The 42,520-nt window shown below is 73.6% G+C and carries 31 protein-coding genes and 1 riboswitch; of the genes, 5 read left to right on the forward strand and 26 right to left on the reverse strand.

Annotation, left to right across the window (positions count from 1 at the left end):
* Positions 1 to 414: 414 nt before the first annotated feature.
* A complete protein-coding gene (gene tyrS / locus AB0L40_RS08165; RefSeq protein WP_364351910.1) occupies positions 415 to 1,611 on the reverse strand; it encodes a tyrosine--tRNA ligase in 1,197 nt (398 codons plus the stop codon).
* An 89-nt stretch (positions 1,612 to 1,700) separates the two neighbouring features.
* On the opposite strand from tyrS, the gene AB0L40_RS08170 reads away from it, so the two are divergent.
* Complete coding sequence (locus AB0L40_RS08170) at positions 1,701 to 4,385, forward strand: transglycosylase domain-containing protein (protein WP_364351913.1); 2,685 nt, start codon at positions 1,701 to 1,703, stop codon at positions 4,383 to 4,385.
* Between the two features lie 44 nt (positions 4,386 to 4,429).
* Here AB0L40_RS08170 and AB0L40_RS08175 read toward each other — a convergent pair whose 3' ends face one another.
* The 5 genes from AB0L40_RS08175 to AB0L40_RS08195 form a co-directional block, all read right to left on the reverse strand.
* The gene (locus AB0L40_RS08175) at positions 4,430 to 5,140 is read right to left on the reverse strand and encodes a DNA-3-methyladenine glycosylase (RefSeq protein ID WP_364351916.1); all 711 of its coding nucleotides are present in this window, start codon (positions 5,138 to 5,140) and stop codon (positions 4,430 to 4,432) included.
* A gap of 20 nt (positions 5,141 to 5,160) precedes the next feature.
* On the reverse strand, positions 5,161 to 6,522 hold the full coding sequence (argH, locus tag AB0L40_RS08180; RefSeq protein WP_364351919.1) for an argininosuccinate lyase: 1,362 nt from the start codon (positions 6,520 to 6,522) through the stop codon (positions 5,161 to 5,163).
* A gap of 137 nt (positions 6,523 to 6,659) precedes the next feature.
* Positions 6,660 to 7,874 (reverse strand): DegT/DnrJ/EryC1/StrS family aminotransferase, encoded by a 1,215-nt coding sequence (locus tag AB0L40_RS08185; RefSeq protein WP_364351922.1) that lies wholly within the window; start codon positions 7,872 to 7,874, stop codon positions 6,660 to 6,662.
* Between the two features lie 52 nt (positions 7,875 to 7,926).
* A complete protein-coding gene (cimA, locus tag AB0L40_RS08190) occupies positions 7,927 to 9,543 on the reverse strand; it encodes a citramalate synthase (RefSeq protein WP_364351925.1) in 1,617 nt (538 codons plus the stop codon).
* 145 nt (positions 9,544 to 9,688) lie between these two features.
* The gene (locus tag AB0L40_RS08195) at positions 9,689 to 10,627 is read right to left on the reverse strand and encodes a branched-chain amino acid transaminase (RefSeq protein WP_364351928.1); all 939 of its coding nucleotides are present in this window, start codon (positions 10,625 to 10,627) and stop codon (positions 9,689 to 9,691) included.
* 341 nt (positions 10,628 to 10,968) lie between these two features.
* Between AB0L40_RS08195 and AB0L40_RS08200 the strand changes: the two genes are divergently transcribed.
* A complete protein-coding gene (locus AB0L40_RS08200; RefSeq protein ID WP_364351931.1) occupies positions 10,969 to 11,163 on the forward strand; it encodes a hypothetical protein in 195 nt (64 codons plus the stop codon).
* Between the two features lie 152 nt (positions 11,164 to 11,315).
* Here the strand turns inward: AB0L40_RS08200 and thiC are convergent, their stop codons facing one another.
* On the reverse strand, positions 11,316 to 12,725 hold the full coding sequence (gene thiC / locus AB0L40_RS08205; protein ID WP_364351934.1) for a phosphomethylpyrimidine synthase ThiC: 1,410 nt from the start codon (positions 12,723 to 12,725) through the stop codon (positions 11,316 to 11,318).
* Positions 12,713 to 12,821, reverse strand: a riboswitch (TPP riboswitch). It overlaps the preceding gene by 13 nt.
* Before the next feature lie 123 nt (positions 12,822 to 12,944).
* Here thiC and AB0L40_RS08210 point away from each other — a divergent pair.
* On the forward strand, positions 12,945 to 13,916 hold the full coding sequence (locus AB0L40_RS08210; protein WP_364351937.1) for an HAD family acid phosphatase: 972 nt from the start codon (positions 12,945 to 12,947) through the stop codon (positions 13,914 to 13,916).
* A gap of 82 nt (positions 13,917 to 13,998) precedes the next feature.
* Here the strand turns inward: AB0L40_RS08210 and AB0L40_RS08215 are convergent, their stop codons facing one another.
* The 8 genes from AB0L40_RS08215 to AB0L40_RS08250 are packed head-to-tail and all read right to left on the reverse strand — an operon-like array spanning position 13,999 to position 28,732.
* Positions 13,999 to 15,192 carry a glycosyltransferase family 4 protein gene (locus AB0L40_RS08215; protein ID WP_364351940.1) on the reverse strand — a complete coding sequence of 398 codons (1,194 nt, stop codon included), beginning with the start codon at positions 15,190 to 15,192 and terminating at the stop codon, positions 13,999 to 14,001.
* The gene (gene treY, locus AB0L40_RS08220) at positions 15,189 to 17,360 is read right to left on the reverse strand and encodes a malto-oligosyltrehalose synthase (RefSeq protein WP_364351943.1); all 2,172 of its coding nucleotides are present in this window, start codon (positions 17,358 to 17,360) and stop codon (positions 15,189 to 15,191) included. The genes AB0L40_RS08215 and treY overlap by 4 nt, the downstream gene beginning before the upstream one ends.
* Positions 17,357 to 19,492: a glycogen debranching protein GlgX gene (glgX, locus tag AB0L40_RS08225; protein WP_364351946.1), complete on the reverse strand. Its 2,136-nt coding sequence runs from the start codon at positions 19,490 to 19,492 to the stop codon at positions 17,357 to 17,359. The genes treY and glgX overlap by 4 nt, the downstream gene beginning before the upstream one ends.
* Positions 19,489 to 21,276, reverse strand: a complete 1,788-nt coding sequence (gene treZ, locus AB0L40_RS08230) for a malto-oligosyltrehalose trehalohydrolase (protein WP_364351949.1) — start codon at positions 21,274 to 21,276, stop codon at positions 19,489 to 19,491. Before treZ ends, glgX begins: the two co-directional genes overlap by 4 nt.
* Positions 21,273 to 23,543, reverse strand: a complete 2,271-nt coding sequence (glgB, locus tag AB0L40_RS08235; RefSeq protein ID WP_364351952.1) for a 1,4-alpha-glucan branching protein GlgB — start codon at positions 23,541 to 23,543, stop codon at positions 21,273 to 21,275. Before glgB ends, treZ begins: the two co-directional genes overlap by 4 nt.
* Positions 23,540 to 24,943: a hypothetical protein gene (locus AB0L40_RS08240; protein WP_364351955.1), complete on the reverse strand. Its 1,404-nt coding sequence runs from the start codon at positions 24,941 to 24,943 to the stop codon at positions 23,540 to 23,542. Before AB0L40_RS08240 ends, glgB begins: the two co-directional genes overlap by 4 nt.
* Positions 24,933 to 26,804, reverse strand: coding sequence for a maltose alpha-D-glucosyltransferase (treS, locus tag AB0L40_RS08245; protein ID WP_364351958.1), 1,872 nt, complete (start codon positions 26,802 to 26,804; stop codon positions 24,933 to 24,935). The genes AB0L40_RS08240 and treS overlap by 11 nt, the downstream gene beginning before the upstream one ends.
* Positions 26,801 to 28,732, reverse strand: coding sequence for an alpha-1,4-glucan--maltose-1-phosphate maltosyltransferase (locus AB0L40_RS08250; protein WP_364351961.1), 1,932 nt, complete (start codon positions 28,730 to 28,732; stop codon positions 26,801 to 26,803). Before AB0L40_RS08250 ends, treS begins: the two co-directional genes overlap by 4 nt.
* Before the next feature lie 47 nt (positions 28,733 to 28,779).
* Between AB0L40_RS08250 and AB0L40_RS08255 the strand changes: the two genes are divergently transcribed.
* Together AB0L40_RS08255 and AB0L40_RS08260 are read left to right on the forward strand one after the other, a co-directional pair.
* Positions 28,780 to 30,078: a 4-alpha-glucanotransferase gene (locus tag AB0L40_RS08255; RefSeq protein WP_364351964.1), complete on the forward strand. Its 1,299-nt coding sequence runs from the start codon at positions 28,780 to 28,782 to the stop codon at positions 30,076 to 30,078.
* Positions 30,075 to 30,842, forward strand: a complete 768-nt coding sequence (locus tag AB0L40_RS08260; protein ID WP_364351967.1) for a GDSL-type esterase/lipase family protein — start codon at positions 30,075 to 30,077, stop codon at positions 30,840 to 30,842. The genes AB0L40_RS08255 and AB0L40_RS08260 overlap by 4 nt, the downstream gene beginning before the upstream one ends.
* Positions 30,843 to 30,908: 66 nt before the next feature.
* Here the strand turns inward: AB0L40_RS08260 and AB0L40_RS08265 are convergent, their stop codons facing one another.
* The 11 genes from AB0L40_RS08265 to AB0L40_RS08315 form a co-directional block, all read right to left on the reverse strand.
* Positions 30,909 to 31,304, reverse strand: coding sequence for a VOC family protein (locus AB0L40_RS08265; protein ID WP_364351970.1), 396 nt, complete (start codon positions 31,302 to 31,304; stop codon positions 30,909 to 30,911).
* Between the two features lie 109 nt (positions 31,305 to 31,413).
* The gene (gene leuB / locus AB0L40_RS08270) at positions 31,414 to 32,454 is read right to left on the reverse strand and encodes a 3-isopropylmalate dehydrogenase (protein WP_364351973.1); all 1,041 of its coding nucleotides are present in this window, start codon (positions 32,452 to 32,454) and stop codon (positions 31,414 to 31,416) included.
* 173 nt (positions 32,455 to 32,627) lie between these two features.
* Positions 32,628 to 33,932: an NtaA/DmoA family FMN-dependent monooxygenase gene (locus AB0L40_RS08275; RefSeq protein ID WP_364351976.1), complete on the reverse strand. Its 1,305-nt coding sequence runs from the start codon at positions 33,930 to 33,932 to the stop codon at positions 32,628 to 32,630.
* Positions 33,929 to 34,936: an LLM class flavin-dependent oxidoreductase gene (locus AB0L40_RS08280; protein WP_364351979.1), complete on the reverse strand. Its 1,008-nt coding sequence runs from the start codon at positions 34,934 to 34,936 to the stop codon at positions 33,929 to 33,931. The genes AB0L40_RS08275 and AB0L40_RS08280 overlap by 4 nt, the downstream gene beginning before the upstream one ends.
* A gap of 281 nt (positions 34,937 to 35,217) precedes the next feature.
* Positions 35,218 to 36,558, reverse strand: a complete 1,341-nt coding sequence (locus AB0L40_RS08285; protein WP_364351982.1) for a DUF2254 domain-containing protein — start codon at positions 36,556 to 36,558, stop codon at positions 35,218 to 35,220.
* A gap of 56 nt (positions 36,559 to 36,614) precedes the next feature.
* Complete coding sequence (locus AB0L40_RS08290; protein ID WP_364351985.1) at positions 36,615 to 37,469, reverse strand: methyltransferase domain-containing protein; 855 nt, start codon at positions 37,467 to 37,469, stop codon at positions 36,615 to 36,617.
* Positions 37,470 to 37,538: 69 nt separating this feature from the next.
* Positions 37,539 to 38,159 carry a 3-isopropylmalate dehydratase small subunit gene (gene leuD / locus AB0L40_RS08295; RefSeq protein ID WP_364351988.1) on the reverse strand — a complete coding sequence of 207 codons (621 nt, stop codon included), beginning with the start codon at positions 38,157 to 38,159 and terminating at the stop codon, positions 37,539 to 37,541.
* Between the two features lie 36 nt (positions 38,160 to 38,195).
* Positions 38,196 to 39,617 carry a 3-isopropylmalate dehydratase large subunit gene (gene leuC, locus AB0L40_RS08300; RefSeq protein ID WP_364351991.1) on the reverse strand — a complete coding sequence of 474 codons (1,422 nt, stop codon included), beginning with the start codon at positions 39,615 to 39,617 and terminating at the stop codon, positions 38,196 to 38,198.
* Positions 39,618 to 39,724: 107 nt separating this feature from the next.
* Positions 39,725 to 40,339 carry an XRE family transcriptional regulator gene (locus tag AB0L40_RS08305; RefSeq protein WP_364351994.1) on the reverse strand — a complete coding sequence of 205 codons (615 nt, stop codon included), beginning with the start codon at positions 40,337 to 40,339 and terminating at the stop codon, positions 39,725 to 39,727.
* Positions 40,340 to 40,419: 80 nt separating this feature from the next.
* Complete coding sequence (locus tag AB0L40_RS08310; protein WP_364351997.1) at positions 40,420 to 41,037, reverse strand: hypothetical protein; 618 nt, start codon at positions 41,035 to 41,037, stop codon at positions 40,420 to 40,422.
* A 4-nt stretch (positions 41,038 to 41,041) separates the two neighbouring features.
* The gene (locus AB0L40_RS08315; protein ID WP_364352000.1) at positions 41,042 to 42,394 is read right to left on the reverse strand and encodes an NCS2 family permease; all 1,353 of its coding nucleotides are present in this window, start codon (positions 42,392 to 42,394) and stop codon (positions 41,042 to 41,044) included.
* Positions 42,395 to 42,520 lie beyond the last annotated feature (126 nt).

Raw genomic sequence — 42,520 nt, forward strand, 5'->3', positions numbered from 1 at the left:
TGCGCATGCTGTTGCGTTTTCAAAGACCGCCGCGCCCTACGGACCAGGTGTTCAAACTCTGGAGGCGCACACCAGACCGATGTCCGGTGCGGGCTAGTCAGCTTAGCGCATCCGCCTCTGCCCTGTCGAGACCAACTTCGGTCTCTCGGGCTTGGCGCTGCGCCGCGGTGACCAGCGGCTCGATGAATATACATACGGGCCTTCTGGCATGCGTCGTGACCCCGCGTGATTTTCGCGATATCGGGCCCTTCTGGGGGCCTCGATTCGTCGCTTTCCCGCTTGCGGACTGGGGTTGCGGGCCCCGAAATGAATTTCGAAAGTCGTCGCTTTTCGTCTGTATCGGGCCGGATCGGGCACTTTCGAGCGATTCGGGGCCCGTTCCGACCGGGTCCGCCAGCCCCCGGTCTCCCCGGTTCAGACCCGAGGGCCGGCGACCAGCCGCGCGAACCGACGCTTCCCCAACTGCAGGACGGCGTCCGCCAGCCGGTCCGCGTCGGTGTCCAGGACGTCCTGGGGCCAGGGCTCGCCGTCGACCTTCACCCCTCCCTGGGTGATGGCCCGTCGCGCCTCGGACCGGGAGACGCCGAAGGCCTCCGCGATCAGGGCGGGCAGGTGGACCGTCTCGTCCGTCCCGAGCTCGTGCTCCGGGACGTCGGTCGGGATCGCGCGGTCCTTGAAGAGCCGGTCGAACGCGTCCTGGGCACGCTCGCCCTCCCCCGTTCCGGCGAATCGCTCGCACAACGCTCTCGCGAGCGCGCGCTTGCGCCCGCGAGGGTCGGCGGCCTGCTCCGCGGTCAGATCGACCCCCAGGAGCTCCGACCACGGCGTGATCATCTCGTCGGGGATCCGCATGGTCCGGCCGAAGATCTCCTCGGCCGGCTCCGTGATGCCGATGTGGTTGCCCAGGGACTTCGACATCTTCTGCACGCCGTCGGTGCCGACGAGCAGCGGCATGGTCAGGACGCTCTGCTCCGGTCGGCCCTCCGCGCGCTGGACGTCCCGTCCGAAGAGGAGGTTGAACGTCTGGTCCGTGCCGCCGAGCTCGATGTCGGCCTCGACCGCGACCGAGTCGTACCCCTGGAGCAGCGGGTAGACGAACTCCAGGAGGCTGATGGGCTTCCCTCCCGCGTAGCGCTTCGCGAAGTCGTCGCGCTCGAGGAGCTGGGCGACCTTCGGGATCCGGGCGAGGGTGAGGAACGCGTCCATCCCCATGTCGAGCCACTCGCCGTTGCGACGGACCTCGAGCAGGTCGGGCTCGTCGCGGAGGACGAGGAGCGCCTGGCGCTGGTACGTCTCGGCGTTGCGGTCGATCTCCTCCCCCGTCAGGACGGGCCGCGTGGCCGAGCGTCCGCTCGGGTCCCCCACGCGCGCGGTGTAGTCGCCGATGATCAGGACGACCCGGTGACCGAGGTCCTGGAACTCCCGCAGCTTCTGCAGGACGACGACGTGACCGAGGTGCACGTCGGGGGCGGTCGGGTCGATGCCGAGCTTGACCCGCAGGGGTCGTCCCTCGCTCCGGGCCTTCTCGAGCCGGTCCTCCAATGCACCGGCCGGCTGGGCCGCCGCGGCGTTGCGGGTGAGGAACGCGGCGTCGGTGCGGGGGTCTGCCATGCGCCCGATGTTAGGATATGCGGGCTCTCGTTCCGCGAGCCGAGAGTCGGGCTCTGCCGCCGTACCGCCCGACCGGCCCGCGTACATCCATGATCGAACCGACCGGACATCCCGGTGCGCGGCAGGACGCCGCACACCCCGGACCGGGCGCCGCAGCCGCGACGCCCCCCGTCGTCGACCCGCACGCGCCCTGGTGGGGCGGCGGTTCCGCCGGGCCCGGTCCAGTCCCCGCACCGCCCAGCGCCACGCCCCCGGCGGCCGCCCCCAGCGCCGTCCGCGCCACGGGTTCATCCTCCGCCTGGGCGGTCCCCGCGGCCGCCGGCCCGGAGGCGCCGACCAGCGCCCCGGCGCCCAGCGCCCGCCGGCCGACGCCGCGCCCGCAGCGCAGCGGCGAGTCCCCCGCGATCCCGGGGACCGGCGGCCCGTCCGGCCCGAGCGGGCCCGTCGACCGCGGCACCGGCGGTGGCGGAGGCGACGGCTCCGACGACCCGCCACCGCGCCCCAAGCTGCGCTTCCGGTGGCTGCGGCTCCTGCTCCTGCTCGTCCCGCTCGGCGCGCTCGCGCTGGTGTCGACGATCTTCGGGATGATGATGGCGGTCTCGACCGACCTGCCCGACCTGGACACCGCCAAGGAGTTCCAGACGGCGAAGAACTCGGTGCTCCTGGACCGCCAGGGCCACGCGATCGGCGTGCTGGCGGACTCCTCCCGCTACATCGTCACGTCGAACCAGATCAGCACGCCGATGAAGAACGCGGTCGTCGCGATGGAGGACGAGCGCTTCTACCAGAACAGCGGCGTCGACCTGAAGGGCATCGGCCGCGCCGTCGTCCAGGACGTCGTGTCCCGCGGGGCCGTGCAGGGCGCCTCGACCATCACCCAGCAGCTCGTCAAGGTCTCGCTCGAGGCCGAGAACAAGCGCACGGTCTTCCAGAAGCTGCGCGAGGCGGCGCTGGCGTACCACATGACCAAGCAGTGGTCGAAGCAGAAGATCCTGACGACGTATCTGAACCGGATCTACTTCGGCAACGGCGCCTACGGCGTCGAGTCGGCCGCCAAGACGTACTTCGGCTCGCTGCCCGACCACGACGGCTGTGCCCCGCCGGACGACCCGTGCGCCGCCGGCCTGACGCCCGCCGAGTCCGCGCTGCTGACCGCGATCATCGCGTCGCCCAGCCGCTTCGACCCACTGACGGAGCCCGAGGCCGCCAAGCGCCGCCGCAACACGGTGCTCCTGAAGATGCGCCAGCAGGGCAAGCTCTCCGAGGACGACTACGAGCTCGCGATCATCGAGCCCCTCCCGACCAAGGACCAGGTCTCCCCGCCGACGCTCGACGCGACCAACCCGTACTTCGCGTCCTGGATCAGCAACCAGCTGATCGACAAGGTCGGCGCGCAGCGCACCTACGAGGGCGGGCTGAAGGTCACGACGACGCTCGACCAGGGCCTCCAGAAGGCCGCGCAGGCGAGCATCAACGCGTACCTCACGAAGAAGTCGATGCCCACGGCGTCGATGGTCGTCATCGACAACAAGACCGGCGAGGTCCGGGCGATGGTCGGCGGCCCCAACTACGCGACGCACCCGTACAACCTCGCCACGCAGGGGCAGCGTCAGCCCGGCTCGTCGTTCAAGCCGTTCGTGCTCGCCCAGGCGCTGCGCGAGGGCATCTCGCCGCAGAAGGTCTACACGTCGAAGAAGCAGACGCTGAACGTCAAGGACGAGCGCGGACGGCCCGAGAAGTTCGTCGTCACCAACGACGAGAGCGCCTACTCGGGTCGCTCGACGATCGCTCGCGCCCTGACGTTCTCCGACAACTCCGTCTACGCGCAGCTCGGGCAGACCGTCGGGATCCCGAAGGTCGCGAAGCTGATCACGCGCATGGGCATCCGGACCCCGGTGTCCAAGAACGCGGCGCTCGCGCTCGGCGCCCCGCGCCGCGGCGTGACGGTCCTCGACCTGGCCCACGCCTACGAGACGTTCGCGACCCGCGGCCTGCGGATCAACGGGACCCTCGGCGGGCCGGGCGGCGGCGCGGTCGGGATCAAGGAGATCCAGGAGCCGGGTCGCAAGACGCGGGTCAACAAGCGCCGCGCCGAGCGGGTCCTGTCCACCGGCGTCGCCGACACCGCCACGTCGATCATGCGGACGGTCGTGTCCAAGGGCACCGGCCACCGGGCGCAGTACGGCGGGTTCGCCGCCGGCAAGACCGGGACGACGGAGAACAACGTCGACGCGTGGTTCGCCGGCTTCAGCCGCGACCTGACCGTCGTCGTCTGGGTGGGCTACCCGGACTCCGGCAAGCCGATGCAGACCGAGTGGATGGGCGAGCCCGTCGAGGGCGGCACCTACCCGGCCGCCATCTGGGGAGAGTTCATGGCGCGCGCCACGGGCATCCTCGACGCGCGCGACCCGGACCGCGCCAAGCGCACCAAGCAGGACCAGGACCTGCCGAAGGAGGCTCCCGAGCCGAGCGTCGGCGCCGCGCCCTCCGGGGACTCCAGCGGCTCGAGCGACGGCGGGGACGGCTCGTCCGGGACCTCGACGTCCGGGACCGGCACGAGCACGACCTCGGGCGGCGCGTCCGCCGGGACCACCGGCGGCGGCGGGGGCGGCTCCCAGACGCCCGCCCCGTCCACGCCCGTGACCCCGCCCTCCGGCACCGGCTCGGGCAGCGGCACCGGGTCGTCCGGGACGGGCAGCGGCTCGGGGGCCGGCGGGACGTCCGGGTCCGGCAGCGGCGGCACGGGCAGCGGCGGGGCCGTTCCGCTCGAGTAGCCCCGGGGCGGCCGGCGAACCGGTCGCCTGTCGACGTCCCGCGATCAGGCGCGCCCGCCTCGCCGCATCTCCGGCGGCCACGGCCGCGACACGTCCGTGCTCGTCTCGTCGACGAAGCGCCACGACAGGTCGACCGCCCGCGTGATGCCGATCCGCGGGCCGGTCACGACCCGCGGCTCGCGGTCCGCGAGTCGCGGCGGCAGGATGCGCAGCGGGCTCGCCGTCAGGTCCGCCCCGTCGTGCTCCATCCGGATGTCGAGGGCGAGCGTGAGGCGGCCGGGGCCCGCGGTGAGTTCGCGGTCCGGCCGGCCCGCGCGGCGATCGCGCATCGTCTCGACGCCGGCGACCGGCTCGACCGCGCGGATCAGGACCGCGGCGGCGACGCCCTCCGGCTCGCAGACGGCGTTGAGCATCGTGTGAATGCCGTAGGAGCGGTAGACGTACGCGCGGCCCGGCGGGCCGAAGAGCTCGGCGGTGCGGGCCGTCGGGCGGGGCTCCTTCGGCGGCGGCCGCCAGGCGTGGCAGGCGCCCTCGGTCTGGTGGTAGGCCTCCGTCTCCACGATCCGACCGGCCGTCTCTCCGTGGACGAGGACGCAGCCCAGGAGCTCGCGCGCGACCTCGACGACGGGGCGGTCGTAGAACGCCGCCGGGAGGCCCGGACCGAACGCGTCCCGGGTCCCGGGGACGGGGCCGGCCGGCCCCGCCGGGCGGGCCGGTCCGCCGGCGACGCCCGCGCCGTGGTCGTCCGCCGTCACCGGTCCGATCTCGTCCGCGATCAGTCCAGGAGGCCGCGCGCGAGCACGAGCTGCTCCGCGACCCGCGCCGAGGACGTCCCGCCCTGGCTCTGCTTGCGCTCCAGCAGCGACAGCGGCTCGAGCAGGTCGCGGATCCAGGGGCCGAGGTGCTCGCTCTGGGCGCGCAGCTCGTCGTCGGAGAGGTCCGAGAGCTTGCGCCTGCTGTCGACCGCCTCGCGCACGAGGCCGCCGACGATCGCGTGGCACTGGCGGAACGGGACGCCGCGCTTGACGAGCTCGTCGGCGAGGTCGGTCGCGGCGAGCAGCTCGTCGGCCGCGGCGGCGGCCATGCGGTCGGCGCGGAAGGCGGCGCCGCCGATCATCCCGCCGGCGGCGGCGAGGGACTGCTCGAGGGTGTCGGCGGCGTCGAAGACGTGCTCCTTGTCCTCCTGCAGGTCCTTGTTGTACGTCAGCGGCAGGGCGTGGATCACGCCGTGGAGCGCCGCGAGGTGGCCGGTGATGCGCGGGGCCTTCGCGCGCAGGAGCTCGGCGCAGTCGGGGTTCTTCTTCTGCGGCATCAGCGAGCTGCCCGACGACCAGGCGTCGGGGAGCGTGAGGAAGCCGAACTCCTCGCTCGCCCACTGGACGATCTCCTGGCCCAGGCGCGAGAGGTGCGTCGCGCACGTCGCCGCGGCGGAGAGGTAGTCGAGGGCGAAGTCGCGGTTGGAGACCGCGTCGATCGAGTTGGGGTGCGGGGCGCCGAAGCCGAGCTCGGCGGCGGTCATCGTGCGGTCGGTGTCGAAGTTGACGCCCGCCAGCGCGCCGGCGCCGAGCGGCATGCGGCGCAGGGCCTGCTCCTGGGTGAAACGGAAGCGGGAGCGGTCGCGCTCGAGCATCCAGACGTAGGCGAGCAGGTGGTGGGCCAGGTAGACCGGCTGGGCACGCTGCAGGTGCGTGTAGGCCGGCATCGGCCAGTCGGCGTGCTTCGTGGCGACGTCGATCAGGACCCGCATCAGGCCCTCGATCGCCTCGATCGCGCGGCCGGCGGCCTCGCCCGTCCACAGCGCGAAGTCGGTGGCGACCTGGTCGTTGCGCGAGCGGGCGGTGTGGAGGCGAGCGCCGGGGTCGCCGACGAGCTCCGTCAAGTGACGCTCGATCGCCATGTGGATGTCCTCGTCCTCCGCCCCGAACGGGAACGTCCCGTCCGCGAGCTTCGCCTCGATCGTGTCGAAGCCGGAGAGGATCGCCGTCAGGTCGTCGTCGCCGATGATGCCGCGCGAGGCGAGCATCCGGGCGTGGGCGCGGGAGCCGCGGATGTCCTGCGGCCACATGCGCTGGTCGTACCCCAGGCTCGTGTTCATCTCCCGGAAGACCGGGTCCTGCGGCTCGGAGAATCGCGACATACGGGCCGCAGTCTATGGAGACGGGGCGCCGGGCCCGGGTCTCGTGATCGCGGGACGTCGTGACGTCATCGACTTCCGCAGCGGGGCGCCGAACCGACCGACCCGAGGGCCGCGACGTGCCGGGGTCCGACGAGGCCTCAGGGCGCGAGGACCGCGGTGAGGTCCTCGACGACGCGGGCGACCTGCTCCTGCGTCATCTCGGGGAAGAACGGCAGCGAGAGCCCGCGGGCGGCCGCGTCCTCGGCCACCGGGAACTGGCCCTCGCAGTAGCCGAAGCGCTCGCGGTAGAAGGCGAAGAGGTGGATCGCGGGCAGGTACGGGCGCGTCTGGATGCCGCGGCCCGCGAGCGCGCGGATCGTCTCGTCGCGGTCGACGCCGTGCGGGACCCGGACGACGTAGACGAACCAGGAGCGCTTGTTGCCGCCCCGGTCCTCGCACAGCAGCTCCAGGCCGGTGCGCGCCGCCAGTGGCGCGAGCGCCTCGCGGTACCAGGCGGCCACGCGGTCGCGGTCGGCGAGCATGTCGTCGAGGCGGCCCAGCTGCGCGAGGCCCAGCGCGCAGTGGAGGTCCGAGAGGCGGTAGTTGAAGCCGAGCCGGTCGTGGTCGAGCCACTGCATGTCGGGCGCGCGGCCCTGGTTGCGCTCGGAGTCGATCCGCTGCTTGACGGCGGCGTCGTCCGTCGTGACGAGGCCGCCCTCCCCCGTCGTCAGCTGCTTGTTGGCGTAGAAGGCGAAGATCGTCGGGTTGCCGTGGCCGCCGACGGGGACGCCGTCGGCGTGGACCGCGCCCAGCGCCTGGGCGCCGTCCTCGACGATCGGGACGCCGAGGCGCTCCATCCCCGGCACGTCGGCGGGGTAGCCGAAGATGTGGACCGGGAGCAGCGCCTTCGTGCGCTCGGTCACCGCCGAGGCGACGGCGTCGGGCGTGACGTTCAGCGTGTCGGGGTCGACGTCGACGAACACCGGCGTCGCGCCCTCGAAGAGGACCGCGTTGGCGGTCGCGATGAACGAGAACGGCGAGGTGATCACCTCGTCCTCCTTCGCGCAGTCCTCGACGCCGACGGCGCGCAGGGCGAGGTGCAGGCCGGCGGTGCCGGAGGAGACCGCGCAGCCGTGGGCGGCGCCGACGCGAGCGGCGAAGCGCTGTTCGAACGCCGGGACGCGGGGGCCCAGCGAGAGGTGCCGCGAGCGCAGCACGTCGAGGACGGCCTGCTCCTCCTCGACGCCGATGACCGGGCGGGCGAGCGGGACCGGCGGGCGCGGGTCCGTCGGCGCCGTGGCGCCCGCGGTGTCCGCCGGTGCGGCCTCGACATCGGACGCCGAGACGGCTCCCGCGTCGCCGGCGGCGCTCACGCGGTCGTCCTCCGCCCGCCGTGCAGGCCGGCGACGGTGCCGGTGGCGGCGATCACGCGCGCACCTCGGCGACCGGGACGGTCCCGGTGCGGCGGCCCGCCTGCTCGCTGCGCGCCAGCGAGTCGACGAGCGCCTCCCAGGAGGCGGCGATCAGGTTCTCGTCGACGCCGATCGAGCCCCACGTCTCGTGACCGTCGGAGGCGTCGATCAGCACGCGGGTCGTGGCGCCGGTGCCCTTGGTCGAGTCGAGGATCCGGACCTTGAAGTCGGTCAGCTCGATGTCCTTGAGGTGCGGGTGGACCTGGGCGATCGCGGAGCGCAGCGCGGCGTCCAGGGCGTGGACCGGGCCGTTGCCCTCGGCGGTGCGGACGTACCGCTCGCCGCCGATCCAGATCTTGATCGTGGCCTCGGTCTCGACCCGGCCCCCGGCGCGCTGCTCGACGATGACGCGCCAGCTCTCGAGCTCGAAGAGGGGCTCGAACGTTCCGGTCTCGCGGCGCAGCAGCAGCTCGAACGAGCCGTCGGCGGCCTCGAACTGGTAGCCCTCGTGCTCGAGCTCCTTGACACGCTCGATGATCCGCGCGGCCTGCGCGTCGTCGACCTCCACGCCCGCGTCGGCGGCCTTCTCGATGATCGTGCCGCGGCCGGCGAGCTCGGAGACGACGATCTCGCGCGCGTTGCCGACGTCGGTCGGATCGACGTGCTCGAAGGTCCGCGGGTCCGCGCGCATGCCGGCGATGTGGAGGCCGCCCTTGTGCGCGAACGCGTTGCGGCCGACGTACGGCTGCGTCGCCCGCGGGGTGCGGTTGAGCAGCTCGTCGACGAAGTGCGACGTCTCCGTCAGGCGCGCCAGGCCGCCCTCGGGCAGCGACGCGACGCCCATCTTCAGCTCGAGGTCGGCGGTGATCGTCGTGAGGTTCGCGTTGCCGGTGCGCTCGCCGATGCCGTTGACCGTGCCCTGGACGTGCGTCGCCCCGGCGTCGACGGCCAGCAGGGAGTTCGCGACGCCGCAGCCGCCGTCGTCGTGCGCGTGGATGCCGACGCGGGCGTGCTCGCCGAGCTCCGCCACGACGCGCGAGACGGCCGCGTGGATCTGGAGCGGCAGCGACGAGCCGTTGGTGTCGCAGAGCGACAGCGTGTCGGCGCCGGCCTCGACCGCGGCGCGCAGGCAGCGCAGCGCGTAGGCCTCGTCGTCGCGCCAGGCGTCGAAGAAGTGCTCCGCGTCGTAGATCACGCGCTTGCCCTCGCCGCGGAGGAACGCGACGGAGTCGGCGATCAGGCGGAGGTTCTCGTCGCGGTCGACGCGGACGACCTTCTCGAGGTGCAGGCCCCAGGTCTTGCCGACGATCGTCGTGACGTCGCAGAACGAGTCGGCCAGCGTGCGCAGGCCGGGGTCGGCGTCGGCGGCGAGGTCGCGCCGGCGGGTCATGCCGAACGCGGCGATCGTGGCGTTCGTCCACGTCTCGCGGGAGAGGAGGTCGAAGACCTCGAGCTCCTTCGGGTTGCTGGACGGGAACCCGGCCTCGATGAGATGGACGCCGAGGTCGTCGAGCTTCTGGGCGACGCGGAGCTTCTCGTCGGCCGAGAGCGTCATGCCCTCGCCCTGCATGCCGTCGCGGAGCGTGGCGTCGTAGAGCTCGAAGGGGCGGGAGGGAGTCGTGCTGGTCATGTGGGTGCGGTTTCGGTGGTCCGCGATCGTGGCCGGTCGCGGGGTGAGGGCGGACGTGGGCGCGTGGGGCTCCCGTCCGCTCCTCGCGGCCGGTGCCCCTAGGGAATTCGCCGTCCGGCGATGCGCACGTGCCGCCCCATCGTGCTCAGCCGACCTGCTCGCGCACCGGGACCGGGTCGAGCCAGCCGGCGTAGCGCTCGTCGCGCCCGTGCAGGGCGTCCTCGAAGACGCGCTGCAGCTCGGACGTGATCGGGCCCATGCCGCCCGCGCCGATCGTGTGGTCGTCGACCTCGCGCACCGGCGTCAGCTCGGCGGCGGTGCCCGTGAGGAAGATCTCGTCGGCGAGGTAGAGCTCGGCGCGGCCGAGGTCGCGCTCGATCACCTCGTAGCCGAGGTCGCGGGCGATCGTGATCACGGAGCGGCGGTTGATGCCGTCGAGGATCGACGCCGACTGCGGCGGCGTGACGATCTGGCCCTCGCGGACGACGAAGATGTTCTCGCCCGAGCCCTCGCAGACCATGCCGCGGTCGTCGAGGAGGATGGCCTCCTCGTAGCCGGCCTTCGTGACCTCGATCTTCGCGAGCACGGAGTTCAGGTACTGGCCGGACGCCTTGGCGTGCGGGATCAGGCCCGACGGCGAGAGCCGGCGCCAGGAGGAGACCTTGGCGCGGACGCCCTTGGACTTGCCCTCGTCGCCGAGGTAGGAGCCCCACTCCCAGCAGGCGATGATCACGTCGGTCGGCGAGTCCAGCGGGCTGAGCCCCATCGGGCCCTCGCCGCGGAAGATCAGCGGCCGGATGTAGCACGAGCGCAGGCCGTTGGCCGCGATCGTCTCGAGCGTCGCCTGGCGGATCTGCTCCTGCGTGAACGGGACCGGCATGTAGAAGAGCTCGGCCGACTTGAACAGCCGGTCGACGTGCTCCTGGTGGCGGAAGACCGCCGGCCCGACGGACGCCGTGTCGTAGCAGCGGACGCCCTCGAAGACGCCCGTGCCGTAGTGCAGCGCGTGCGTGAGGACGTGGACCTTCGCGTCGGCCCACGGGACCAGCTCGCCGTTCTTCCAGATGAAATCGCCCTGCGGCACCGCGACGCTCCTCGTCCGTGGACTCGCGTCCCGCGGCCGTGGCGGCGGGACGGAACGACGGACTCTACCGCGGTCCTCCCCGCGGGGACCGCCCGGACGATCGCCGTCGTCGGGGTGGTGGCTGCCGCCCGTCGTGAGCCCGACGGCGAGGGGCGCCGGGGCCGGAGCCGGCGGGCGGTGGGTCCGACGGACGTCCGGGCGCGGTCGCGGGTGACCCCCCATCCGTCGCACGGTCCGGCACGGGCCGTGGACGCTCCGCGGGGGCCCACCTACGGTGTGGTGAGACGTCGGGTTCCGGAGCAGCCTCTCCGGCCGTCAACTCCCCGGCGAACGGAGGCACCATGACCGACCGCACGATCGACACCGCCGACCGCGACCGCCGGGTCCGTGCGACCCTCGCCCAGCAGGGCGGCAACCTCGACGACGTCTTCACCGACGACGGCCACGCGCCGGACGCCATCGACGCAGAGGCCCTCGGCCACTGCCGGGTCTCCGTGCAGGCGACCGTCGCCGACGGCCGCCCCGTCGCGGCCTGAGCGCCCGGGCCGCCGCGCGGCCCTCCAGCGGCACCGCGGTCCCGTCGTCCGACGCGGCACCGCGAGACCGTCCCTGACCGGCGTCGCCGCCGGTCGGCCCCCTCGGGCCCGGCCATCGGCCGGGCCCGAGCTGCGTCCGGGCGCAGCCGAGATCAGTCCGCGCCGACGCGGGTCCGCTCCGCCGCCGCCAGCGAGCGCTCGGCGCCCAGGGCCTCCAAGCGACCCCAGTCGACGTCGCGGAAGTTGTGCATCGGGCAGTACTTCGGCCCGCACATCGAGCAGAACTCCGCGGTCTTGAAGTAGTCGTCCGACAGCGTCTCGTCGTGCATCGACCGGGCGGTGTCCGGGTCGACGGACAGGTCGAACTGGCGGTTCCAGTCGAAGTCGAACCGCGCCTTCGAGAGCTCACGGTCCCACCGGGCCGCCCGCGCCCCGTGGGCTCCCCCGCGCGCCAGGTCGGCCGCGTGCGCCGCGATCCGGTACGCGATCAGGCCCTGCTTGACGTCCTCGGCGTCGGGCAGGCCCAGGTGCTCCTTCGGGGTGACATAACAGAGCATCGAGGTGCCGTGCCAGCCCACGACCGCCGCGCCGATGGCGCTCGTGATGTGGTCGTAGCCAGGCGCGATGTCGGTCACGAGCGGGCCGAGCGTGTAGAACGGCGCCTCGTCGCAGATCCGCTGCTGGCGCTCGACGTTCTCCTGCAACTGGTGCAGCGGGACGTGGCCGGGGCCCTCGACCATGCACTGGACGCCGGCGGCCCGGCAGCGACCGACGAGCTCGCCGAGCGTGTCGAGCTCCGCGAACTGCGCCGCGTCCGAGGCGTCCGCGATCGACCCGGGCCGCAGCCCGTCGCCGAGCGAGATCGTCACGTCGTGCTCGGCGCAGACGGCCAGGACGCGGTCGAAGTGCTCGTAGAGCGGGTTCTGCCGCTCGTGGTGGACCATCCAGCGCCCCAGGAGGCCGCCGCCGCGGGAGACGATCCCCGTCAGGCGGTGCCGGCAGAGCGCGAGGTGCTCCAGGAGGACGCCGGCGTGGATCGTCATGTAGTCGACGCCCTGCTCGGCCTGCTCGGTGATGACCTCCAGGAGCAGGTCGATCGAGAGGTCCTCGGGGGTCTTCACCCGCTCGAGCGCCTCGTAGATCGGGACGGTCCCGATCGGCAGCGTGGCGACGTCGATGATCGCCTGGCGGGTCTCGCGGATCCGCTTGCCGGTCGACAGGTCCATGACCGTGTCGGCGCCCCAGCGCTGGGAGAGCTCGAGCTTCTCGACCTCCTCCGCCAACGAGCTCGTCGTCGGGCTCGAGCCGATGTTCGCGTTGATCTTCACGCGCGCCTTCAGCCCGATCGCCATCGGGTCCAGCGCCGCGTGGTGGCGGTTGGCGGGGATCACCATCCTGCCCCGGGCGACCTCGGCGCGGACGACGTCCGGCTTCAGCCCCTCCCGCTCGGCGACGCGCGCCATCTCGGGCGTCACCGTGCCCTCGTTCGCCGCGCGGTGCTGGGTGCATGCGTTCCCGCCCACCCCGCGCGTCCCGTCCTCGTCGAAGACGTGCCGTTCCATGATGCTCCCTCCGCCGGTATGAACCGGATCAGGTCGTCGGGTCAGCGCGGATCAGCGCAATCTCAGCCCCTGCCTGGGACCCCCCGGATGTGGTTGGTCCGGCGAGCGTAGCGCGGCGAGCGGCGCACGCGTCCCGGTCGGGCGGGCCGCACGGCTCCGGCAGGACGGACGACACCGATCTGTAACGCTGCGGACCCCCCGATCGGGGAGGATGCCCGGATGCACCGCGTGCGATCAGCCGTCGTCGTCGCCCTCTCCGCCTCCGCGCTCCTCGTGCCGCAGGCCGCGAGCGCCGAGACGAAGACCGAGTACCTGCAGAGCGGCCACTACGGCGCGGACGTCGTCGCCGCGGCCGCGCCGGCGAGCCGCTGGATCCAGGAGCGCGGCGACCAGCTCGCCGCCGTCGTCGCGGCCTGCCGCGCCTACGGGCTGCCGGTCGGGTCGGAGGGGACGTCCACGCCCCCGACGATCGTCCCGCCGACGGCCGCCCAGATCGCCCGCGCCGCGAGCACCGCGAAGGCGTCGGCGACCGCCGCCCGCCGGGCCCGGTCGGCGAAGGCCGCCAGCACGCGCCTGGCGCGCAAGCGCGGGGCGACGGCGTCCGCTCGCGCGAAGGCCCGCGCGAAGGCCCGGACGCTGAGCCGGCGCGCCCGCGCCGCCGCCCGGCGCGCCGCCGCGGCGAAGGCCGCGGCCACGCCGTCGCTCGCGTCGCCCGACGCGTCCGACTGCCGCAACGTCATCCGTCCCGCCGTCGTCTTCGACATCGACGAGACGCTGCTGTCGAACTACATCGGCGTGCCCGGATCGGATCCGGAGAGCGGTTCGGTCGGGCAGTTCCCGGGCGCCCTCGGCGGGACCGGGACGCGGATGCCCGGCGTGTCCGACGCCTACGCGCTCGCCAAGCAGCGCGGCATGGCGGTCTTCCTGATCACCGCCCGGCCGTCGCTCGTGCCGGGGCTGCGCGAGACGACGATCCGCAACCTCCAGGCCGCCGGCTACAGCGGCTGGGACGGCCTGTCGCTGAAGGACGATCCGCTCGGCAGCTCCGCCACCTACAAGACGGCCGAGCGGGCGGCGATCGAGGCCCGCGGCTACACGATCGTCGCGAACGTCGGCGACCAGGAGAGCGATCTCTCCGGCGGCTACTCCGAGCGCCGGTTCAAGCTGCCGAACCCGTTCTACACGGGCTGAGCGGCACGGCCGGCGGGTCGGGCGCGACCGCGCCGGCGGCCCAGGCACGGCGGCACCGGCGGCCCGCGACCGGGTCCGCCCGTCAGACCCGGACGCCGAGTCCCGCGTAGACGTCGAGGCAGCGAGCCGCAGCGTCGTCCCAGGAGAAGCGGGCGGCATGGGCCGCGCCCGCGGTGACCAGGCGGCGGCGGAGCGCCGGGTCGTCGAGCAGGCGGCGCAGGGCCGCGGCCAGGGCGCGGACGTCGTCCGGCGGGACGCGGACGCCCGTGCCCTCCGGGACGACCTCGCGCAGGCCGCCCGTGGCCGCGGCGACGACGGCGCAGCCGCCGCGCATGGCCTCGAGCGCGACGAGGCCGAACGGCTCGTAGAGCGACGGGACGAGGCAGACGTCGGCCGCGCGGTACAGCGCCGGCAGCGTCGCGTCGTCGGTCCAGCCGAGGAAGCGGATCCGCTCGCCGAGCCCGATCGCCTCCGCCTGGGCGTGGAGCTCGGCCTCGTGCGGTCCGGAGCCCGCGACGACCAGGCGGGCCGGCGGCGCGGCCGGGGCGGTCGACCGCGCGACCCGGTCGAACGCCTCCAGGGCGACCTGGAAGCCCTTCTCGTAGACGAGGCGGCCGGCGAGCAGGACGAGCGCCTCGCCGCCGGGCGCGAGCGCGGCGCGCAGCGCGGCGACGCGGGCGTCGTCGACCGGGGCGACCGGATCGATGCCGTTGCGGACGACCACGACGTCGTCGGGATCGGTCGCGAAGACGTCGAGCACGTGCCGGCGCATGAACGCCGAGCAGACGAGGACGGCGTCGGCGCGGGCCATCATCGCGGCCTCCACGCCGTGGACGTGCGACTGCGGGTGCTTCTGGACCCAGCCCTGGTGGCGGCCGTGCTCGGTGGCGTGCACGGTCGTGACGTAGGGGACCCCCAGGGCGTCGGCCAGCGCCGCGGCGGGCGCGGCGACGAGCCAGTCGTGGCCGTGCACGACGTCCGGGCGCTGGACCTCGGCGGCGGCCGTGCCCGCGGCGAGCAGGTCGTCCCCGAGCTCATCGACCCAGGCGAGGAACGCGTCCAGGCCGGCGGGCGGGGAGCTGCGCTGCACGCGCTGGACGACGACGCCGTCGTCCTCGGTGTGCGCGGGGACGGCGTCGGCGCCGCGGGTCAGGACCCGCACGTCGGCGCCACGGCGGACCAGCCCGGCGGAGAGCCCGGCGACGTGGCGCGCGAGGCCGCCCTCGACGACGGGCGGGTACTCCCAGGAGAGCGTGAGGACCGAGGGCGCGCTCACCGGCCGTCGGGGTCCCGCTCGAGCAGCGCCAGGCCGGAGCCGTCGACGACGCCGGCCACGTCCGCGTCACCCGCGTCGAGGCGGACGGACCCCGGGCGCAGCACGTGGCGCCAGGTCCCGGCCAGCTCCTCCGGGACGACGAGCGGCGCGTCCGGACCGTCCGTCACCCGGACGACCACGAGGACGTCGGCGCCGCGCGCGAAGGCGCAGACGCCCGGGCCGGTTCGCAGGGGCGCGTAGGCACCGGACCCGAACGCGTCCGGGCGGCGGCCGCGGAGGGCCAGCGCACGGGACACGACCCGGAGCTTCGCCCGGTCGAAGGTCTCCCCCGCGCCGGCGCTCAGCGCGTCGCGGTCGTCGGCGGCGGATCGCTCGACGCTCGGCGGACCGTCCGCGGACGCGACGCCAGGTCGGTCCGGCTCGTCGCCGTCGACCGGGAGCCCGCCGGCGCCCGTCTCCGCCCCGACCTCCGCGAGCAACCGCGAACGGCGCTCCCAGTCGACCGGGCGGCGGTTGTCGGGGTCGACGAGGCTCAGGGTCTCGAGCTCGTCGCCCTGATAGACGTCGGGGACGCCCGGGACCGTGAGCTTCAGCAGCGTCTGGGCCAGCGACGAGCGGCGTCCGGCCGTCGCGACGCGGGCCGCGAGCGGGAGGAAGTCCGCGAGGAACGCCTCGTGCGTCAGCAGCGCCGTGGCGAACCCGATGACGGCGGCCTCGTGCTGCTCGTCCGGCTCCGCCCACGTCGTGTGGACCTTGGCCTCGCGCAGTGCCTTGGTCAGGAAGCCCTCGAGGCGCTCGGGCGTCAGCGGCCAGGCGCCGACGAGCGTCTGGTAGATCGTCAGCTCCTCGGCGCCGTCGGGGGCGCCGGCCGTCCGCAGGTCGGAGGTCAGCGCGTGCCACCGCCGCACGCCGGCGGCCCACTCGTCCGCGATCGACGCGAGCGCGCCGATGCGGGCGCGGACGTCGCCGGAGCGCTTCGTGTCGTGGGTCTGCGTCGACAGCAGGCCGTGCGGGGTCCGCTGCGCGCGGGCGGCGTTGCGGGCGTGGAACGCGTCGACCGACAGGGTGAAGCGGTCGGGCTCGTGGCCGACCTCGTTGAGCGCCAGCAGCCGGACGTAGCGGTAGAAGGCGGTGTCCTCGACGCCCTTGGCCGTGACCGGCGGCGAGGTCTGCTGGAACTTCGTGACGAACGCGTCGTGGCCGGGCTCCTCCAGGCGCAGGACGCGCTGGAGCTCCTCCGGCGCACCCGACGCGGCGATCGCCGCGCGATCGGCGGCGGACACGGACGACGGACCGGCCGCCGGGTCGGCGTAGGTGCGGTAGACCGGCAGGGTCGCCAGCGCGTCGGCGATCCCCGGCAGGTCGTGCAGGGTCTCCAGCCGACGGACCTCGCGGGCGAACGTCGTCGTCGCCTGGACCCTCTGGGTCTCCAGCGCGATCTCGGGGAACGTCCGGGACTCGCCCGTCAGCTCGACGAACAGCGCGGTCAGGACGTCCTCGCCGGCGGGGTCCACGAAGAGCGCGGTCGCGTCGCCGAGGAACTCGTACCCGACGGTCCCCTCGACGGGCCAGTCGGGCAGCTCCTCGACGGGGTGCTGGGCACTCAGGATCTTCTCGACCCAGACGTGGCGCACCCCCGCGTCGGCCAGGCGGCGCAGGTAGCCGGCCGGGTCGGCGAGGCCGTCGGGATGGTCGATCCGCAGGCCGTCGACGACGCCGTCGCGCACGAGCTCCAGGACCTTGTCGTGGGTGAGCGCGAAGACCTCCGGGTCCTCGACGCGGACGCCCGCGAGGTCGTCGATGTCGAAGAACCGGCGGTACCAGCCGTCCTGCGGGTCGTAGTCGAAGACGCGGGCGCGCTCGGTCTCGTCCGACCACCAGCGGTTCTCGTCGCCGACGCCCATGTGGTTGGGGACGACGTCCAGGACGATCCGCAGGCCCTCCGCGGCCAGGGCACGCAGGCCCTCCTCGCCGCCGAGCGCCGCGCTGACCGTCGTCGGGTCGACGACGTCGTAGCCGTGCGTGGATCCGCTGCGCGCCGTCAGGGACGGCGACAGGTACAGGTGCGAGATCCCGAGGTCGCGCAGATACGGGACGAGCGCCCGGACCGCCGCGAAGTCGAGGTCCGGACCGAGCTGCAGCCGGTAGGTGGCGCTCGGGACGCTCACGCGGTGCGCTTGAGGATCGTGATCGACCGGCTGCGGACGACGACCTCGCCACGCGGCTCGTGCGGCGTCTCGCCCGCGGTGGCGGTCGGCTCGAACGTGCAGAGCTCGAGCTCCCAGCCCTCGCCGTAGGCGGCGGACGGCAGCGTGAACGTCGCGTCCTCGTGGTGCGCGTTGATCAGCAGCACGAACGAGTCGTCCTGCAGCGGCTCGCCGCGCAGCGTGCGGTCCGCAATCGCCTCGCCGTTGAGGAAGACGCCGAGCACGTGGAACGACGGGTCGTCCCACTCGCGCTTGGTCATCCGGTGACCGTCGGGGCGGAACCACCAGACGTCGGGCAGGTTGTCGCCCTCGGGGTCGCGGCCGCGGAGGAACTCCTGGCGGCGGAACACCGGGTGGTCCTTGCGCAGCTGGATCAGCCGGCGCGTGAACTCGAGCTGCTCGACCTGCTTGACCTCCGGCGACCACGAGTACCAGGAGATCTCGTTGTCCTGGCACCACGCGTTGTTGCTGCCGTGCTGCGTGCGACCGATCTCGTCGCCGCCGAGCAGCATCGGCGTGCCCTGCGACAGGATCAGCGTCGTCAGCATGTTGCGCTGCTGGCGCCGGCGGAGCTTGTTGATCGCCGGGTCGTCGGACTCGCCCTCGACGCCGCAGTTCCAGGAGCGGTTGTCGTCGGTGCCGTCGCGGTTGCCCTCCTGGTTGGCCTCGTTGTGCTTCTCGTTGTAGGTGACGAGGTCGCGCAGCGTGAAGCCGTCGTGGGCGGTGATGAAGTTGATCGACGCGAACGGATCGCGGCCGTCGTCCTCGTAGAGGTCCGCGGAGCCCGAGAAGCGGTCGGCGAAGTCCGCCGCGCCGGCCTGGCCGCGCCAGAAGTCGCGGATCTGGTCGCGGTAGATGCCGTTCCACTCGCTCCAGAGGACCGGGAAGTTGCCCACCTGGTAGCCGCCGGGGCCGACGTCCCACGGCTCCGCGATGAGCTTGACCTGCGACAGGACCGGGTCCTGGTGGATCGTGTCGAAGAACGCCGAGAGGCGGTCGACGTCGTAGAGCTCGCGCGCCAGGGCCGAGGCGAGGTCGAAGCGGAAGCCGTCGACGTGGCACTCGATGACGAAGTACCGCAGCGAGTCCATGATCATCCGCAGCACGGCGGGCTGGCGGGCGTCGAGCGTGTTGCCCGTGCCCGTGTAGTCCATGTAGTGGTGCAGGTCGTCGGGGACGAGGCGGTAGTACGTCTTGTTGTCGACGCCCTTCATCGAGAGCATCGGCCCGAGGTGGTTGCCCTCGGCGGTGTGGTTGTAGACGACGTCGAGGATCACCTCGATGCCCGCCTTGTGCAGCGCCTTGACCATGCCCTTGAACTCGGCGACCTGCTCGCCCCGGGTGCCGCTGGCCGAGTACCCGGCGTGCGGCGCGAGGTAGCCGATCGACGCGTAGCCCCAGTAGTTGCTGAGGCCCATGTCGTGGAGGAACGACTCGTCCGCGATGTGGTGGACGGGCAGGAGCTCCACGGCCGTGACGCCGAGGTCCTTCAGGTACCCGAGCGCCGCGTCGGACGCCAGCCCGGCGTAGGTGCCGCGCAGGTCCTCGCGGACGTCCGGGTGGGACTTCGTGAAGCCCTTGACGTGCGTCTCGTAGATGACGGTCTCGTTCCACGGCCGCTCGGGCCGCACGTCGCCCTCCCAGTCGAACCACTCGTCGACGACGACGGACTTCGGGATCGCCGGGGCGGAGTCGTCGTCGTCGATCTCGAGGTCGGCGTCGTCGGGCGTGTCCGCGCCGCCGGGGACGTACGGCAGGGTGTTGGCGGCGTCCCAGTCCACGGCGCCCTCGATCGCCTTCGCGTACGGGTCGATCAGGAGCTTCGCCGGGTTGAAGCGGTGGCCGCTCTCCGGGTCGTACGGTCCGAAGACGCGGTAGCCGTAGCGGTCGCCGGGACGCGCGTCCGGGAGGAAGCAGTGCCACTGGTGCGCGGTGCGTTGCTCGACCGGGACGCGCGTCTCCGTGCCCTCGTCGTCGAAGAGGCAGAGCTCCACGCGCTCGGCGTTCATCGAGTAGAGGGAGAAGTTGACCCCGTCGCCGCTCCAGGTGGCTCCGAGCGGGAACGGTCGGCCGGGCCAGACGGTGACGCTCATCCGAGGAGTATCCCGGCGCGGGCGGCGATCAGAACGCCCCCCTCGGCGGGCCGGGCGCCCCCCGGGGTCGCCAGCACGACGTCGACGCCGTCCGCGGCGACCAGCGACGAGGCGTCCCCGAAGTTCGCGACGAGGACGTGCGATCCGCGCTCCACGCGGAGGATCCCGGCCTCCTCGTCGAACTCCACGAGGCCCGCGTCGCCGGTCGGCAGCGTCCGCCGGACCCGCAGCAGGTCGCGATACAGCTGCGCCAGCTCCGGGTCCTCCCGGCGCGTCAGCTTCGAGCGCTCGAAGGTCTCGGGGGCCTGCGGGTCGGGGACCTCCTCGCCGGCGAACGCCGCGAACGCGGCGAACTCCCGGCGGCGGCCTTCACGGGTGGCGACGGCGATCTCCTCGTCGATGTGGTCGGTGAAGAACAGGAACGGGGCGTCCTCGCCGTACTCCTCCCCCTGGAAGAGCATCGGCGTGAACGGCGAGAGCAGGTAGAGGAACGCCGCGAGCGGGCGGACCTCGCGCGGCAGGCGGTCGCCGACGGCGCGGTTGCCGACCTGGTCGTGGTTCATGCAGAAGACGACGAACTGCTCGACGGGCCGGTCGTCGTGGGGCGCACCGAAGCGCCGGCGGCGGGACGTCGAGTACGTGCCGTCGGGCAGAACCGGCCGGCGGAACGCCTTGGCGAGATCGGCGACCGCGCCGAACTCGGCGTAGTAGCCCTCCTTCTCCCCCGTCAGCAGCACGCGGACGGCGTGGTGGAAGTCGTCGGCCCAGACGCCGTCGCAGCCGAGCCCGCCCTCGGAGCGCGGGCGGATCACGCGCGGGTCGTTCAGGCCGCTCTCGGCGACCACCATCACCTCGCGACCCGGCGTGCCCGGGCCAGCGGGCTCCGGGGGCCGGCCGGCGGCGCGGGCGCGGGCGGCGATCTCGCCGACGATCGGCCGGGCCGAGTCGTCCGAGATCGCGTGGATCGCGTCCAGGCGCAGGCCGTCCAGGTGGAAGTCGCGGATCCAGCCCTCGGCGCTCTGCAGCACCCACTCGCGGACGGGGTCGCAGTCCTCGTCGTCGTAGTTGACGGCCTTGCCCCAGAAGGTGTCGTGCTTCTCCGTCAGGTACGGGCCGAACGCCTCGATCGCCTGGACCCCGGACGCGCCCAGGTGGTTGTAGACGACGTCCAGCAGCACGCCGAGGCCGGCGGCGTGCGCGGCGTCGACGAGGCGGGCGAGGCCCTCGGGCCCGCCGTAGCTGGACTGCGCGGCGGAGAGGAAGACGCCGTCGTAGCCCCAGCCACGGGCGCCGGGGAACTCGGCGACCGGCATCAGCTCGATCGCGGTGACGCCGAGCTCCGCCAGGCCGGGGAGATGCTCGATCGCGGCGTCGAACGTCCCCTCGGGCGTGAACGTGCCGACGTGCAGCTCGTAGAGGACCGAGGCGGAGCGGTCGACGCCGCGCCAGTCGTCGTCGGTCCACGTGAACGTGGCCGGGTCGACGACCCGCGAGGGGCCGCGCAGTCCCTCGGGCTGCCAGCGCGACGAGGGATCGGGCAGCGGGTCGCCGTCCAGGACGAAGCGATAGTCCGCGCCGTGAGCGGCCGCGACCGTCGCCTCGTGGACCCCGAAGCCCGCGTCCTGCATCGGGACGACGTCGCCGTCGAGCTCGAGCTCGACGCGCCCCGCCCGTGGCGCCCAGGCGCGGAAGACGGTGCGGCCGTCGCGCTGCGGGGTCGCGCCGTGCGGGCGCTCCCACGGATAGCCGCCGCCGGTGGAGGGGCCCGCCGCGGGCGCGCTCACGAGGCGTCGGCCTCGGGCACGAGCCAGAGCACGCCCAGGGGCGGCAGCGTCAGCTCGACGGAGCACGGCTGCCCGTGCCAGGGGACGTCGTCGGGCCGGACCTGCCCGCCGTTGCCGGTGCCCGACCCGCCGTAGATCGCGGCGTCGGTGTTCAGCGCCTCGCGCCAGCCGCCGCCCCGCGGCAGCCCGACGCGGTAGCCCTCGCGCGGCACCGGCGAGAGGTTCGCGACGCAGACGACGAGGTCGCGGGTCTCGAGCGTCGCCGGGTCGGCGGGGTCGTACGCGGCGCCGCGGGCGAACGCGACGACGTTGTGCTCGGCGTCGTTGGGCTCCAGCCACCAGAAGCCGGAGCCGTCGGTGTCGCGCTCCCACAGCGCCGGGTGCTCGCGCATCACGTGGTTGAGGTCGCGGACGACGGCCTGGACGCCGGAGTGCGTCGGAGCGGTGGCGTGGTCGTGCCGCTCGTCCAGCAGGTGCCAGTCGAGCGAGCGCTCGTGGCTCCACTCCTGCTCCTGCGCGAACTCCTGGCCCATGAAGAGCAGGTTCTTGCCGGGGTGCGCCCACATGTAGCCGTAGAGCGCCCGGAGGTTGGCGAGCTGCTGCCAGCGGTCGCCGGGCATCTTCTGAAGCAGGGAGCCCTTGCCGTGGACGACCTCGTCGTGGCTGAGCGGGAGGATGAAGTTCTCGGAGAACGCATAGTGCAGCGAGAACGTCAGGCCGTGGTGGTGGTAGCGGCGGTGCACGGGGTCCTGCTTGAAGTACTCCAGCGTGTCGTGCATCCAGCCCATGTTCCACTTGAAGCCGAAGCCCAGGCCACCGGCGTACGTCGGCCGCGAGACGCCCGGCCACGAGGTCGACTCCTCGGCCGCGGTGATCGTCCCGGGCTCCCGCGCGTAGACGACCTCGTTCATCTCCTTGAGGAACGCGACGGCCTCGAGGTCCTCGCGGCCCCCGTGCTCGTTGGGCACCCACTGGCCCTCCTCGCGGGAGTAGTCCAGGTAGAGCATCGACGCGACCGCGTCGACGCGCAGGCCGTCGACGTGGAACTCCTCGACCCAGAACTGCGCGGACGCCAGCAGGAAGTTGCGGACCTCGTTGCGGCCGAAGTTGAAGATCAGGGTGCCCCAGTCGGGGTGCGACCCGCGCCGGGGGTCGGCGTGCTCGTAGAGCGCCGTGCCGTCGAACTCGGCCAGCGCCCACGAGTCGCGCGGGAAGTGCGCCGGGACCCAGTCCAGCAGCACGCCGACGCCGCGCCCGTGCAGCAGGTCGACGAACGCGCGGAAGTCGTCCGGCGTGCCGTGCCGCGGCGTCGGGGCGAAGTACGAGGTCACCTGGTACCCCCACGACCCCGGGAACGGGTGGCCCATGACGGGCAGCAGCTCGACGTGCGTGAAGCCCATCTCGACCGCGTAGTCCGCGAGCTCGTCGGCCAGCTCCGCGTAGCTCAGGAGCTCGTCGCCGGCCTTGCGGCGCCAGGACGGCAGGTGGACCTCGTAGACCGACATCGGGCCGGCCAGGTGGTCGGTGCCGTTGCGGCGCTCCACCCAGGCGTCGTCGGTCCACGCGTGACGGGACTCGTGGACGACGGAGTCGGTGGCCGGCGGGACCTGCGTGGCGAACGCGAACGGGTCGGCGTTGAGCTTCAGCGTCCCGTCCTGCGTGCGGATCTCGTACTTGTAGGGCTGGCCGTCGCCGACGCCCGGGACGAAGAGCTCCCAGACGCCGGACGCGCCGAGCGTCCGCATCGGGTGCAGCCGGCCGTCCCAGCCGTCGAACTCGCCGACCACGGAGACCGACCGCGCGTTGGGCGCCCAGACGGCGAACGACGTGCCGCGCTCGCCGTCGAGCTCGCGGACGTGGGCGCCGAGGCGCTCCCAGAGCGCCTCGTGCCGGCCCTCGCCCATCAGGTGCAGGTCGAGGTCGCCGACGGTCGGCGCGTGCCGGTAGGGGTCCTCGATCGGGAACGTCCCGTGCTGGCCGTAGTCGACCTCGAAGCGATAGCGCAGCGGCAGCTCGGCGCCCGGGAGCTCCGCCGCGAAGAGGCCGGCGTCGTGGATCCGCTCCAGGGTCACGGGCTCGCCGCCCTCGGGGTGGACGACGACCTCGTAGGCGTCGGGCCGCCAGGCGCGGACGACGACGCCGCCGGGCGCGGGGTGCGCGCCGAGCAGGCGGTGCGGGTCGGCGAGGTCGCGGGCGATCAGCGCGTCGACGTCGCGGCGGAGCGCCTCGGCGTCGGGGGCCGGCAGGCCATGGTCCTTGCGGCTCATGCGATGGGCTCCTCGAGCAGACGGGCGATGGCGGCGGCCGGGATCGGGACCCAGTCGGGACGGTGGTCGAGCTCGTAGCGCAGCTCGTAGACGGCCTTCTCGAGCTCCAACACCGAGAGCAGCGTGCGCGTCGCCGTCGCCGTGGGCGGCATCAGCGACGGCTCGATCTCGGCGAGGTAGTCGTCGAGGAAGGCGGCGCGGGCGCGCTCCTCCCAGTCCGCGGGCGGCTCGAAGCCGCGCTGCAGACGACAGGCGGAGACCGCGTAGGCGAGCGAGCGCAGCAGCCCGGCGACGTCGCGCAGGGGCGAGCGCTTGCGCCTGCGGTCCAGCAGTGCGCGGGCGGGCTCGCCCTCGAAGTCGAGGATGATCCACGAAGGGCCGGCGTCGCCGTCGGCGACGCGCAGGGTCTGCCCGAGGTGGAAGTCGCCGTGGTGGCGGATCAGCCGTCCGGCGCCGCCGATGCTCGACACGAGGCGCAGCCGGTCGCGGGCCTCCTCGCCGCGGCCCACGATGTCGGCGAGCCGCTCGTCGTCCTCCGGCAGGTCGACGAACAGCCGCTCGATCTGCTCGTCGATCGTGGCGGTCATGATCGCCAGCGCCTCGTCCGTCGGCTCCTCCGGCGCGAACGCCGGGTCGTTGAGGTCCGACGCCAGCACGTTGTGCATCCGGGCGACGACGACGCCGAGCGCCGCGAGCTGCGGCAGCAGGCCGTCGGGGTCCTCGGCGAGCTGGTCCAGGACGAGCTCCCACCCGTCGCGGCCGCCCTCGACGAAGCGCTGGACGACGCCGAACGTCGCCTCCATGACCTCGCCGGAATAGGCGTACCAGCCGCCGAGCTCCGCGATGTGCGGGAAGCTCCGGGCGGAGAGGAAGCGCGTCATCTCGAGCTCGGGGTTCTCCCCCGGCTCCAGGCGGCGGAAGGCCTTCATCACGAGCGCGTCGTCGATCACGACCGACGAGTTGGACTGCTCGGCGCCCATCGCGCGGACGACCGGCTGCTCGGCCGGCGGCAGCACCGCGTCGACCCAGTGGAACTCGATGCGCGGGTCCTCGCCGGCGACGACGCGGTCGCGCAGCATCCCGGCGATCAGGGCCGCGGCCTCGGGGTCCGAGAGCGCATCGTAGACGGTCCCGCCGTCGAGCTCCTCGAGCACCGCGACGGACCACCGCTCCGACGAGGGCCGGACGGCCAGCGGCAGCTGGTAGAGCTCGTGCGTGCCGCCCGGGAAGCGCGCCTCGACGACCGCGACGGCGAGGCCGAGCGCGGGGTCGTCGCGCAGGACGACGACGTCGAGGACGTGGACCTGGGCCAACTCGCGCGACTTCGCGCCGAACCAGCGCTGGCCGGTGAGCCACTCGGCGAGAGTGGCCTCGTCGAGGCCCGACAGATCAAGCGACATCCGGGACCTCCTGGTCGGCGCCGGCCTCGAGCGGTTCGAGCAGCGGGCCCGCGTCGGTGTCCCGGAGCAGGAACCAGAAGAAGCCGCGCGGCGCGAGCGTCAGCAGGTACGGCAGCTCGCCGATCCGCGGGAACAGCGTCCGACCGAACATCTCCTCCGGACAGCGGCCCTCGAACGCCGAGAGGTCGAGCTCGACCGCCTGGGCGCTGCGGGCCATGTTGTGGACGCAGAGGACGACGTCGTCCTCGTAGCGGCGGACGTGCGCGAAGACCTTCGAGTTCGACGGCGACAGCGGCTCGTAGGTGCCGACGCCGAAGACCGGGTGCTCCTTGCGCAGCTGGATGAAGCGCTTCATCCAGCGCAGCAGCGACGTCGGGGTCCGCAGCTGGGCCTCGACGTTGACCGCCTGGTAGCTGTAGACCGGGTCCATCAGCGGCGGCGCGTAGAGCTGCGCGAAGTCGGCCTTCGAGAAGCCGCCGTTGCGGTCGCCGGTCCACTGCATCGGCGTGCGGACGCCGTCGCGGTCGCCGAGGTAGACGTTGTCGCCCATCCCGATCTCGTCGCCGTAGTAGAGGACCGGCGAGCCCGGGAGCGAGAACATGATCGCGTTCATCAGCTCGATCTCGTCGCGGCCGTTGTCGAGCAGCGGGGCGAGGCGCCGGCGGATGCCGACGTTGAGCTTCATCCGCGGGTCCTTCGCGTACTCCCCGTACATGTAGTCCCGCTCCTCGTCCGTGACCATCTCGAGCGTCAGCTCGTCGTGGTTGCGGAGGAAGATGCCCCACTGGCAGTTCTCGGGGATGTCGGGCGTCTGCTCGAGGATCTCGTACATCGGCGTCGCGTCCTCGCGGCGCAGCGACATGAACATGCGCGGCATCACGGGGAAGTGGAACGCCATGTGGCACTCGTCGCCGTCGCCGAAGTACTCGACGACGTCGGCCGGCCACTGGTTGGCCTCGGCCAGCAGCACGCGGTCCTGGTAGCCCTCGTCGACCTCGCGGCGGACGCGCTTGAGGAACTCGTGGGTCTCGGGCAGGTTCTCGCCGTTGGTGCCGGGGCGCTCGAAGAGGTACGGCACGGCGTCGAGGCGGAAGCCGTCGAGCCCGAGGTCGAGCCAGAAGCGCAGCGCCTGCAGCATCGCCTCCTGGACGGCCGGGTTGTCGTAGTTGAGGTCCGGCTGGTGGGCGAAGAAGCGGTGCCAGTAGTACTGCCCGGCGACGGGGTCCCACGTCCAGTTCGACGGCTCGGTGTCGATGAAGATGATCCGGGCCTCGTGGTAGAGCTGGTCGTCGTCGTTCCAGACGTACCAGTCGCGCTCCGGGGAGCCCTTCGGGGCCTTGCGCGCCCGCTGGAACCACTCGTGGTCGGACGAGGTGTGGTTCATCACCAGGTCCGCGATGATCCGGATGCCGCGCTCGTGGGCGGCGTCGATCAGCGCCCGGATGTCGTCGATCGTGCCGTAGTCCTCGTGGACCGCGTAGAAGTCGGCGATGTCGTAGCCGCCGTCCTTCAGCGGCGAGGCGTACATCGGCAGCAGCCAGATGCAGTCGACGCCGAGCCACTGCAGGTAGTCGAGCTTCTCGGTCAGCCCGCGGATGTCGCCGGAGCCGTCGTTGTTGCCGTCGAAGAAGCCGCGCAGGTGGATCTCGTAGAAGACGGCGGTCTTGAACCACAGCGGGTCGCTCTCGAACCACGAGTTCGGGTGGTTCGGCGCGGCGACCTCGCGGCCGCCGCCGGACGGGTCGGCGGATCCGGGGGTCGGCAGCGTCGTCGTGTCGCCGCCGGTGGTCGCGTCGCCGTCGCGGGGCTCGGGCAGGCTCGTGGCGTCCGGGCCGCCGGGGGTCGGGAGGTCGCCGCTCATCGGGTGTCCACCCGCAGCACGTGGGCGGCGCGCTCGCCGGGCACCAGTCGCACGTAGTTGCCGCCCTGGTGCCAGTCGAAGCGCTCGACGCTCAGGAGGTCGGTGACGGTGTAGGACCCGGGCAGGCCGAGGTCGTGCGGGATCTCCACGAGGCCCTCCTGGGCGTTGTGCGGGTCGACGTTGACGACGGTGATGACGACGTTGTCCTCTCGGCGCTTGACGTAGGCGACGAGCGCCTCGTTGCGGGTGTCCAGGAACCGCAGGTCCCCGAGGTGCTGCAGCGCGGGGTTGTCGCGGCGCGCGCGGTTCAGCGTCCCGATCAGCGGGAGCAGCGGGCCGTCGAGCGCGCGGTCGTGGGCCTCGTACTTCTCGGAGTCGAGGTACTCCTCGCTGCGCGGCTTCACCGGCGTGTGCTCGAAGTTCTCGAAGCCCGAGTAGACGCCCCAGCTGGGCGACAGCGTGGCGGCGAGCACCGCGCGCGGCGCGAAGGCGTTCGGCCCGCCGTGCTGCAGATACTCGCTGAGGATGTCCGGCGTGTTGACGAACGCGTTGGGACGGAAGTACTCCTCCTCGCCTGAGTGCGCGAGCTCGGTGAAGTACTCGCGCAGCTCCCAGGACGCGTTCTTCCACGTGAAGTACGTGTAGGACTGCTGGTAGCCCGACTGCGCGAGCGCCTGCATGACGCGGCGGCGCGTGAAGGCCTCGGCGAGGAAGACGACATCCGGGTCCGTCCGGCGGACCTCGTCCAGCAGCCAGGTCCAGAACGGGATCGGCTTCGTGTGCGGGTTGTCGACGCGGAAGACCTTGACGCCGTGGCCGATCCAGAAGCGGACGACGTCCAGCAGCGCCTGCCAGAGGCCCTGCCAGTCGTCGCAGGCGAAGTCGACGTTGTAGATGTCCTGGTACTTCTTCGGCGGGTTCTCCGCGTACTTCAGGGTGCCGTCGGGCCGGCGGTTGAACCACTCGGGGTGCTCGGTCAGCCACGGGTGGTCGGCGGAGCACTGGATCGCGAAGTCCAGCGCCAGCTCCATCCCGTGCTCGTGCAGCACCGAGACGAGGTGGTCGACGTCGTCGATGGTGCCGAGCTCGGGGTGCACGGCCGTGTGGCCGCCGGAGGCGTCGCCGATCGCGTACGGGCTGCCGGGGTCGTCGGGGCCGGCGACGAGCGTGTTGTTGCGGCCCTTGCGGTTCTTCAGGCCGATCGGGTGGATCGGCGGGAGGTAGAGCACGTCGAAGCCGAGCTCCGCGAGCCGCGGGACCTGCTCGGCGGTGCCCCGCAGGCCGCCCCACGACCGCGGGAAGAGCTCGTACCAGGAGCCGAAGCGGGCGAGGACCGGGTCGACCTGGATGCGGCGGGTGGGACCCGTGGCCTGCTCGGCGCGGTCGGGGTGCGCGGCGAGGATCGCGGCGAGGTCGGGGTCCAGCGCGACCTCCGCCCGGGCGCCGGGGCGGCCGAGCGCGGCGACGGTCTCCTCGATCCGGCGGCGGGCGCCGCTCTCGGCCAGTGCGGCGGCGTCCTGCAGGATCAGGACGCCCTCGGAGAGCTCGCCGGACAGGTCGTCCTGCCCGGCGGCGTGCTTGCGCTCGATCTCGTGGCGCCACGTCGCGAAGCGGTCGACCCAGGCCAGGACGTGCCACTCCCAGATCCCCAGGGTGTCGTCGAGCGCGAGCTCGCCCTCCCAGCGGACGCCCTGCTCGTGGGCGTCGACGGCGCGCAGCGGCGACTCGCGCCACGGGCCTTCGCCCTCGGGGCGATAGCGCGCCACGGCGCGCAGGGCGTCGTGGCCGTCGCGGAAGACGTCCGCGAAGACGTCGACCGTGTCACCGGCCGTCCGCTTGACGGGATACGCACCCGCATCGACGGCCGGACCCGGACGTTCGATGCGAATGCGGGGTGGCGGGGATTGCGAGGATGTGGCACCGGGCACGTGTTCGGACCACTATCCAGCAGCAGCCGACAGGAAACGTTAAACGGATGGCCATACCGCGATCGAGCGGCATCCAGCTGCACCTCACCTCTCTCCCGGGCGGCCGTCTGGGCTCGGAGGCCCACGCGTTCGTGGACTGGTTGCAGGCCGCCGGGCAGTCGTGGTGGCAGACGCTGCCGCTCGGCCCGCCCGACGAGTACCGCTCGCCGTACAAGTCGGCGTCGGCGTTCGCGGCGTGGAGCGGGTTCCTCGCGGAGCCCGACGCGCCGGTGAGCGCCGACGAGGAAGCCGGGTTCCGCGCCCGCCACGGGTTCTGGGTCACCGACTGGGAGGCGTTCGCCGGCGACGGCGCGGTCGCCGACCAGGTCCGGTTCGAGCGCGAGTGGTCCGCCCTGCGCGCCTACGCGGCGGAGCGCGGCGTGCGGATGATCGGCGACGTGCCGATCTACGTCGCGCCCGACGGCGCCGACCACCGGGCGCACCCGGAGCTCTTCCGCGAGGGCGTCGTGTCCGGCGCCCCGCCGGACGCGTACTCCGACAAGGGCCAGTTCTGGGCCAACCCGGTCTACGACTGGCCGGCGCTGCAGCGCCGCGGCTACCGCTGGTGGACCGAGCGCTTCCGCCGGACGTTCGACCTCTTCGACCTCGCGCGGATCGACCACTTCCGCGGCTTCGTGTCCTACTGGGCAGTGCCCGAGGACGCGCCCGACGCGTCGTACGGCCGCTGGGCGCGCGGGCCGGGCCGCGCGGTCTTCGACGCCGCGGCGAAGGAGCTGCGGCCGGACGCGGAGGCCGCCCCGGGTGACGCCGGCCCAGCCGCGACCAGCGGCGACCGCGCCGCCGGCGGGCGCCCGTCCCCCCTCCCCCTGATCGCCGAGGACCTCGGTGTCATCACCCCCGCGGTCGAGCGCCTGCGCGACGGCCTGGGTCTGCCCGGGATGGTCGTCCTGCAGTTCGCGTTCGACCCGGACGACCCGCACGGCCCCCACCGCCCCGAGAACCACCGCGAGGACCAGGTGCTCTACACCGGCACGCACGACAACGACACGCTGCGCGGCTGGTGGGAGTCGATCCCCGACGCCCGCCGCGCCGAGACCGAGGCCGCGATCGACGCCGCCGGGGTCCGCGAGGACGAGCCGTGGTGGTCGCTGATCGCCCTGGCACAGTCGTCGAGGGCGTCGCTCTGCATGCTCCAGGTCCAGGACCTCCTGGGCCTGGACGGCGCGTTCCGGATGAACGTCCCGGGCGAGCAGGGCGGGTCCTGGGGCTACGCGCTGGAGCCCGGGCAGCTGACGGCCGAGCACGCCGCGCGGCTGAAGGCCCTGACGGTCGGGGCCGGACGATGAGCCCGTTCTCGCAGGTGCCGGGCGAGGCCCCGGACGTCGTCCCGCCGGAGGGCGCCGCGATCCGCCGTGGGGTCGTCGCGCTGGGCGACTCGATCACCGTCGGCGCCGGCGAGCCGCTGATGGGCGTCGCGATGCAGTCGTGGGCGTCCTGGGTCGCCGAGGCGTTCGACGTCCCGGTCCACAAGCTCGCCCGCGACGGCGCGCTGGCGGGCGAGATCCTCCGCGACCTCGCCCCGCGGATGCGCGGCCGCTACGACGTGGCGCTCGTCTACGCCGGCGTCAACGACGTCCGCGGCGACCCGTGGGACGCCGACGACTACCGCCTGACGATGGACGCCCTGGTCGGCGCCGCGACGACGCACGCCGACCGCGTGGTCGTCGCCACCCTGCCGGACGACCTCGGGCGCCCGTCGTGCGCCCCGAAGCCGTCCCGCGCGTCGGCGGTCGTCCGCGAGGTCGCGGCCGTCCACGGCGCGCTGGTGCTGAACCTCGAGGACCTGGGCGGCCGCCGCCTGGTCCTCCCCGACGTCGTTCACCCGACCGCGCCGGGCCAGGTCGAGATGGCCGCGCGCGCCGTCGAGCTGCTGGAGGCCGACGGCCTGCTCGGGCCGGACGGCGCGGCCCCGGCGAACCCGTGGCTGCTCGCCGACCCGTACCTGTCGATCCGTGCCCGCCTGGCCGCCGAGCGCCGCTGGGCGCGCGGGTTCGGGCGCGACGTGCGGCGGCGGGCCGTCGAGGCGGCGGCGCGGCGGGTGGGCCGCTGACCGCGGCGCAGACCGGACCCACCGCACCTCGGGTCGTCGCGACGCCGACGACCGGTGGACCGCGGCTCAGCCGCGCGTCGGCGTGTGCCGGTGGTGGAGCATCAGGTCGTTGCCGTCGGGGTCGGTGAAGAGCGCCATGTGGCAGACGCCGGTGTCGAAGACGTCGCCGTGGAACGTCACACCACGGGCCTCCAGGGCCGCCTTCGCCGCCGGCACGTCGTCGACGTGGAGCGCGAGGTGCGCGTTCTTCTGGGGGGCGAACGGCCGGCCCTGCCGCTCGGGCTCCCAGATCCCGACGCACGTGCCCCCGATCCAGAACTCGAACTCGGCGTGGTCGTCGGGCCGGAGGCCGAGCGTCTCGCCGTAGAAGCGGCGGGCGCGCTCGGCGTCCTGCGTCGGGATGCCGACGAAGTCCAGGCCGGTGATGGCCGGCGGGGTGGGTGTTGCGGGGGACGAGCTCATGGAGCGATCCTCCCCCGCATCGCGGACAGCGCGGGTCCGCATTCGCGGGCGGCCCGCGGCCGCGCCGTCATCCGGCCGGCGGGACGCCCCGCCGCCTCGGGCCGGGGCGCTACTGCAGGCGGCTGCGGACCGCGGCCAGCGCCTCGGCGGTCGTCGCCTTGCCGCCCAGGTCGCCGGTGCGCAGGCCGTCGCCCAGGGCGCCGTCGACGGCGGACTCCAGGGCGGTGGCCTCGGCCTCGAGGCCGAAGTCGTACCGGAGCATCATCGCGGCGGAGAGGAACATCGCCAGCGGGTTGGCGATCCCCTTCCCGGCGATGTCGGGGGCGGAGCCGTGGACGGGCTCGAACATGCCGGGCTGCGACGGGTCGCCGATCGAGGCGGACGGCAGCATGCCGAGCGAGCCGGAGAGCATCGCGGCGGCGTCGGAGAGGATGTCGCCGAAGAGGTTCTCGGTGACGATCACGTCGAACTGCGTCGGGCGGGCGATGAGCTCCATCGCGCAGGAGTCGACGAGCTGGTCGCGCAGCTCGACGTCCGCGTACTCCTCGGCGTGGATGCGGTGGACGACCTCGCGCCACTGGCGGGACGTCTCCATGACGTTGGCCTTGTCGACCGAGTGCACGAGGTTGCGGCGCTTGCGGGCCGTCTCGAACGCGGAGCGGGCGATGCGCTCGACCTCGAGGACGGTGTAGTGGCAGAGGTCCGACGCGTCGGTCGCGGTGCGGGTCTTCTCGCCGAAGTAGATGCCGCCGGTCAGCTCGCGGACGACCAGCAGGTCGGTGCCGTCCAGCACCTCGCGCTTGAGCGCCGAGGCGTCGTACAGCGCCGGGACCGGGCGGACCGGGCGCAGGTTGGAGAACAGGCCCAGCTCCTTGCGCAGGCCGAGCAGGCCCTGCTCCGGGCGCGGCGCGTTCGGGTCGGTCGTGTCCCACTTCGGGCCGCCGACCGCGGCGAGCAGCACGGACTCCGACGCCTTGCAGGCCGCCGTCGTCTCGTCGGTCAGCGCCGTGCCGTGCGCGTCGATCGAGGCGCCGCCGAACGGGTGCTCGGTGAACGTGAAGTCCCCGAGCTCGTTCAGGATCTCGAGGGTCGGCGCGGTGATCTCCGGGCCGATCCCGTCACCGGGCAGGACTGCGATCGCGTGCGACATGGCCTCCGAGGATATTCGGCGACCCTCCTCCCCCGCCGTGCGCCCCGCGGAAGCACGTACGGACGTCCGGAATCCGGGACGCCGCGAGCGCCCGCGTGCGCGGCGCGGCGCGGATGGATCGGGCCGCCGCGGGAGCGCCGGCGAGACCCACCGCGTCGCGCGTCCGGGCGCCGTCAGGCCGGCGGTGCGCCGGGCGCCAACAGGCCCAGCCGTGAGCGCAGCGTGCCGCCGTACGCCGGCTTCCCGTCCCCCGGGACCGGCGCCAGCAGCCCGCGCCGCCGCAGCTCCGGCAGCAGCAGCCCCGCGGTCGCGTCCAGGGCCTCGGGGAGCACCGGGAAGACGACGTTGAAGCCGTCGGCGGCGCCTCCGCGGAACCAGGTCTCGACGTGGTCGGCCACCGTCGCGACGTCGCCGACGATCGACCGGTGGTCGTCGCCGATCCGGCGGGCCAGCTGCCGAATCGTCAGGCCGTCGCGGCGGGCCGCGTCGTAGATCTGGCGGTGGTGGGTCAGCGAGCCGCTGCCGGCGGGGAGGTCGGGCAGGGGACCGTCCAGCGGGTGGGCGGTCAGGTCGTGGCCGCCGAGCCGGTAGGCGAGGTCCGCGAGCGCGACCTGCGGCGGCATCAGCGCGGTCAGCCGCTCGTGGCGGCCGCGCGCCTCCTCCGCCGTGGCCGCGACGACGGCCGACAGGGCGGGCAGGACGATCAGCCCGTCCGGGTCGCGGCCGTGCGCGGCCGCGCGGCCCTTGAGATCGGCGTAGAGCTCCTGCGCGGCGCCGAGCTCGGTCTCCCCCGCGAAGACGACGTCGGCGGTCCGGGCGGCCAGATCGCGACCGGCGTCGGAGGACCCGGCCTGCACGAGCACCGGGCGGCCCTGTGGCGGTCGGGGTACCTCCGGCACGGTGTCGACGCGGAGGTGCTCGCCGTGGTGGCGGACGCGCCCCGCCGGCCGGTCCGCCGTCGCCCCCGCGTCCCACAGCGCGCGGACGACGTCGACCGCCTCCTCGGCGCGGGCGTAGCGGCCGGCGTGGTCCGGGTGCGCGTCGAGGCCGTGGTTGAGCGCCTCGGCGTCGCTCAGCGACGTCACGACGTTCCACCCCGCGCGGCCGTGGGAGAGGTGGTCGAGCGTCGCGAACCAGCGGGCCAGGTCGACCGGGTCGTGGTAGGTCGTCGACGCGGTGGCGATCAGGCCGATCCGCTCGGTCCGGGCGGCCAGGGCGCTCAGGAGCGCGAGGGGCTCGAGCGCATCGTTGACGACGGAGACCCGGGAGAGCACGTCGGGACTCTCGAGCGGGACGGCGACGAGGTCCGCGAGGAAGATCGCGTCGAAGCCGGCGCGCTCCGCCCTCCGTGCGAGGTCGGTGAAGGCGCCGAGGGAGACGCCGGCGTCGGGCCGGGCGCCAGGGTGCCGCCAGGCGGCGAGGTACTCGCCGGGCGGCTTGAGGAACGCGTTGAGCACCAGCCGGCGCGGGGCGCTCATCGCGCGTCCTCGGCGGTCGTCGACGGCGCCGGGCGTCGCGGGACGACGGGGCGCTCGACGTCGGGGGCGGGGCGCCGGGCCCGGGCGGGCGGCCGCGGCAGCCCGAGCCGTTGCCGGAGGGTCGTCGCCCGGGACTCCGCGGCGCCGGGCCACGAGGCCGCCGCGACGACTGCGGCGTCCAGGCCCTCGGGATCGCGGACCAGGAGCAGCACGCCGTCCGCGCCCGCCTCGGCGAGCGCTCGCCGGAACGCTGCCGGCGACGGCGGCGGAGATCCGGCCCCGACGGCGACGGGCACCCACCGCCGGGGCAGGCGCGGGGTCGGTGACGGCGCCGCCCCACGACGCCCTGCTGCATCGGCCCCGTCCCCGGCCGACCGATCCCCCGGGAGCTCGCGGCCCACGACGACGTCGACGCCGGCAAGGTCCTCAGGGACGGAGCCGTCCACGACCAGCGGCGGATGCCCCTGCGGCGGGCGGGAGACGTTCAGCGGCCCGCGCACCGTGAAGTCCGGCCCGCGGTGGTGCGGGGTCCGCAGTCCCTCCGGGCGGTAGTACCGGGCGGTCTCGCGGTCGCGCACCATCGCCCCGTCGTCGAAGCTGTCCCACAGCGCCGTCACGACGTCCACGAGCTCGCGGCGTCGGCCCGCGGTGCCCCCGCGGAGCCGCCAGGCGGCCCGGCCGCCGGAGAGGTGGTCGAGCGCCGCCAGGCGGCGGGCGACGGTGAACGGCGCGTCGCGGCCGGCGTCCACGGGGACGACGAGGCCGATCCGGGCGGTCGCCGCGGCCACGGTGGCCGACAGGAGTGCGGGGTCCAGCGCCGGGGTGGTGTCGTCCTCGCCGGGGGCCGCCCACAGAAGCGCGTCGACGCCGGCCGCGTCGAGCCGGGCCGCCGCCTCGAGCAGCCGGTCGGCGCCGCGGCTGGCGTCGACCGCGCGTCCTCCCAGCCGCACGGCCAGTGCCGGCGGATGCGCGTCGGCGCCGACCTGGGGCCGCTCAGCGTCCATGGTGGCCTCCGGCCCCGCGCCTGCGGCCCGACCACGTGCTCGAGCCCGGGCGGCCGACGGCCCCTGCCCTGCCGCGCGACGACGGGCACGTCGGAGGGCGGACGGGACCGTGGGCGTGGGTGGAGGGATCGAGGCGGAGCATGTCGTGGCGACCCTGGCGGCCCATCCGGCAAGAATCTATATCGGAGATCAGTTCTTTCGACGATGGGCGGGCCCCGACACGATCGCCCCCGCCCGGCCCGGGACGGCCGCCGTCGCCGCGGTGACGCTCCCGGCGCCCCTCAGCTCGCCCGCAGCGCCCCGAGCGCGTCCTCGGTGCGATCCCGCTGGTACCGGGCGGCCTCGCGGCGCTCCTCCGGCGCCCACTCGCAGAGGTCGTCGAGCATCACGCGCAGGTGGCGGCGGACCTGGGCGTGGCGGGCGCCGAAGTCCGCGAGCTCCTCGCACGAGAGCCGCAGGTAGTGGCCCCACGTCGGGGCCGGCATCGTCACGCGCACGTGGCCGCGGGCGTCCCGCACGCGCAGCTCGCCGAGCTGCCGCCACGCCAGCCGGCGCAGCAGGTCGTGCATCTGGTCGATCGCCTGAACCGCCGTCGTCGGGTCGTTGACGCCCGGCGCCAGCCCCTTGAGGCCGATGTCGACGAGGACCCGGAACGCGTGGCGCGGGTCCGCCGACAGCGTCGGCTCGCTCGCGAACGCCAGCGCCGCGCGCAGGTCGTCCTCGTGGTCGGCGACGGGGACGCCGTCGATGCGCAGGAGCGCCGAGTGCACGGGCACGAAGCGTCCGACCGGCACCTGCAGGTCGATGCGCGTCCCGGCCCTCGTGGCGACGCGCGAGAGCCGGATCAGGTCGGCGGCGACCAGGACGCCCGGACGGCCCTCGTGGTGCAGCGTCGTCGGGCCGTCGCCGAGGAACCGGCGCGTCGGCGGGGCGTCGCGGTCGCCGTCCCAGTACTCGGGCTCGGCTGCCTCGTGGACCTCGATCACCGTGTCCGACGGCGCGGTCAGCGGGGCCTCGGGCGAGGCCGCCGCCAGCGGTGCGTCCCCCTCCACGCCGAACGCGACGGGGTGGACGACGTCGAGCTCCTTGCGAGCCTTGTCCCCGACCGTCGCCACCGCGTTGCCGGCGCGCAGCGTGTTGGAGATCCGGTCGAGCATCACGACGAACATCACCGCCGCGAGGATCGACCAGATGGTCGCGACGATCCCGAAGACGTCGTCGGTGCTGTTGCGGCCTGGGTGGACCATGAGCGCGCCGATCGTCGCGTAGGTGAACGCGCCGAACGACAGCCCGAGCGCCCGCTTGACCATCCGGTCGCGGCGCAGGATGCCGACGAGGCGCGGCGAGAGCGCGATCGACGCGAACTCGACCGTGATGAACGCGATCGTGATGACGAAGCCCGCCAGCGCGAGCATCCCCGACGCGATCGACGTCAGCAGCGTGGCGTCGACCTCCGGCGCGGAGATGATGTCGATCGCCGGGACGAGCTCCGTCAGGCCGACGAGGACGAGGGCCAGGCAGACGTAGAACGCCGGGATCAGCCAGAGGCTCTCGCCGGCCAGGTGGCGCAGCCGGAAGCGGGTGATCGAGCGGACGCCGGAGCGACGGGAGCGAGCGCGCATGCGCCAGATGAGTACCCTTGCGCCACGCTCTGCACGTCCGGCGTGCCCGACCTCACTCAGCCGCGCAGCCGCGCGGCGATGTCCTCGGGCGACTCCGGGATCGCCTCGCCCGGGACCGCCACGGGCGCCGGGGCGCCCTCCTCGCCGCGGGTCGCGCTCATGTTCAGCCGGACGTAGTCCAGCGTCACGACGCCGTCGACCTCGAGCTCCTCGCGGACCGCCTCGACGAAGTCGTCGTGGGCCTCCTCGGGGAGCCGCTCCAGGTAGCTGCCCAGGACGACGGTGCGCAGGAAGGCGTGGGCGTCGTCGAGGACGACGGGCCGCGGCTCCAGCCAGCAGCGGACGTCGACGAAGCCCGCGGCGCGCAGGCGCTCCTCGGTCTCCCCCGGCTCCGCGAAGTTCCAGTCGTCGACCCAGCCGAGGAACGCGTCGTCCCACGGCGCGCGCTCGCGGAGCCGGCCGATCGCCGCGGCGACCGACGCGATGTTGCCCGCCCCGCCGCACTGGGCCTCCAGCCGGCCGCCGGCGACCAGCGCGTCGGCGAGGCGCGAGAACAGCACGCCGTGATCGGCGATCCAGTGGAACGTGGCCGTCGAGACGATCACGTCGACCGGCGCCGCGAGGACCAGGGCGGTGAGGTCCTGGACCTGCAGCTCGACCGACCGCGGCAGGACACGTCCGGCCTGGGCGATCATCGACGGCGAGCCGTCGACGCCGATCACGCGGCCGCGCGGGACGAGCTTCAGCAGCTCGGCCGTAACGCGCCCGGTGCCGCAGCCGGCGTCCAGCGCGGTCTCGTCGCCGCGCAGGTCCAGGCGGCCCAGCACGTCGCCGCCCCACGCCCGGTGGGGCGTGGAGACGCGGTCGTACGTGCGGGCCTCCCAGTCGCGGGGGCCGTCGGTGTCGCTCATCGCGCACCCCCGGCGCCCCGGGCGGGGCGCCGGTCGCAGCTCGTGCTCATCGGCGCCGTCCCCGTCCGCTCAGGCGACGGGCGTCGTCTGGATCGTCCTGCCGTCGGGCCCCTGCGGGGGCAGCGACAGCGAGCTCGGGCCCGGGAACGGGGAGGCGGCGCGCGCCTCCTCGTAGCGCGTGATCGCCCCCTCGTCGTTCAGCGTCAGGCCGATGTCGTCCAGCCCGTTCAGGAGGCGGTGCTTCGTCTCGGGGTTGATGTCGAACGAGAAGGTCTCGCCGCCGGCGACGACCGTCTGCGACTCGAGCTCGATCCGGGCCGTGCCGGCGGCGGCGATCTTGCGCACCTGCTCCTCGGGCAGCTCGATCGGCAGCAGGCCGACCTTCGTGCAGTTCGACGCGAAGATGTCGGCCAGCGACGTCGCGATGATCGCGCGGAAGCCCGCGTCCTCCAGCGCCCACGGCGCGTGCTCGCGGCTGGAGCCCGAGCCGAAGTTCGCGCCCGACGTCAGGATCGGGTTGCCGATCTCGACGTCGAAGCTCGCCGACTCCTTGGCGTCGTGGAAGAGGAACTCGCCGAAGCCGGTCCGCTCGACGCGCTTCATGAAGCGCGCGGGGATGATCTGGTCGGTGTCGACGTCGTCGCGCGGCAGGTCGGAGACCTTGCCCTCGATGATGCTGATGGGATCCATGGGAGGGGTCCTTTGCTCTCGAAGTCCGGTCCGTGCCTAGGCGGCGACGGGCTCGCGGTCGCCCGCGGGGTCGAAGGTGCGCACGTCGACGAAGTGGCCGGCGATCGCGGCGGCGGCGGCCATCTGCGGGGACACGAGGTGCGTGCGCCCGCCCTTGCCCTGGCGGCCCTGGAAGTTGCGGTTGGACGTCGAGGCGCAGCGCTCGCCGGGCGAGAGGACGTCGGGGTTCATGCCCAGGCACATCGAGCAGCCCGCGCCGCGCCAGTCGAAGCCGGCCGCGGTGAAGACCTTGTCCAGGCCGAGCTCCTCGGCGGCGATCTTCACCTGGACGGAGCCCGGGACGACCATCGCGTAGACGCCGTCGGCGACCTTGCGGCCCTTGATGACGTCGGCGGCGGCCTGCAGGTCCGCCAGGCGGCCGTTGGTGCAGGAGCCGAGGAAGACGCGCTCGATCGAGATGTCCTCGATCCGCTCGCCGCCCTTCAGGCCCATGTACTCCAGCGCGCGCTCGGCCTGGCCGCGCTCGGCCGGGTCGTCGAAGGACTCGGGCGTCGGGACGGTGCCGTCGACGCCGACGACCATGTCCGGCGTCGTGCCCCACGTGACGCGCGGCGACAGCGCGGTGACGTCGACGTCGATCTCGCGGTCGAACGTCGCTCCCTCGTCGGTGTAGAGCTGCTTCCAGGTCGCAACCGCGGCGTCCCACGCGGCGCCGGTCGGCGCGGCGGGCTTGCCCTGGACGTAGTCGAAGGTCGTCTGGTCCGGCGCGATCATGCCCGCGCGGCCGCCGCCCTCGATGGTCATGTTGCAGATCGTCATGCGGCCCTCCATCGAGAGCGCCTCGACGGCCGGGCCGGCGAACTCGACGACGTGGCCGACGGCGCCGTCGACGCCCATCTGGCCGATCGCGCCGAGGATCATGTCCTTGGCGGTGACGCCGAAGGGCAGGTCGCCGACGAAGTTGATCCGCATCGACTTCGGCTTCTTCTGCACCAGGCACTGCGTGGCGAGCACGTGCTCGACCTCGGAGGTGCCGATGCCGAACGCCAGCGAGCCGAAGGCGCCGTGCGTGGCCGTGTGGGAGTCGCCGCAGACCATCGTCATGCCCGGCTGGGTCATGCCCTGCTCGGGACCGACGACGTGGACGATGCCCTGGCGGTCGGAGCCGAGCGAGAAGACCGGCACGCCGAACTCGGCGCAGTTGTTCTCGAGCGTCTCGACCTGCACGCGCGAGAGTGCGTCCTTGATCCGTGCCGCGACGGGGGTGCCGTCGGTCGGGACGTTGTGGTCCGCGGTGGCGAGCGTCTTGTCCGGGCGCCGCACGGGGCGGCCGGCCAGGCGCAGGCCGTCGAACGCCTGCGGGCTCGTGACCTCGTGGACCATGTGGAGGTCGATGTAGATCAGCCCGTCGGCGACCTCGTGGGTCTCCCAGATCTTGTCGAACAGCGTCTTCGGCATGGCGTTCTCGTGAGGGTGGTGGGTGTGGTGAAGGTCTTCGGTGCGCCGTCGTCGTCGCGCGTCGAGGGGACGGGCGAGACGCGCGGCGCGGTGGGCGGGGCGGCCGCTCAGCTGCGGCGGAGCCCCGCGTTGACGACGGCCAGGAGGACGGCGGTCCCCGGGCCGGGGTTCTCGAAGTGGTGCGGCAGGTCCGCGTCGAACGTGACGCAGTCGCCCTCGGCCAGCGGGTGGTCCACGCCGTCGCAGTGCAGCACGACGGCGCCCTCCTCGACGAGCGCGATCTCGCGCGTGCCCGGCTCGTGCATCGGAGGGTCCCCCACGTTGCCGGTGCGCGACCCGCCCTTGAGCTCGTGACGGGTCAGCTCGCTGCGCTGGCCCGGCAGCGGGGCGGTCAGGATCTCGACGACGTGGCCGCGCTTGGGCGACCCGCCGCGGCGGCGCTCGTCGGCGCGGACGATCGTGACCGAGCCGCCCTCGTCCAGGCGCAGCAGCTGGCTGAGCTTGAGGTCCAGGCCGGCGGCGATCCGCGCGGCGACCTGCAGCGTCGGCGAGCTCTCCCCCCGCTCGACCTGGCTCAGCGTCGTGGCCGACACGCCGCAGCGCTCCGCGAGGTCCCGCAGCGACAGCCCCATGTTGTCGCGCAGCGCGCGGACGCGGGGTCCGATCTGGATCCGCTCCCGCTCGCTGTCGGGGATCTCCGTCCCCGGGGACATCGTCGCCATGGGTCGTACCGTATCACGTACGCCCGTCCCGTCAACCGGACGACGCTGTGTGCCGGGCCACAGTTCGTGGCCCGCCGGACTCAGGGAGCCTCGGTGCGCTGCGCACCCGAGAGCTCGCGGATCACCTCGAGCGCCCCGCCCGCGTTGCGCCCGTGGACCGCGGCCACCAGCACGCCGGACGCCCGGCCCGAGCGGATCGGGAGGCCGAAGGCGCGATCGCCGACGAGGACCGGGGCGATCGCCGGGGAGCCCGCCTGCGCCTTCCAGTCCTTCAGCGCCGGCGCCAGGTCGTAGAGCCCGCCGTCCGCGGCGAGCGCGGTCACCTGCGCGGCGTCCTCCGCGAGGTAGACGTCGCAGTCCTCCGACTCCGTCCGCTGCCGCTGCGTGAACGCGGCCAGCGATCGGCCGGCGCCATCGGGGAAGCCGAGCGTCGAGACCTGCAGGCGCTCCGTCGCCGCGTCGAACCGCCGGACGGTCGACTCCAGCAGGCGCATCTGGGCCAGCGGCCCGCAGATGCCGACCGCGCCGACGGCGTCCTTCGCCATCCCGGCGTCCAGGCCCTTGGCGTCCTTCTCCAGCGCGGACGCCGTGGTCGTCGCCGACACGGCGGTCGTGGAGTCGCCGCCCGAGCCGCCCCCGCAGGCGGCGAGGGCCACGGAGCACGTCAGGAGCGTCGTGAGGAGCAGGCGCGAGATCATGGGGTCAGACGGTCCCGTAGGAGAAGTACCAGACGAAGACGGCGGCGACGGCGCCGAGGAGGGGGTGCACGTCGCGCCAGCGACCGCGGAGCACCGCGATCAGGACGTAGAGGATGACGCCCGCGCCGACGCCGTTGGCGATCGAGTACGTGAAGGGCATCAGGACGACGGTGGCGAAGGCCGGCAACGCGACCCCGATGTCGTCCCAGTCGATCGACGCGATCTGCCCGATCATCAGCGCGCCGACCACGACGAGGACGGGGCCCGTCGCTGCCGACGGGATGACCGCGGCGACCGGGGCCAGGAACATGCAGAGCAGGAAGGCGACGCCGGCGACGACGTTGGCCAGCCCCGTCCGGGCGCCCTGTGCGGCACCGGCGGTGCTCTCGACGAAGATCGTGTTCGACGACGCCGAGGCGGCGCCGCCGGCGATCGCGCCGGCGGACTCCACGAGCAGGATCCGGCGCAGCATCGGCAGGCGGCCCTCGTCGTCGACGAGCTCCGCGCGGCGGCCGACGGCCAGTGCCGTGCCCATCGCGTCGAAGAAGTTCGCCATCAGGACGGCGACGACGACCGCGATCGCCGCGCCGACGCCCAGGACGTCGAAGACGTTGAACGAGACGTCGCCGACCAGTCCGAAGTCCGGGGTCGACGTGACGCCGTCGGGGAGCTCGGCCCCCGGCACGGGCGTCCCGCTGGCGATCCCGTTGATGACGATGCCCAGCACGGTCGCCAGGAGGATCCCGAGCAGCAGCGCCGCCGGGACCCGGCGCGCCACGAGGACGGCGATCGCCACCAGGCCGACGACGAAGACCAGGGTGTTCCACGTGGCGATCTCGCCGTTGAGCGCGACGATCGTCCCGCCGTCCTTCGGGTGCTGCACGATCCCCGCGTTGACGAGGCCGATCAGCGCGATGAAGAGCCCGATGCCCGCGCCGATCGAGCGCTTCAGCACGTCGGGGATCGCGTTCATGATCGCCTCGCGCAGCCCGGCGAGGACGAGCACGAGCATGATCACGCCCTCGATCACGACGACACCCATGGCGTCGGACCAGTCCAGGCCGCGCCCGGCGACGAGCGCGTAGGTCACGAAGGCGTTGATCCCGAGTCCGGCGGCGAGGGCCATCGGGACGTTGGCGAAGACGCCCATCGCGATCGTCATCAGGCTGGCGACCAGCGCCGTCGCGGTGACGAGCGCGGCGTGGTCGAGCTTCAGGCCCGTGCCGTCGGCCACCGATCCGAGGATCGCGGGGTTGACGGCGAGGATGTAGGCCATCGTCGCGAAGGTCGCGAGGCCTGCGAGGACCTCGGTGCGCACGGTGCTGCCGCGCTCGGAGATGCGGAAGAAGCGGTCCATGGTCGTCTCGGGGGGGCGTCGGTCGGGGGATCGTCCGCGCGCGGCCGGGCCGGGCCCGGGCGGCGGACGAGGGGCGAAGGCTACGACCGCGGGCGGGCGGAGCGCGGCTCCCCCGCGCCGGCGACG

The sequence above is a fragment of the Patulibacter sp. NPDC049589 genome, from assembly GCF_040675535.1.
Lineage (GTDB): Bacteria > Actinomycetota > Thermoleophilia > Solirubrobacterales > Solirubrobacteraceae > Patulibacter.

Coding starts and splice junctions, on each gene's coding strand:
- tyrS (WP_364351910.1), bottom strand. CDS start 1,611: ATGGCAGACCCCCGCACCGACGCCGCGTTCCTCACCCGCAACGCCGCG.
- AB0L40_RS08170 (WP_364351913.1), top strand. CDS start 1,701: ATGATCGAACCGACCGGACATCCCGGTGCGCGGCAGGACGCCGCACAC.
- argH (WP_364351919.1), bottom strand. CDS start 6,522: ATGTCGCGATTCTCCGAGCCGCAGGACCCGGTCTTCCGGGAGATGAAC.
- cimA (WP_364351925.1), bottom strand. CDS start 9,543: ATGACCAGCACGACTCCCTCCCGCCCCTTCGAGCTCTACGACGCCACG.
- AB0L40_RS08200 (WP_364351931.1), top strand. CDS start 10,969: ATGACCGACCGCACGATCGACACCGCCGACCGCGACCGCCGGGTCCGT.
- thiC (WP_364351934.1), bottom strand. CDS start 12,725: ATGGAACGGCACGTCTTCGACGAGGACGGGACGCGCGGGGTGGGCGGG.
- AB0L40_RS08210 (WP_364351937.1), top strand. CDS start 12,945: ATGCACCGCGTGCGATCAGCCGTCGTCGTCGCCCTCTCCGCCTCCGCG.
- glgX (WP_364351946.1), bottom strand. CDS start 19,492: ATGAGCGTCACCGTCTGGCCCGGCCGACCGTTCCCGCTCGGAGCCACC.
- glgB (WP_364351952.1), bottom strand. CDS start 23,543: ATGAGCCGCAAGGACCATGGCCTGCCGGCCCCCGACGCCGAGGCGCTC.
- AB0L40_RS08240 (WP_364351955.1), bottom strand. CDS start 24,943: ATGTCGCTTGATCTGTCGGGCCTCGACGAGGCCACTCTCGCCGAGTGG.
- treS (WP_364351958.1), bottom strand. CDS start 26,804: ATGAGCGGCGACCTCCCGACCCCCGGCGGCCCGGACGCCACGAGCCTG.
- AB0L40_RS08255 (WP_364351964.1), top strand. CDS start 28,780: ATGGCCATACCGCGATCGAGCGGCATCCAGCTGCACCTCACCTCTCTC.
- AB0L40_RS08260 (WP_364351967.1), top strand. CDS start 30,075: ATGAGCCCGTTCTCGCAGGTGCCGGGCGAGGCCCCGGACGTCGTCCCG.
- AB0L40_RS08265 (WP_364351970.1), bottom strand. CDS start 31,304: ATGAGCTCGTCCCCCGCAACACCCACCCCGCCGGCCATCACCGGCCTG.
- leuB (WP_364351973.1), bottom strand. CDS start 32,454: ATGTCGCACGCGATCGCAGTCCTGCCCGGTGACGGGATCGGCCCGGAG.
- AB0L40_RS08275 (WP_364351976.1), bottom strand. CDS start 33,932: ATGAGCGCCCCGCGCCGGCTGGTGCTCAACGCGTTCCTCAAGCCGCCC.
- AB0L40_RS08280 (WP_364351979.1), bottom strand. CDS start 34,936: ATGGACGCTGAGCGGCCCCAGGTCGGCGCCGACGCGCATCCGCCGGCA.
- AB0L40_RS08285 (WP_364351982.1), bottom strand. CDS start 36,558: ATGCGCGCTCGCTCCCGTCGCTCCGGCGTCCGCTCGATCACCCGCTTC.
- AB0L40_RS08290 (WP_364351985.1), bottom strand. CDS start 37,469: ATGAGCGACACCGACGGCCCCCGCGACTGGGAGGCCCGCACGTACGAC.
- leuD (WP_364351988.1), bottom strand. CDS start 38,159: ATGGATCCCATCAGCATCATCGAGGGCAAGGTCTCCGACCTGCCGCGC.
- leuC (WP_364351991.1), bottom strand. CDS start 39,617: ATGCCGAAGACGCTGTTCGACAAGATCTGGGAGACCCACGAGGTCGCC.
- AB0L40_RS08305 (WP_364351994.1), bottom strand. CDS start 40,339: ATGGCGACGATGTCCCCGGGGACGGAGATCCCCGACAGCGAGCGGGAG.
- AB0L40_RS08310 (WP_364351997.1), bottom strand. CDS start 41,037: ATGATCTCGCGCCTGCTCCTCACGACGCTCCTGACGTGCTCCGTGGCC.
- AB0L40_RS08315 (WP_364352000.1), bottom strand. CDS start 42,394: ATGGACCGCTTCTTCCGCATCTCCGAGCGCGGCAGCACCGTGCGCACC.